The sequence below is a fragment of the Streptomyces sp. CC208A genome, assembly GCF_030010625.1.
Classification (GTDB): Bacteria; Actinomycetota; Actinomycetes; order Streptomycetales; family Streptomycetaceae; genus Streptomyces.
Genome location: NZ_JASCXN010000005.1, coordinates 115,343 through 171,691, shown reverse-complemented (window position 1 = coordinate 171,691; position 56,349 = coordinate 115,343). Strand labels below are relative to the sequence as shown.

Below are 56,349 nucleotides of genomic sequence, written 5' to 3'. Positions count from 1 at the left end.
CGGCCTCGAAGGCGCAGCTGGAGCGCGGTCAGCGGATGGTCGAGCTGCTCAAGCAGCCGCAGTACCAGCCGATGCCCACGGAGAACCAGGTCGTCTCGATCTGGGCCGGCACCACCGGCAAGATGGACGACGTCCCGGTCGCCGACATCCGTCGCTTCGAGGCCGAGCTCCTGGCGTACCTCCGCCAGAACCACTCCGGTCTCATGACCTCCATCCGTGAGGGCAAGAAGATGTCGGACGACACCCTGACGGCCGTCGCCGACGCCATCGCGGAGTTCAAGAAGCAGTTCGAGACCTCTGACGGCAAGCTGCTCGGCGAGGACGCCTCCGCCGTCAACGTCTCGAAGTGACGACGGAAGGGACCTGACTCATGGGAGCGCAGCTCCGGGTCTACAAGCGTCGCATCAAATCCGTCACCGCGACGAAGAAGATCACCAAGGCGATGGAGATGATCGCCGCCTCGCGCGTGGTCAAGGCTCAGCGCAAGGTGCAGTCGTCGACCCCGTACGCCACCGAGCTCACCCGCGCGGTGACCGCGGTGGCCACGGGTGCCAGCGACAAGCACCCGCTGACCACCGAGGCCGAGAACCCGACCCGTGCCGCGGTTCTGCTCCTGTCGAGCGACCGCGGTCTGGCCGGCGCCTTCAACTCCAACGTCATCAAGGCGGCGGAGCAGCTCATCGCGAAGCTGGAGGGCGAGGGCAAGACGGTCGACATCTACGTCGTCGGCCGCCGCGGCATCGCGCACTTCAACTTCCGTGAGCGCAAGCTGGCCGACACGTGGGCCGGTTTCACGGACGAGCCGACGTACGCGGACGCCAAGAAGATCGGCGAGCCGCTGATCGAGGCGATCGAGAAGGACACGGCCGAGGGTGGTGTGGACGAGCTCCACATCGTCTACACCGAGTTCGTCTCGATGATGACGCAGACGGCGGTCGAGGCCCGGCTGCTGCCCCTCAGCCTCGACGAGGTGGCGAAGGAGGCGGGCGAGCAGGACACGCTCCGTCCGCTGTACGACTTCGAGCCGTCGGCGGAGGACGTCCTGGACGCCCTTCTGCCGCGCTACGTCGAGAGCCGCATCTACAACGCGCTGCTCCAGTCGTCGGCGTCGAAGCACGCCGCGACGCGGCGCGCGATGAAGTCGGCGACCGACAACGCGGGCGAGCTGATCACCAGCCTCACCCGACTTGCCAACGCGGCCCGCCAGGCCGAAATCACCCAGGAAATCAGCGAGATCGTCGGTGGCTCCGCAGCCCTGGCCGACGCGACCGCGGGGAGTGACAAGTAATGACGACCTCTGTTGAGACCGCCGCTGCCACGGGCCGCGTCGCCCGGGTCATCGGCCCGGTCGTCGACGTGGAGTTCCCCGTCGACGCGATGCCGGAGATCTACAACGCGCTGAACGTCGAGGTTCCGGACTCGACCGGCGAGGGCACCAAGACGCTGACCCTCGAGGTCGCGCAGCACCTCGGTGACGGCATGGTCCGCACCATCTCGATGCAGCCCACCGACGGTCTGGTCCGCCAGGCCCCCGTGGTCGACACCGGCGACGGCATCACGGTGCCCGTCGGCGACGTCACCAAGGGCCGCGTGTTCAACACGCTGGGTCAGATCCTGAACGAGCCCGAGGCGGAGTCGGAGGTCAGCGAGCGCTGGTCCATCCACCGCAAGGCCCCGGCGTTCGACCAGCTCGAGTCGAAGACCGAGATGTTCGAGACCGGCCTCAAGGTCGTCGACCTTCTCACCCCGTACGTCAAGGGTGGAAAGATCGGTCTGTTCGGTGGAGCCGGTGTCGGCAAGACCGTTCTGATCCAGGAAATGATCATGCGTGTGGCCAAGCTGCACGAGGGTGTTTCCGTGTTCGCCGGTGTCGGTGAGCGTACGCGTGAGGGCAACGACCTCATCGCGGAGATGGAGGACTCGGGCGTTCTCGACAAGACCGCCCTCGTCTTCGGCCAGATGGACGAGCCCCCGGGCACCCGTCTCCGTGTGGCCCTCGCCGGTCTGACCATGGCGGAGTACTTCCGCGATGTGCAGAAGCAGGACGTGCTGTTCTTCATCGACAACATCTTCCGCTTCACCCAGGCCGGTTCCGAGGTGTCGACCCTGCTCGGCCGTATGCCCTCCGCGGTGGGTTACCAGCCGAACCTGGCCGACGAGATGGGTCTCCTCCAGGAGCGCATCACCTCGACCCGTGGTCACTCGATCACCTCGATGCAGGCGATCTACGTCCCCGCCGACGACCTCACCGACCCGGCGCCGGCGACCACCTTCGCCCACCTCGACGCGACGACGGTTCTCTCCCGTCCGATCTCCGAGAAGGGCATCTACCCGGCCGTGGACCCGCTGGACTCCACGTCCCGGATCCTGGACCCGCGCTACATCGCGCAGGACCACTACGACGCCGCCATGCGCGTCAAGGGCATCCTGCAGAAGTACAAGGACCTCCAGGACATCATCGCGATCCTCGGTATCGACGAGCTCAGCGAGGAGGACAAGCTCGTCGTGCACCGTGCGCGTCGTGTCGAGCGCTTCCTGTCGCAGAACACCCACGCCGCCAAGCAGTTCACCGGTGTGGACGGTTCGGACGTCCCGCTCGACGAGTCGATCGCCGCGTTCAACGCGATCTGCGACGGTGAGTTCGACCACTTCCCGGAGCAGGCCTTCTTCATGTGTGGTGGTCTCGAGGACCTCAAGAAGAACGCCAAGGAGCTCGGCGTCTCCTGAGCCCCGTGCTCGCCCGAGGGGGCGGGAACCCTTCCCGCCCCCTCTCCACGCCCCCGGCCGCATCCCCCGGGGGCGCGGGCTCCGGCACTCCGGTGCCGGACGCCCGACTAGACTTTGACCCAACACCCGGCAGCACCGCCGGGTGGTGACCCGAGGAGCCCACTCTTGGCTGCTGAGCTGCACGTCGAGCTGGTCGCCGCGGACCGGAGTGTCTGGTCCGGCGAGGCCACCCTGGTCATCGCGCGTACCACCTCCGGCGACATCGGCGTCATGCCCGGTCACCAGCCGCTGCTCGGTGTGCTGGAGTCGGGCCCGGTGACCATCCGTACGAGCGAGGGCGCCACCGTCGTGGCCGCCGTGCACGGCGGTTTCATCTCCTTCGCGGACGACAAGCTGTCGCTCCTCGCGGAGATCGCCGAGCTGTCGGACGAGATCGACACCCAGCGCGCCGAGCGCGCCCTTGAGCGTGCGAAGGCCGACGAGGACGCCGCCGCCGAGCGGCGCGCCGAGGTCCGGCTGCGCGCGGTAGCGGTCCGCTAGCGGACCCGCACCGGAGAAGTAGTGCCCTCAGCCGCGGCACGGCTGGAATGTTCCAGACCGTGCCGCGGCTGAGGCGATGCAGATGCAGGTGGTATTCGGTTCGGCCGGCGGCGCCGGTCACGGGAAGCGGCGAGGAGGTCGGTGAAGATGTTCCTCGCGCTGCTCGTGTGCGGCCTGGTCGTCGCACTGGTGGTGATCGGGCTCTTCGTCTTCGGCTTGCGCCGCAGGCTGATCCAGCGGGCCGGCGGCACCTTCGACTGCTCCCTGCGCTGGGACGTCCCGGAGGAGCCGGACCTGTCCGGCAAGGGCTGGGTGTACGGCGTGGCCCGGTACAGCGGCGACGAGATCGCCTGGTTCCGGGTCTTCTCGTACGCGCCCCGGCCGCGCCGCTTCCTGGAGCGCTCGGCGATCGTGGCCCTTGAGCGCCGGATGCCGGAAGGCGAGGAGGAGCTGGCGCTGCTCTCCGACTCGGTGATCCAGCCCTGCATGTACAACGGCGTCCGCCTTGAGCTCGCGATGAGCGAGGACGCCAGGACCGGCTTCATGGCCTGGCTGGAGGCGGCGCCGCCCGGCCAGAGGGTGAATGTGGCCTAGTACGTACGGAAGCGGGGGACGGTGTGCTGCACCGTCCCCCGCTTCGTCGTACCGCTGTGGCTTCTAGCTCAGGCCGCCGTTGATCGCGGAGACCAGCTCGCCGTTGGCGGTGTCACCGCTGAACTCCCAGAAGAAGGCTCCGCCGAGGCCCTGGTTCTTGGCCCAGCCCATCTTGGAGGTGACGGTGGCGGGGGTGTCGTAGCTCCACCAGTTGGTGCCGCAGTGGGCGTAGGCGGTGCCGGCGACGGTGCCGTTGGCCGGGCAGGAGTTCTTGAGGACCTTGTAGTCCTCGATGCCCTGCTCGTACGTGCCGGCGGCCGGGCCGGTGGCGGTGCCGCCGGGGGCGGACTGGGTGACGCCGGTCCAGCCGCGGCCGTAGAAGCCGATGCCGAGCAGCAGCTTCTTGGCCGGGACGCCCTTGGCCTTGAACTTGGCGATCGCCTCGGCGGAGTTGAAGCCCGCCTGCGGGATGCCGGCGTACGAGGTCAGCGGGGAGTGCGGGGCGGTCGGGCCCTTGGCCTCCCAGGCGCCGAAGAAGTCGTACGTCATCACGTTGAACCAGTCCATGTACTGCGCGGCGCCCGCGTAGTCCGCGGCGTCGATCTTGCCGCCGGAGGAGGCGTCCGCCGTGACGGCCGCGGTGACGAGGTTGTTCGGGCCGAACTTGGCGCGCATGGCCTGCATCATGTTCTTGAAGGACGCGGCGCCGCTGGTGTCACAGGTGAGACCGCAGGCGTTCGGGTACTCCCAGTCCAGGTCGATGCCGTCGAAGACGTCGGCCCAGCGCGGGTCCTCGACCAGGTCGTAGCAGGACTGCGCGAACGCGGTCGGGTTCTGGACGGCCTGGCCGAAGCCGCCGGACCAGGTCCAGCCGCCGAAGGACCACAGGACCTTGATGTGCGGGTACGCCTTCTTCAGCTTGCGCAGCTGGTTGAAGTTGCCGCGCAGCGGCTGGTCCCAGGTGTCGGCGACGCCGTCGACGGACTGGGCGGCGGTGTAGGCCTTGTCGTAGTCGGCGTAGGCGTCACCGATGGTGCACTTGCCGCCCTGGACGTTGCCGAAGGCGTAGTTGATGTGGGTGATCTTGGACGCGGAGCCCGAGGTCACCAGGTTCTTCACGTGGTAGTTGCGCCCGTAGACGCCCCAGTTGGTGAAGTAGCCCAGCTTGACGGCGTTCGGCGGCGGCGGGGGGTTGTCGCCGCCGGTGGTGCGCACCGGGGTCGGGCCCGCGGCGGGGCCGGTCTGGTCGGCGGTGTCGCGGGCCACGACGGTGTAGCTGTAGTCGGTGCCGGCGGTGAGGCCGGTGTCCGTGTAGGTCAGTCCGGTGGTGGTGGTGACCTTGGTGCCGCCGCGCAGGACGTCGTAGTTCTTGACGCCCTTGTCGTCGGTGGCGGCGCCCCAGGTGAGCTTCACCGAGGTGTTGGTGATGTCCGAGGCGACCGGGGTGCCGGGGGCCGAGGGCGGGTTGTCGCCGGGCTGCTGGGTGCCGTCGCAGGAGGCGCCGTTGATCTTGCAGCCGCTGGGGGCGCCGGGGCCGGTGCCGTTGTAGCCGAAGGAGACGGAGGCACCGGGGGCGAGGGTGCCGTTCCAGCCGACGTTCTTGGCGGTCCAGTGGTCGCCGCTGTTGGTGACGGTGGCGTCCCACGCGGAGGTGACCCGGGTGCCGGAGGGGTAGTCCCACTCCAGGGTCCAGGAGGTGAGGGTGGTGGTGCCGGTGTTCTTCACCGTCCACTTGCCCTCGAAGCCGGTGCCCCAGTCCTGGGTCTTGGTGTAGGTGGCGGTCGCCGAGGTGGCGGCTTCGGCGGGGGAGGCGAGACCGACCATGGCGGCGAGCGGGAGGGCCAGGGCGGTGAGGGCGGCGGCGGCCCGTGCTCTGAGGCCTCTTCGGCGCGTCGGTGCTTGAGTGCTCAACGGTGCTCCTCAAGTTGCGGACGTTCGGGGTGGGGGTGGTCCGGAAGAGTTGCGCGCGCCCCGCGAGCGTAGGAAGGTCTGGACCAATCGTCAAGAGGTCCAGACCAACGTAGGTTCCGTTTTATCGGACCCCCAACTCCCGTGCCAGGACCGCCGCTTGGGCCCGACTGCGGAGTCCGAGCTTGCCCAGCACCTTGCTGACGTGGGTCTTCACCGTCGCCTCCGCCATGTCGAGCCGTACCGCGGTCTCCGCGTTCGACAGGCCCGCCGCAAGGGCCGCGAGCACCTCCCGCTCCCGGGGCGTCAGCGCGTCGAGCACCGCGGGGTCCCCGCGTACCTCCGAAGGCGTAGGGGAGGCCGGGGCGGACGGGGCGGCGAACTCGGCGATCAGCCGCCGGGTCACCGCCGGCGCGATCAGCCCCTCGCCCCGCGCCACCGTCCGCACCGCCTCGATCAGCTCCCGCGCCTCCGCGTTCTTCAGCAGGAACCCCGCCGCCCCCGCACGCAGCGCCCCGAAGACGTACTCGTCCAGATCGAAGGTGGTCAGGACGAGGACGTCCGCCAGGCCCTCCGCCACCACCCGCCGGGTCGCCGACACCCCGTCGAGCCGGGGCATCTGCACGTCCATGAGCACCAGGTCCGGCCGCAGCTCCCGGGCCAGTTCCACCGCCCGCTCCCCGTCCCCGGCCTCCCCGACCACCTCGATGTCCGGCGCGCTGCCCAGGATCAGCACGAGCCCGGCCCGTACCGCGGCCTGGTCCTCGGCCACCACCACCCGCACCGTCATACCCGCTCCTCCTCGCTCGCTCCCACGGGCAGCACCGCGCGCACCCGCCACACCTTCCCGCCCCCGTCCGCCGCCACCGGACCGGCCTCCAGCTCCCCGCCCAGCAGCGCCACCCGCTCCCGCATGCCCACGAGGCCCGCCCCCGAACCCGGCGCGCGCGGCCCCGGCCGCTCCCCGTACGGGCTCGTCACCGTCACCGTCAGCGCCCCGTCGCCGCGCGCAAGCGCCACCCGCACCTCACCGGGCGCCGCGTGCTTCAGCGCGTTCGTCAGCGACTCCTGCGCGATCCTGTACGCGGCCAGCTCCACCGGCGCCGGAAGCCCCGGCCCGTCCCGGCGGGCGTCGTCCAGGGCGAAGCGGAGCCCGCTCGCCGCGCCGTTCGCCTCCGCCTGCGCCACCAGCGCGTCGAGCCCCGCCAGGGTCGCCGTCGCGGCCGGCTCGCCCGCCGCCCCGCTGTCCCGGAGCAGCCCGATCAGCCGTCGCATCTCCGCGAGCCCGGCCACGCTGTTCTCCCGGATCACGGTGAGCGCCTGCCGGGTGGTGGCGGGCTCGTCGAGGGAGAGCGCGGCCGTCGAGTGGATCGCGATCGCGGAGAGGTGGTTGGCCACCATGTCGTGCAGCTCCCGCGCCATCCGCGCCCGCTCCGCCGTCACCGCCTGCACCCGGTCCATCTCCGCGAGCAGCGCGGTCTGCTCGGCGCGCAGCCGGGCGGACTCCGCCGCGTCCCGGTGGTTGCGCACGATCGAGCCGGTGACGGCCGGCAGGAAGGAGACGATGCCGGTGAGCGCGCCGACGAGCAGCGCGATCGCGTTCTGCCACCAGACCAGGAAGCCCACCGTGACGCCGACCGTGACCAGGGCGGTGGTGTACGGGACGCGGCGCGCCTGGGCCGGGGTGCCGTAGACCACGGAGGCGTAGACGACGTCGGTGAACATCAGCACGGTGGCCAGGTTCCCGTGGGTGAACTGGTCGCCGACGATCGTCACGGTGCCCACCACGAGCGCGGTGTGCGGCGCCACCCGGCGGAGCGTCTCCGCCGCCGCCATCACCGCCAGCGGGATCAGCGGGGCCCACTTCTGCCCGAGGAGCGCGCTGTTCGACGTGTAAAGCCCGTACGACCACAGCAGCAGGCCGCCGGCGAGCCCGGCGAGGGCGATGAACAGATCGACGCGGTGCGGGCGGGGGAACGTCGGGCGGGGGAGTGTCACGTGCTCATCCAACACGCCCGCCGGGGCACGGACCTCGGCGTCCGGGCCGATCCGCGCCCGCCGGCGCCTCCGTCGAAGGATGTAGGCGCGTTTCCTCACCGGCGACGACGAACCGGCGCCGCCCGTACGGGACGCTGAGAGGACAGCGAAAGGGGAAACGCCGTGATCGTCACGCTGATCGTCGTCTGCGAGGTGGGCTTCTGGGTCCTGCTGGCCGCCGGCCTCACCGCCCGCTACCTGCTGCGGATGCCCCGGCTCGGCGCCGCGCTGCTGCTGTGCGAGCCGCTCCTGGAGGTGCTGCTCCTCGTCGTCGCCGCGATCGACCTCAAGAACGGCGCCGAGCCCAGCTGGCGGCACGGCCTCGCCGCCGTCTACATCGGCTACACCGTCGGCCACGGTCACCGCACCGTGAAGTGGCTCGACGGCCACGCCGCCCACCGCCTCGGCGACGCCCCGCCGCCCCCGAAGCCGCCCCGCTACGGCATGGCCCGCGCCCGCCACGAGGGCGCGATCTGGCTCGGCTCGGTGGTCGCCGGTGCCGTCGCCTCCGCCCTCCTCCTCGCCGCCTCCTGGTACGTCGGCGACTCCGGGGACACCGAAGGGCTCCGCGCCACGATCGGCGCCGTCTGGCGGGCGGTCGGCATCCACGGCCTGATCGCGCTCAGCTACGCGATCTGGCCGAAGAAGGAGTCGGAGGACAAGGCGGGGAAGGCGCCGGAAGGCACGTCCGCCGGGACCTCAGCGGTCGCCGCCCGGCGCCCAGAGCACGTCCCCGACCTCGCGGTTGGCCACCCGCGCAAGGATGCCGCATCTCCCGGGGGACCACCCCCGGACCCCCGGCAAGGGCCTGCTCGGGGCCAGACCTCAGCGGTCGCCGCCCGGCACCCAGAGCACGTCCCCGACCTCGCGGTTGGCCACCCGCGCAAGGATGAAGAGCAGGTCTGACAGCCGGTTGAGGTACGTGGCGGTGAGCGGGTTCATGGTCTCGCCGTGCACCTCCATGGCCGCCCACGTCGAGCGCTCGGCCCGCCGGACCACCGTGCACGCCTGGTGCAGCAGCGCCGCGCCGGGCGTGCCGCCGGGCAGGATGAAGGAGCGCAGCTTCTCCAGCTGCTCCAGGAAGCGGTCGCAGTCCGCCTCCAGCTTGTCCACGTACGTCTGTTCCACCCGCAGCGGCGGGTACTCCGGGTTCTCCACGACCGGGGTGGCGAGGTCGGCGCCCACGTCGAAGAGGTCGTTCTGCACGCGGACGAGGACCTTCACGACCTCCTCGTCCAGCTGCCCGAGCGCGATGGCCGTGCCGATGACGGCGTTGGCCTCGTTGGCGTCCGCGTAGGCCGCGATCCGGAGGTCGGTCTTGGCGGTGCGGCTCATGTCGCCGAGGGCGGTGGTGCCCTTGTCGCCGGTGCGGGTGTAGATGCGCGTCAGATTGACCATGACCCCAGACTAGTGACGCCCCCGCCCGTCGCGCCTGTCGCGCGTGTGACGTCCGTCAAAGAGAGCGTGACGCGCATTACTTCGCGGTCACATGACGGCCCGCGACCGCTAATCTCCGCCGGAGAGCCAGAAGTGAACAGGTGTTGAGGGGTGGAATTCGTGGCTGGGAAGCTCGCCGTCATCGGGGCCGGACTCATGGGATCCGGCATCGCGCAGGTCTCCGCGCAGGCCGGCTGGGACGTCGTCCTCCGGGACGTCACCGACGCCGCCCTGACCCGGGGGACCGACGGCATCCGGTCCTCGTACGAGAAGTTCGTCGCGAAGGGCAGGCTGGACGCCGCCGAGGCGGAGGCCGCCCTCGGCCGCATCACCGCCACCACCGACCTCGACGCGGTCGCCGACGCCGACATCGTCGTCGAGGCCGTCTTCGAGAAGATCGAGGTCAAGCACGAGATCTTCCGCTCCCTCGACAAGATCGCCAAGGACGGCGCGGTCCTCGCCTCCAACACCTCCGCCCTCCCGATCACCAAGATCGCCGCGGTGACGGAGCGCCCCGAGGCCGTCGTCGGCGTCCACTTCTTCTCGCCGGTCCCGATGATGCAGCTCGTCGAGCTCGTCCGCGGCCACAAGACCAGCGACGAGACCCTCGCCGCCGCACGCTCCTTCGCCGAGTCCGTCGGCAAGACCTGCATCGTCGTCAACCGCGACGTCGCCGGCTTCGTCACCACCCGCCTGATCTCCGCCCTCGTCGTCGAGGCCGCCAAGCTGTACGAGTCGGGCGTCGCCACCGCCGAGGACATCGACCTCGCCTGCAAGCTGGGCTTCGGCCACGCCATGGGCCCGCTGGCCACCGCCGACCTCACCGGCGTCGACATCCTCGTCAACGCCACCGGCAACATCTACACCGAGACCCAGGACGAGAAGTTCGCGCCGCCGGAGCTGATGCGCCGGATGGTGGACGCGGGTGACATCGGCCGCAAGAGCGGGCAGGGCTTCTACACGTACTGAGCTCGGGCCGCCAGATCACCTCACTCCATGGAGTGAATTCAGGTATCGGTTCGACGACAAGGCGCAACGTATCTGCCGAGGCAGCAGTCAGTTGTTCAGTCAGCTGTTGCGAAGACGGAGCATTTCCCGGGGAGCGACTATGCACATCAGGGGCGACCATGCCGAGCTGGTCGTCGGGGGCCGCCTCGACGTCCGGAGCGCGGCGGACGCCCGTACGGTCCTGCACTCGGCCGTCGACGACGGAGTCGGCGACCTGGTGCTCGACCTGACCGGACTCGACTCCTGGGACGCGACCGGCCTCGGCGTCATCATGGGCGCCCACCGACGGGCCGGCCGCTGCGGCCGCCGGCTCGTCCTGCGCGGGGTGCCGCCGCAGATGCAGCGGCTCCTCGTCGCCACCCGTCTCCACCGGATCCTCGCCATCGAGGGCGGGCTCGCGCTGGAGTCCCTGCCCCGCGTCTGAACGGCCGGTCGCGGTACGGGTCCCGGGCCCCGCGGTCTGTGAAGCCCCTGTGCGAACCAGGCGTCACGCTCAATCCTCACAAGACCGTGACGTCTTGGTCTCCACGGCACCCCGACTGTTCCCGGGCGCCCCGCCACCGTCTAGGGTTCGGTCGGCCCGCACCCCACGACACCTCTCCGCCCGGCGGGCTCCGCACCACCGCTCTTGGGGGCTTTGACCATGGACCCGATACACCGGGGGCCGGACGAGTCCGGTCACGAGACCGCGGCCGAGGACGCCCGCCCCGCACAGCCCGCCGCCCTGCCCGACCGCGCCGCCCCGGCACCCGCCCGCGCCCGCGTCACCCGGATCGTCTCCGGCGAGCTGCTGCTCACCGTCAACCCCGTCGACGGCAGCGAGATCGAGGCCTGCCCGCCCGGCGAGGAGCCCCCCGCCGCCCGCCGCCGCACCCCCGAGGAGCGCGCCGAGGCCGCCCGCGCCGCCACGCCCCCGCCGCCCGGCCCCGCCGCCCCCGAGCTGCCCCTCCTGGAGCGCGACGCACAGCGCGCCCGGCTCACCGAGACCCTCACCCGCGGCCGCTCCGCCCGCCTCACGGGCCCCGACGGCTCCGGCCGCACCGCCCTCCTCGACGCCGTCGCCGCCGACTGCGCCTCCCTCGCCCCCGACGGCGTCGTCCGCCTCTCCGGCCACCACCGCACCACCGGCGAACTCCTCCACGAGCTCCGCGCCGCCGTCCTGCACGCCCCCCGCCACCGGCCCGGCCCCGACGGCCTGCGCGCCGACCTCGCCTCCATCGGGGCCGTCGTCGTCATCGACGACCTGGAGTTCGGCGGCGCCGCCCTCGACGAACTCCTCGCCGCCGCCCCCGAGTGCGCCTTCCTGCTCGCCGCCGCCCCCGGCGTCCCCGCCCCCTCCGCCGAGGCCCGGATCGAGGAGGTCGAACTCCCCGGCCTCGGCCGCGCCACCTCCCTCGCCCTCCTGGAGGCCGCCGTCGGCCGCCCCCTCACCGAGGAGGAGGCCAACTGGGCCGGCGACCTCTGGTTCGAGTCCGAGGGCCTGCCGCTCCGCTTCGTCCAGGCCGGCGCCCTGCTCCGGCAGCGCGACCGGCTGCGCGTCACCCCCGCCGAGTTCGACGCCTTCGGCGCCCTGGAGGAGGCGTTCGGCCCGTCCGGTACGGGACCGGAGAAGGCCCCCGCCGACGCCGCACCCGCCCTCGACCCGCACGAGGACCCCGACGTCGAGCTCCGCGACGTGCCGCTGCCCAGCCTCGGCGAGGGCGCCGCACCCGCCGCGCTGCTCGCCTCCCGGCTCAGCCGCGCCGCCCAGACCACCCTCCGCTTCGCCGTCGCCCTCGGCGGCGAGGTCCCGCACCACGCCCACCTCCCGGCGCTCGTCGGCGACACCCACGCCGACGCCGCCCTCGGCGAACTCCGCGCCTGCGGCCTCCTCAGCCCCGTCGGCCCCCGGTACCGGCTCGCGAGCGGCGTCCTCACCCAGCTCCTCGCCCGCGGCTACGGCCTCGACGCCGCCGAGCGCCTCCACACCGCCGCCCGGCACTACGCCTGGTGGGCCGGCCACCCCTCGGTCGGCCCCGAGCGGGCCGCCGCCGAGTCCGACGCCCTCCTCGCCGCCCTCGGCGCCCTCGTCAGCGGCGAGACCGGTACGCAGGCCGATGAGAGTGCCGAGACCGGGGCCGAGCACCGGGCCGCCGCCGCCCTCGCCAGGGCCGCCGCCCCCGCCTTCGCCGCCGGCCTCCACTGGGGCGCCTGGGAGCGCGCCCTGCGCGCCGGCCAGGAGGCCGCCCGGCTCGCCGGGGACGTCGCCGAGGAGGCGTACTTCCACCACGAGCTCGGCGTCCTCGCCATCTGCGGCGGCAACCTCGCCCGCGCCCGCGCCGAACTGGAGGCCTCCATCGGCCTGCGCGGCGTCCTCGCCGACAAGCGGGGCACCGTCGCCGGGCGCCGGGCCCTCGCCCTCGTCGCCGACCTCACCCGCGCGCAGGAGCCCGCCCCGGCACCGGCGCCGGTCCGCGCCGACTCCCCGCCCCGCGGCGTGCCCGCCGTCCGCGCCGCCGCCCCCGCGCCGCGGACCCCCGCCGAGCCGCCGACCGAGCCGCTGCCGCCGACCCCCGCCGCACCGCGCGCCTTCCCGCCCTTCCAGGACCTCGCCGACGAGGGCCCCACGCTCGTCGCCGCCCCGGCGGACCCCTCGCGCAAGAGCCTCGCGGCGGGCATCCTCACCGGCGCCCGGCGCAACCTCGCGGCCGTCGGCGCCGGCGTGCTCCTCGTCGCCGTCCTCGGCACCGTCGTCACCCTCGGCGCCACATCCGGCACCGACGACACGCCCACCTCCGGCACCGTCTCCACCGACAGCACCACCGACCAGGGCGGCGACGACGTCCCCGGCACCGACGACGACTCCCCGGACGAGGGCGGGGACGACGCCGGCGACCCGACCGCGACCGGTACGCCCACCACCTCCGGCTCGCCCACCCCCACCCCCTCCGGCGCGACCCCGACGGAGACCTCCGCGGACCCCACGGCGACCGGCACGCCCAGCAGCGAGACCCCCGGCGAGCCGGACCCGTCCACGACGAGCGCGCCGGGACCGACGGGCGCGCCGACGACGACGCAGGGGAGCCCGACGCCGACCCGGTCGTCGACGAGGACGACGTCACCGGCCCCGACGACGACCTCACCGACCCCGACGGAATCGCCCACGACCCCGTCGACCTCACCCACGACGGAACCGACGACCACCCCGTCCACGACTCCGCCGACCAGCGACCCGGCCGACCCGCCCACCGAGGACACCCCCGGCACCAGCGCCTCTTCCACCCTCGACGGCGCCCCCACCGACTCCGACACCCCCGTGGTGACCTGAGACCGGCCGGGAGACCGGAAAGGGGGCGGCCCCGGACGCTCAGCGCGTCCGGGGCCGTCCCCTTCGTCGTACCGCCCGTCTCAGAAGAGCCGCAGCTTGTCGTCCTCGATGCCGCGCAGGGCGTCGTAGTCGAGCACCACGCAGTCGATCCCGCGGTCCGTCGCGAGGACCCGCGCCTGCGGCTTGATCTCCTGCGCCGCGAAGATGCCCTTCACCGGGGCGAGATGGGGATCGCGGTTGAGCAGCTCCAGGTAGCGGGTGAGCTGCTCGACGCCGTCGATCTCGCCGCGCCGCTTGATCTCGACCGCGACCGTGGCGCCGTCCGCGTCCCGGCAGAGGATGTCGACCGGGCCGATCGCCGTCGGGTACTCGCGGCGGACCAGCGTCCAGCCCTCGCCCAGCGTCTCGATCCGGTCGGCCAGCAGCTCCTGGAGGTGGGCCTCGACGCCGTCCTTGATGAGGCCCGGGTCCACGCCCAGTTCGTGGGACGAGTCGTGGAGGATCTCCTCCATCGTGATGATCAGTTTCTCGCCCGCTTTGTTGATCACGGTCCAGGTGCCGGTCTCCCCGTTGACGCCCTCCTTCAGGGTGCACGGCGGCGACATCCAGTTGAGCGGTTTGTACGCCCGGTCGTCCGCGTGGATGGAGACGCTGCCGTCTGCCTTGATCAGGATCAGACGGGGCGCGGAGGGCAGGTGGGCCGTGAGCCGGCCCGCGTAGTCCACGGAGCAACGGGCAATGACGAGACGCATGGTCGCCAACGCTACAAGAGGAGCGCCCTTCTACGCGATTCGGGCATGAGTGTGAGCCGAACACCCGTCGGTTATCGGCCTGTTGTGTGCCCAATCGCCTGGTGCGGGCAGGACCGCGCGCTTACCGTGGGAGCTGGAGGTCGTCGTCCGGGCACGCAGCGTGGCGTACGTCGGTCTTCGGCCCTGCCCGCACAGACCCCGTCCGCGGGGTCGCGAGAGGAGAACCCATGTCGCTCGACGTCTCACCGGCACTGTTGGAGCAGGCCGAGCGAGGCGAGGTCGACGAAGCCGCCTTCGTCGACTGCGTCCGGACTTCCCTGCCCTTCGCGTGGGAGATGATCAGTTCTCTGGTGGCCCAGCTGGAGGTCGAGGGCGGAGAGTTCGCCGACAACCAGACGCCGCCGCCGAACGAGCAGGCCCGTGGTCAGCTGCTGCGCGCGATGGCGAGCGACGCGATCCGCGGCGCGCTCCAGCGCCACTTCGGAGTGCGTCTGGCCTTCCAGAACTGCCACCGGGTGGCGGTCTTCCCGCTGGACCCGGCGGTGGACGAGCGCCTCGCCCGCTTCACCTCGATACGGGGACAGCTGCTCAACCAGTCGCCGGAACTCCGCGACTGCTGAGGGGCCCGACCGTCGCCACCGGGATCCGTCGCCTCCGCCCGCCTCGCGGGAGCCACGATCGGTGCGTGCCGACGCGCACCGATCGCGGGGACGCCGGAGCGGCGGCGTCCTCCGTCCCTCAGGCCAGCCGGGGGAGGACCTCGGCGCCCAGTCGCCGCAGGTTCTCCTCGGTGCCGGCCAGGTCGCCGGAGCCTTCGGCGAGGAGGGCGAAGCGGGTGATGCCGGTGCGCTCGGCGGTCGCCGCGAGCCGGTCCGCCGCGAGCGCGGGGGTGCCGACCGGGTGCAGCGAGCAGAGCAGTTCGGTGTACGCCACCGGGTCCCGCATGGCCCGGTGCCGGCCGTCCACCGTCACATGCGCGTCCAGGCCCTGCTTCAGCCAGCCCGGCATCGCCTTCACCAGGGTCTCCGCCGCCTCCTGGCTGCGGTCCGCGAGCTGCACCACGCCCGCGGAGACGTGCCCGGCGCCGATCCGCGCGACCTCGTCCGGATCCCGCCCGGCCTCCCGCGCCCAGCGGGCCCAGGCCGCGACCATCTCGGCCTTGTCCTCGTCGCCGCAGTGCATGCCGAGCAGCATCGGGAGCCCGCGCTCGGCCGCGAGCCGCACGCTCCGCTGCGAGGTGCAGGCCACCACCACCTCAGGCGACGCCTCGCCGCCGATCAGCTCGCCGGCCCGGGGCACCACCGGCACCTCACGGAAGGAGAACCGTTCTCCCTCGGCACCCACGCGGGGCTCGGTGAGCCAGCGCAGCAACAGGTCGAGGGCCTCCGGGAAGCCGCGCTCGTACGCGTCGAGACCCGCGCCGAACACCTCCAGGTCCACCCAGGGCCCGCCACGGCCCACCCCGAGGGTGAACCTGCCGCCCGAGACGATGTGCAGCAGCGCCGCCTGCTCGCCGAGGGCGACCGGGTGGACGGCGGGCAGCACGCTCACCGCCGTCCCCACCCGCAGCCGCCGGGTGCGGCCGAGCAGCACGGCCGCCAGGGTCACGGCCGACGGGCAGACGCCGTACGGCACGAAATGGTGCTCGGCCAGCCAGACCGAGTCCAGGCCCGCCTCCTCGGCCACCTCGGCGGTCCGCACCGCCCGGTGCAGCGCCTCTCCCTGCCCCTGCCCCGGAAACTGTGCCGCCAGAACGAACGTTCCTACGCGCATCGCCTTCTGCCTCCTTGCGGCCGACGCGTTCTCTCCCCCCGGTACTGGCAACAACGTCTGACACGTGCCAAAGGCAACGGCCCCGGCTGAAGTTCTTGCGATTTTCGGCCCGGGACCTCGGACCGGCGCCCCGGGCACCATGTCGCGGCCCGTACGCTGGAGGGAACGGTCCGTGTTCCCCGACCCCGTGAGGTGTGCCGTGTCGCCCCGTCACAACCGCTCCCGCCGAGCCGTCAGGCCCGAGGCGCAGGACGACCGCGGCGACCGGTACGGCGGCTCGCAGCGCACCGAGACCTGGCAGGGCGAGGAGTGGTACGTCCGCCTGGTCGCCGGCGCCAGCTCCCCGGGCAAGCGCTACCGCTGCCCCGGCTGCGACCAGGAGATCCCGCCCGGCGCCCCGCACGTCGTCGCCTGGCCCGAGTACGGCGGCGTCGACGACCGCCGCCACTGGCACAAGGCCTGCTGGAACGCGAAGGACCGCCGCACCACCCGGGTGCAGCGGTCCCGCAACGCGCCGAAGTACTAGGCCGGAGGAGCCGGGCGCTCAGACGTCCCGGCTGTTGAGCAGCGCGTACGCGCCACCCAGCACCGCCGCGGTGATTCCCGTCAGGACGAACAGGGTCTCCCAGCCCGCCGGACCGCTGTCCGTGAACAGCGGCTCCGACTGGTACAGCGCGATCAGCTGCGAAGGCACCGCGTAGGTGACCAGCACCTTCTGGAGGTCCTGGAGCGCCGGCGTGAGCATGAACATGCTCGCCACCAGGGGCAGCAGCAGCACCCCGATCATCGCCGTGATGGCGCCGGCCGAGTGCCGCACCAGCGCCCCGACCGCCATCGACAGCAGGCCGAGCACGGCCAGGAAGGCGGCCACGCCTACCGTGGCCCGCGCCCACTCCGCCCCCGTCGGCTGCGCCGCGTCCACCATCGCCACCTGCGCGGTCCCCACCGCGAACGTGACGACCAGCGTGATCGTGAAGACCAGCAGGAAGAAGACGATCGCCTTCGCCGTCAGCACCCGGGACCGGCTCGGGCACGCCGTCAGCGTGGTCCGGATCATCCCCGTGCCGTACTCGGACGAGATCGTGAGCACCCCCAGGGTGATCACGCAGATCGAGGCGGGCAGCGTCCCGAAGAAGCCCAGCGTCAGCGCCGACTCCGCGCCCACGCCCCCGCCCTCGGCGGCGGCGATCGCGGCCACGCCGAGACCGACCACCACCATCAGCAGGACCATCGTCCCCAGCGTCCACATCGTCGACCGCACCGAGCGGATCTTCGTCCACTCCGAGGCGAGCGCGTCCCCGAGGTGCGCCCGGCGGACCGGGATGGGGGAGACGTAGCCGTACGGCGGGGGAGGCGTGGGGGTCGGGGCGGTCATCGGTCGTCCTCGGTGGTGTCGCGCGGCTGCGGGGCGGTGGGGGCGGCCGGGGCCGCGGGCGCCGCCGGAGGCTGCTCGGCGGCGTACGGGTTCTGTCCGGGCGGCGGCGGGGCGTACCAGCCCTGCTGCGGCGCGGCCGGGACGGCGGGCGGCTGCGGCGGCAGCCCGTACCCCGGCTGCCCGGGCTGCGGCGGGGCCTGGAGGTGGGCCAGCTTGTCGTCGCTGGAGCGGTAGTCCACCGCGCCCTGCGTCAGCCGCATGTACGCCTCCTCCAGGGAGGCCTGGTGCGGGGAGAGCTCCCAGAGCCGTACGTCCGCCCCGTGCGCCAGGTCGCTGATCCTCGGCAGCGGCAGGCCGGTGACGCGCAGCGCCCCGTCCGGCTCGGAGAGGACCTGGCCGCCGGCCTCGGCGAGCACGGCCGAGAGCTTCTCCCGCTGGCCGGCCTCGGCGTCCGGGACGCGGACCCGGGCGAAGTCCGCCGAGTTCGCCGAGATGAACTGCTTCACCGGCATGTCGGAGAGCAGCTGCCCCCGGCCGATCACGATCAGGTGGTCGGCCGTCAGCGCCATCTCGCTCATGAGGTGGCTGGAGACGAAGACCGTACGGCCCTCGGCGGCGAGCTTCTTCATCAGGTTCCGCACCCAGAGGATGCCCTCCGGGTCCAGGCCGTTGACCGGCTCGTCGAAGAGCAGCACCTGCGGGTCGCCGAGCAGGGCCGCCGCGATGCCGAGCCGCTGGCCCATGCCGAGGGAGAAGCCCTTGGAGCGGCGCTTCGCCACGTCCTGGAGGCCCACCACGCCCAGCACCTCGTCGACCCGGCGGGCCGGGATGCCGGCCAGCTGGGCCAGCGAGAGGAGGTGGTTGCGGGCGCTGCGGCCGCCGTGCACGGCCTTGGCGTCGAGGAGGGCGCCGACCTGCCGGGGCGCGTTCGGCAGCTGCCGGAAGGGGTGGCCGCCGATCGTCACATGGCCGGACGTCGGCTGGTCCAGGCCGAGGATCATGCGCATGGTGGTCGACTTGCCGGAGCCGTTCGGTCCCAGGAAGCCGGTGACGACACCGGGCCTCACCTGGAAGGAAAGGTCGTACACGGCCGTCTTGGCGCCGTAGCGCTTCGTCAGGCCGACTGCCTCGATCATTCTCCAGCCCCATCGACAGGTCCGTGGTGTGCGATCGGGGGCAGGGCGGCGCGCGGCCGTGAGGCCCCCGTACGAGTCAGGAGCTTATCCAGCCGTTGACGGTTCCCGCGCCGGAGAAGAGAGACCGAAGCGAGACCTCAGGGAGAAATCAGGGACTCCCCGGGCGGGGGCCGGGCGTCAGGCGTCCCGCCGCTTCAGCACCAGGTAGCCGCCGAGCAGCGAGGCCGCCACCCAGGCCAGCATGATCCCGAGGCCGCCCCACGGCCCGTACGGCGCCTTCTCCGAGCCCAGCGCGTCCGGCACCACCTGCATGATCTTGGAGCCGGCCTGGTCGGGGAAGTACCGGGCGACCTCCTTCGCCTTCGGCACCGCCGACAGGATCTGCGAGATCAGGAAGAAGAACGGCACCAGGATGCCGAGCGACAGCATCGAGGAGCGCAGCATCGTCGCCACGCCCATCGAGAAGACCGCGATCAGCCCCATGTAGAGCCCGCCGCCGACCACCGCCCGCAGCACGTTGTCCGCGCCGATCGTGGTCCGGTGCTCGCCGAGCAGCGCCTGTCCGAGGAAGAAGGCCAGGAAGCTCGTCGCCAGACCGACGAGGAGGGCCAGCACCCCGGCCACCGCGATCTTGGAGAAGAGGAAGGTGGCCCGCTGGGGGACGGCGGCGAGCGAGGTGCGGATCATGCCCGAGGAGTACTCGGTCCCCACCACGAGCACGCCGAAGACCACCATCGCCAGCTGGCCCAGGATCATCCCGGAGAAGCTGACGAAGGTCGGGTCGAAGGTCGCCCGCTCCAGCGGGGAGAGGTCGTCGAAGGTCGACCTCAGGAGCGCCGAGATCGCCGCGCCCATCGCCACCGTGACGATCAGGGCGCTCGCCAGCGTCCAGACCGTCGACGAGACCGTCCGGATCTTGGTCCACTCGGACTGGAGGACCGCCGTCGCCGCTGCCATGGATCAGGCCCCCTCGGAGGTCGAGCCGTCGGCCGGGCCGCTCACCGGGCCCCAGCCGGAGTCCGCACCCCACACGGGGCCGGGTGCGGCCGGTGCGCCGCCGTGCACGTCGGTGCCGTGCGCGTGGTACTCCACCGCGCCCGCCGTCATCTGCATGAACGCCTCCTCCAGCGAGGCGCGCTGGGAGCTCAGCTCGTGCAGCGTCAGCCCGTGCGCCGCCGCGAGCTCGCCCAGTTTCTCGGTCGTGGCCCCGTCGACCTCCAGGGTCCCGTTTCCCGCCTCGACCACCACGAATCCGGCGCCGTGCAGCATGTCCCGCAACTGTTCCTGCTGCGGGGAGCGGAGCCGGACGAAACTCCGTGAATTCCGCTGGATGAAATCGGCCATCGACGTGTCGGCCAGCAGCTTTCCCTGCCCGATGACGATCAGATGATCGGCCGTCAGTGCCATTTCACTCATCAGATGGCTGGAGACGAAGATCGTTCTTCCTTCCGCCGCCAGCGCCTTCATCAGATTGCGGATCCAGTGAATTCCCTCGGGGTCCAGACCATTGACGGGTTCGTCGAACATGAGGATCTCGGGATCGCCGAGCAGCGCCGACGCGATCCCGAGCCGCTGGCCCATGCCGAGCGAGAACCCCTTCGACTTCTTCCGCGCCACCGCCGTCAGACCCACCAGGTCGAGCACCTCGCCGACCCGGCGCTCCGGGATCCGGTTCGACTGCGCCAGACACAGCAGGTTGTTGTACGCCGAGCGGCCCCCGTGCATCGCCTTGGCGTCGAGCAGCGCCCCGATGTACTTCAGCGGCTCGTCGAGGTCGCGGTAGTGCCGGCCGTCGATCCGCACCGTCCCGCTCGTCGGGTTGTCCAGATCGAGCATCATCCGCATCGTGGTCGACTTCCCCGCCCCGTTGGGCCCCAGGAAGCCGGTGATCATGCCCGGCCGGACCCGGAAGGAGAGATGATCGACCGCCGTCTTCGTCCCGTACCGCTTCGTCAGTCCGTCGAGCTCGATCATGCGTACAACCTACGGGCGCGCGAAACCCCCCGCCACCGGAATGACGGGGGGAGTCGCAGGACCTACGAGGCTTACCGGGTCTGCTGCGCGGGGACGCCCGCGGAGCGCTCCTCGTCCAGCGGGGAGCCGGCCGCCGCCACCGCGGCACCGGTCAGCGTGGCCAGCATCTCGCGGACGTTGGTCAGCTGCGCGTTGATGGAGTCGCGGCGGTTGGTCAGGGCCGCCAGCTCGCGCTCCGATTCCGAGCGGATCCGGTCCGCCTTGGCGTTCGCGTCGGCCACGATGTCCTCGGCCTGGCGCTGCGCGGTCTCCACCGTCTGGCGGGCCCGGCGCTCGGCGTCCGTGCGGAGCTTCTCGGCCTCCAGGCGGAGCTGCTCGGCGCGGTGCTCGATCTCGGCGAGGCGCTTCTCGGCCTTGGCCTGACGGGAGGCCAGGTCGCGCTCGGACTGCTCGCGGCGCTTGGCCAGGTTGGTCTCGAAGTCCGCGGCGGCCTGGGCGGCCTTGGCGCGGGTCTCCTCGAAGAGGGCGTCCGCCTCCTCGCGCTTCGACTGCGCGTCCTTCTGCGCCTCGGCGCGCAGCGAGTTGGCCTCGCCCTGGGCCTTCTCGACGATCCGGACGCCCTCGTCCTCGGCCTTCGCCTTCCGCTCCGCCGCGAAGGACTCCGCGTCGTTGCGCACCTGCTGGGCGGCCGACTCGGCCAGCTCGCGGTGCTGCTCGGCGGCGCGACGGGCCTCCTCGCGCAGGTCCTTCGCCTCCTCCTCGGCGAGACGGAGGATCTTCTCGACGCGCGCGCCGAGACCGGCGTACGAGGGCTCGGCGTCGCTCACCTGCGCCTGGGCGTTCTGCGTCTCGAGGTGGAGTTCCTCGATGCGCTTCTCCAGGGAGGTGATCCGGGCCAGAGCACTGTCACGGTCGGCGACGAGCTTGGTAATGCGGTCGTCCACCTGACCGCGGTCGTAACCACGCCGCACGAGCTCGAAGCCGAAGGGGGAGGAAGTGTCGCTCATGGGGTTCCTGTCGAATGAGACCGGTGAGGTGTTAGGGGGAATCCTAGGGGCCGAAGCGGCGTGTCATCGAGCGTATGCCCGTTTGATCTGGAGAATGTCCAGCCTTTTGAGTGGCTAGCCGTCCTGGGACTTGCCACTCGAACGAGTGGAACCCGAGGAAGCGCCCGCCTTGAGTCCGTCCTTCGCCCCCGCCGACGGGGTCTCGAAAGACTCCAACGCCTCCAGCACGTCCTGGACACGGGAGATCTCGGCATTGATGTCCGTACGACGCCGGGTCAGGACCTCCAGCTCGCGCCGGCCCTCCTCGACCAGCCGCTCCGCCTCGGCCTCCGCCTCCGCCTTGATCCGCTCGGCCTCCGCGATCAGCGAACTCTTCTTCTGCGCCGCCTCCTTGAGGAGGGCGTCCGCCTTCCGCACGGCCGCGATCCGGACCTTGCTCGCCTCCGAACTCGCCTCCGAGACCATCTCCTTGGCCTTCGCCTCGGCCTCGGCGCGCTGCTCCTCCGCGGCCTTCACCAGCTTGTCCACGCGCTCGCCGGCCGTCTTCATCTGCTCGGCCGACTCGCGCCGCGCCCGCTCGTGCAGCTCCTCGATCTCGCCCTCGATCCGGCCCCGCAGCTCCTCGGCGCGCTCCCTTATGGCGGTGGCGTCCTTGCGGGCGCCGACCAGGAGCTCGTCCGCGTCCGTACGGGCCTTCTCCACCAGGGCGTTGCCCTCCACGGTCGCCTCGGCGACGATGCGGTCGGCCTCCTTGCGGGCCGCGCCGACCATCGTGTCCGCCTGCGACTCGGCCTCCGCGGTGGCGCGCAGCGCCTCCTCCTGGGCCTTGGCGATCAGCTGGTCGGCCTGCTCGGCCGCGTCCGCGCGCTTCCTCGCGCCGGCCTCGCGGGCCTCGTCGAGGGTCCGGTCGGCCTCCGCGCGGGCCTCCGAGCGCATCTGCTCGGCCGCCGCCTCGGCGTCCTCCCGGACCTTCGCCGACTCCGTACGGATCCGCTCGGCGTCCTGACGGGCCGACTCCAGCGCCTCGGCGCCCTCGGTCCGCAGCCGCTCGGCCTCCCCGGCCGCGTCCGCGATCGTCCGCTCGGCCTCGGCGCGGGCGTCGGCGGTCACCGACTCGGCCAGCTCGGCCGCCTCGTCGGTGATCCGGCCGGCCTCCGTCGTCGCCTCGCCGATCAGGGTGTCGGCCTGTTCGGCGGCGTCCTGGCGGCGCTTGTCCGCGGCCTGCCGGGCCTCGTCCAGGACCTGCTCGGCGTCGGCCAGGGCGGCCGTGCGCAGCGCCTGCGCGTGCGCCTCGCCGTCGGTCTTGACCTGCTCGGCCTCGGCCCGCAGCCGGGTCGCGTCCCGCTCGGTGGTCTCCCACAGCTCGGCGGCCTCGGCCGTGATCCGCTCCGCCTCCGCCGTCGCTTCCCCGATGAGGGTGTCGGCCTGTTCGGCGGCGTCCTGGCGGCGCTTGTCCGCGGCCTGCCGGGCCTCGTCCAGGACCTGCGTGGCCTCGGCCGTGATCCGCTCGGCCTCCGTCGTCGCCTCGCCGATGAGGGCGTCCGCTTGCTCGGCGGCGTCCTGGCGGCGCTTGTCCGCGGCCTGCCGGGCCTCGTCCAGGACCCGTTCGGCCTCCGCGCCGATCCGCTCCGCCTCGGCCGTCGCCTCGCCGACCACGCCCTCGGCCTTCTCGGCCGCCTCCGAACGGATCCGGTTGGCGTCCTCGCGGGCGTCCGCCCGGGTGCGGGCCGCGTCCTGCTCGGCCGCCGCCAGCGCGTCCGTCGCCTCGGTCCGTACCCGCTGCGCGTACTCGGCGGTGTCCGTACGGAGCTTCTCCGCCTCCGCGATCGCGTCCCCGACCGTCCGCTCGGCCAGCGCCTTCGCCGCCTCGGACTCCTCCTGGGCACGCGCGCGCGTGCGGGCCGCGTCCTCCGAGGCCCGCTCCCGCTCCTCGTACGCGTCGGCGCGGACCCGGTCCGCCTCCTCCTGCGCCTCGGTCCTGGTCCGCTCCGCCGCGTGCTCGGCGGCCGAACGCAGCCCGGCGATCTCCTCCTCGGCCTGCTCGCGCAGCCCGGCGACCGAGTCGCGGACCTCCTGCGCGGCTCGCGAGGCGGCACCGACCAGCTCGGCCGCCCGCGCCTCGGCCTCCTCGACCAGGCGCTGCGCCTCGGCCTGCGCCTCCTCCACCCGCTTGCGAGCGGCGGCGAGCAGCTCCTCCGACTGCTCGCGGGCCAGCTCGCGCTCCCGGCCCGCCTCGGAACGGGCCGACTCCAGCGTCTCCTCGGCCTCCCGGCGGCGCCGGTTGGCCTCCTCACGGGCGGCGGACAGCGCCTCCGCGGCCTCCGCGGCGACCCGCTCGGCCGCGGCCGCGGCCTCGGCCCGCACCCGGTCGGCGGTCTCCTGCGCCTCCGACCGCAGCCGTTCGGCCTCGGTCTCGGCCTCGGAGGTGAGCCGCTGCGCGGTGGACTCGGCCTCCGTACGGGCCGCGGCGGCGTCCGTCGCGGCCTCCGACCGCAGCCGCTCGGCCTCCTGCTCGGCCTGCTCCTGGAGCGTACGGATCCGCTCGGCGGCCTCCGACCGCAGCCGCTCGGTCTCCTCCGCGGCCTCGCGGCGGATCCGCTCGCCCTCGGCCCGCGCGTCGGTCAGCTCCCGGCCGGCCGCCGCCACCTTCGCCTCGGCGTCGGCGTGCAGCCGGGCCAGCTCCTCTGCGGCCTCCGCCCGGCGGGCCTCGGCGGCCCGCTCGGCGTCGGCGCGCAGGGTCTCGGCGGCCTTCTCGGCGGCCTCCCGCACCGCCTCGGCCTGCTCCTCGGCCTCGGTCCGCAGCCGCTCGGCCTCCGCGCGGGTCCGCTCCAGGGTCTCCTCGGCCTGGGCGCGGAGCGTCTGGGCCCGCTCCATCGCCTCGGAGCGGACCTTCTCGCTCTCCGCGCCGGCGTTGGTCCGCAGCTCCTCGGCGTCGGCCTTCGCCTTGGCGAGCAGCTCCTCGGCGGTCTTCGCCGCCTCCTCGATCTGCTGCACCGCCTCGCGGCGGGCCTCGCCGCGGATCCGCTCGCCCTCGGCGACGGCCTCGGCGCGCAGCTGCTCGGCCTCGCCGCGCAGCCGCCGGGCCTCCTCCTGGAGCTCGACGGTCTTGGCCCGGTACTCCTTGGTGTCGTCCTTGGCCGAGCCGAGCAGCTCGTCGGCCTGCTCCTCGGCGCGGGAACGCAGCCGGTCGGCCTCGGTCTCGGCCTCGCGGCGGATCCGCTCGGCCTCCTCCGCGGCCTTCCGGGTGGTCTCGGAGGCCTCCTCGGACGCCTTGCTGAGGATCTCCTCGGCGCTGCGGGCCGCCTTGGCGAGCGCCGCCGCCGAGTCCTCGGCCGCGGCGGTGCGGGCCTTCTCGGTGGCCTCGGCGACCAGCTTCTCGGAGCGCGCGGTCGCCTCGCGCAGCTTCTCCTCGGCCTCCGCCTTGAGGGCCTCGGCCTCCTTGGTGGCCTCGCCGACGAGCCGGGCGATCTCCGCCTTGGCGGTACGGGTGCGCTGCTCGTTGACGGAGTCGGCGGAGGACAGCGTCCTCGCCGCGGCCTCCTTCGCCTCCGCGAGCGCCTTGTCGGCCTCGGCACGGGCCTGCCGCAGCCGCTCCTCGGCCTCCTGCATCCGCTGCTCGGCGGCGCGGGACAGCTCGCTCGCCTGGCGGCGGGCCTGGTCGGTCTCGGCGACGGCGGCGGTACGCAGCTGCTCGGCGTGGCCGGTGGCCTCCTGGGCCTGAGTGGAGGCGGCCGTCATCAGCCGCTCGGCGTCCTTGCGGGCGCGCAGCAGAATCGCTTCGGCCTCGGCGCGGGCGGCCTCCGCCTCGGCGCCGACCCGGCGGCCGGTCTCCTCGGTCAGCCGGGCGGCCTCGGCGCGGGCGGCCGCGAGCGACTGCTCGGCCTCCGCGCGGGCCTCGTCCATCAGCCGGCGGGCCTGCGCCTCGGTGCGGGCCCGCAGCTGCTCGGCCCAGGCCACGTTCTCGTTGACGTGGGCCTCGACGGTCTGGCGGCGCTCGTTCAGCTCCTGGTCGAGCTGCTGGCGGCGCTGGACGGCCTCGTTGTGCAGCTCGGCCTGGAGCCGGGCCTGGTGCTCGGCGTGCTCCTGGAGGATCCGCTGGGTCTGCGCCCGCGCCTCGCGCAGCTCCCGCTCGGCGTCCTGGCGGAGCTGCTCGGCCTGCGCCTGCGCGTTCCGCAGCAACTGCTCGGCCTGGTAGCCGATGTCCGCGCTGTCGTGGGCGGGCCGGGACGCGAGGGTGCGGCGCGCCTCGTGGAGCTTGGCGCGCAGGACCTCGACCTGGTAACCGAGGTCCTCGGCGTGCTGGACGGCCTTTTCTCGCTCCTTCTTCAGCCGGTCCATCTCGGCTTCGAACCGCGAGAGATGGTCGTCTTCAGCTCGGTGGCTCTCCTGGCGTTCGTAGCCCCGCACTGCGCGGTCCATCCCTTCCCCGAGCTCTGCGAGCAGGGGAGACCCCAACCCTGGTCGCGACGTTCCGACGAGCACCGTTCACCGGACAGAACGGTCCCCCCGGGGAATCGTGTCAGATCGGACGACCCCGACATCCCGACTTCGGCGCCGCACGAAGCGGCCCCGACCGGCCCCGGCCCGGAGTCGCCCACTCTACCGGGCCGGGAATACGGAGGTCAGTGCTCCGCTGAGGAGTGGTCGGCGGAAGGCGGTGCCGAGGTGACGAGTTCGGTGAGGACGCCGTGGCAGTCCTTGGGGTGCAGGAAGGTGATCCGGGAGCCCATGGAGCCGATCCGGGGCTCGTCGTACAGGACCCGGACGCCCTTGGAGCGGATGGCCTCGGCGTCCCCGTCGACGTCCGCGGTGCCGAAGGCGATGTGGTGGACGCCCTCGCCGTTCTTGGCCAGCCACTTGCCGACCGCGGAGTCCTCGCGGGTGGGCTCCAGGAGCTGGAGGTAGGAGGCCCCGCCGTCGTCGGTGGCGTTGATCCTCAGCATGGCCTCGCGGACGCCCTGCTCCTCGTTGACCTCGGAGTGGTAGACCTCGAAGCCGTACGTGGCACGGTAGAACTCGACGGTCCTGTCCAGGTCGAAGCAGGCGATCCCGATGTGGTCGATACGCGTCAGCATGGCTCCAGTGCACCCCCGCCGCGATGGTTACGCAACGTGCGCGCCGTCACACCGGCAGGCCGGTGACCTCATGCCGCGCCGCTCAGTACATTGGCGGTGAACCCTCGTTCACTTCTCACCCCAAGGGGCCGTGCCTCATGTCTGGAACGACCGGTACCACCTCAGTGATCGTCGCGGGCGCCCGCACGCCCATGGGTCGCCTCCTCGGCTCGCTCAAGTCCTTCTCCGGCGCCGACCTCGGCGGCTTCGCCATCAAGGCCGCCCTGGACCGGGCCGGCATCGGCGGCGACCAGGTGCAGTACGTGATCATGGGCCAGGTGCTCCAGGCGGGCGCCGGGCAGATCCCCGCCCGCCAGGCCGCCGTCAAGGGCGGCATCCCGATGAGCGTCCCCGCCCTCACCATCAACAAGGTGTGCCTCTCCGGCCTGGACGCCATCGCCCTGGCCGACCAGCTGATCCGCGCCGGCGAGTTCGACGTGATCGTCGCCGGCGGCCAGGAGTCCATGACCAACGCCCCGCACGTGCTGCCGAAGTCCCGCGAGGGCTTCAAGTACGGCGCGATCGAGATGCTCGACGCGATGGCGCACGACGGCCTCACCGACGCCTTCGAGAACATCGCGATGGGCGAGTCCACCGAGAAGCACAACACCCGCCTGGGCATCGACCGCGCCTCGCAGGACGAGATCGCGGCCCTCTCGCACCAGCGCGCCGCCGCCGCCCAGAAGAACGGCGTCTTCGAGGCCGAGATCACCCCGGTCGAGATCCCGCAGCGCAAGGGCGACCCGGTCGTCTTCGCCAAGGACGAGGGCGTCCGCGCCGAGACCACCGTCGAGTCCCTCGGCAAGCTGCGCCCCGCTTTCGCCAAGGACGGCACCATCACCGCCGGCACCTCCTCGCAGATCTCCGACGGCGCCGCCGCCGTGGTCGTGATGAGCAAGGCCAAGGCGGAGGAGCTGGGCCTGGAGTGGATCGCCGAGATCGGCGCCCACGGCAACGTGGCGGGCCCGGACAACTCGCTCCAGTCGCAGCCGTCCAACGCCATCCGGCACGCCCTCAAGAAGGAGGGCCTGACCGTCGACGACCTCGACCTGATCGAGATCAACGAGGCCTTCGCCGCGGTCGCCGTCCAGTCCATGAAGGACCTCGGCGTGTCCCCGGAAAAGGTGAACGTCAACGGCGGCGCCATCGCGCTCGGCCACCCGATCGGCATGTCCGGCGCCCGCGTGGTGCTCCACCTCGCGCTGGAGCTGAAGCGCCGCGGCGGCGGTGTCGGCGCGGCCGCGCTGTGCGGCGGCGGCGGCCAGGGCGACGCCCTGATCGTCCGCGTCCCCGGCGCCGGCAAGTAAGCACCTTCCCGAAGGAGAACGCAGCATGGTGGACGTCCCCGCTCTCGTCGCCCAGGCACGGGAGGGCCGGCCGCGGGCCGTGGCCCGGCTGATCTCGCTGGTGGAGGGGGCGTCCCCACAGCTGCGCGAGGTGATGGCGGCGCTGGCACCGCTGACCGGCAACGCCTACGTGGTGGGCCTGACCGGCTCGCCCGGGGTCGGCAAGTCCACGTCGACCTCGGCGCTCGTGGCCGCGTACCGCCGGGCGGGCAAGCGGGTCGGCGTGCTCGCCGTCGACCCGTCCTCGCCGTTCAGCGGCGGCGCGCTCCTCGGCGACCGGGTGCGGATGTCGGACCACGCCTCCGACCCGGGCGTCTACATCCGCTCGATGGCCACCCGCGGCCACCTGGGCGGCCTTGCCTGGGCCGCCCCGCAGGCCATCCGGGTCCTCGACGCGGCCGGCTGCGACGTGATCCTGGTCGAGACGGTCGGCGTCGGCCAGTCGGAGGTCGAGATCGCGAGCCAGGCCGACACCTCCGTCGTCCTGCTCGCCCCGGGCATGGGCGACGGGATCCAGGCCGCGAAGGCGGGCATCCTGGAGATCGGCGACGTGTACGTGGTCAACAAGGCGGACCGGGACGGCGCCGACGCCACCGCCCGCGAGCTCAACCACATGCTGGGCCTCGGCGAGGCCCGCGGCCCCGGCGACTGGCGGCCGCCGATCGTGAAGACGGTCGCGGCCCGCGGCGAGGGCGTCGACGAGGTCGTGGAGGCCCTGGAGAAGCACCGGGCCTGGATGGAGGAGCACGGGGTCCTGGCGGAGCGCCGGAAGGCCCGTGCGGCCCGCGAGGTGGAGACCATCGCCATCACGGCGCTGCGCGAGCGGATCGGCGACCTGCACGGCGACCGGCACCTCGACGCGCTCGCCGAGCGGGTCGCGGCCGGCGCGCTCGACCCGTACGCGGCCTCCGACGAGCTCCTGGCGAGCCTGACCGGCAGCTGACCGCCGGGCCCGGACGGAACGAACGGAAAGGGCCTCCCCGCGCCGGGGAGGCCCTTTCCGCGCACATCTGTCAGGTCACGGCTTGCCGCGCTTGCCGCGCAGCCGCTCGGCGACCGGCTTCAGGGACGCGTGGAGGGCGTCGAGCGCCTCCGGGGTGAGCCGGTCGATGAAGTGGTCGCGGACCGACTCCACGTGGTGCGGGGCGACCTTGCGCATGGTCTCCATGCCGTGGTCGGTGAGGACCGCGTAGAGGCCGCGCCGGTCGGACTCGCAGTTCACCCGCTCCACCAGGCCCGCGTTCTCCATCCGGGTGATCTGGTGGGACAGGCGGCTCTTGGACTGGAGGGTGGCGGCCGCCAGATCGCTCATGCGCAGTCTGCGCTCGGCGGACTCCGAGAGGTTGACGAGGATCTCGTAGTCGTTCATCGTCAGCCCGAAGGGCTGGAGGTCGCGCTCCAGCTGGTGCGTCAGCATTCTCTGGACGTCGAGGAAGGTGCGCCACGCGCACTGCTCGGCGTCGGTGAGCCAGGGAGTGGCCGTCTCGGTGTCCATGAGTGGATTCTACCTAAGAAGTTGAATACTTGACGAAATCTGCGGGGTGACGCCCGGCACCCGCCGTGCCGGCCGCACGCCCCCGCGCGGCCGTTCGACGCGTCACGCTCCGCAGACTACCGCTCACAGACCGAAGCGCCGCTGCAGGTCACCGAGCTGGCCGGGAAGGCGCGGTACCGCACCCTGCGCCCCCTGGCCGGAACCGTGCGCCCCGTGCCCGCCCGGCACCCCGGCCTGGGCCGGCGGTGCCCCGATGTTCCGCTCCGCCATCAGCAGCTCCGTCGACTGGAGCAGCACCGTGCCCGCCCCGACGAACTCGAACTGGTGCTCCTCGCCGGAGGAGCCGCCGATGCCCGTCAGGGCCCGTACGCCGCCCATCACGCCCGTCAGATAGGCGTGATCGTAGTGGTGGCAGGGGGAGGGGCAGTCCGCCCACCCCACCAGCGCCTGCGGATCCACCCGCAGCGGCGGCTCCATGAAGACCACCGGGCCGTTCGACGCCGCCACGAACTTCCCCGTGCCGATCAGCGTCACGAACCCCGGCACGATCGACTGCTTCAGCGCCAGCGTCGGCTGGTAGGCCAGCAGGTTCCCCGACCGGATCGTCAGATTGCCCTCGTCCAGGTCGTACGAGTTCACGTCGAAGGCCCGGTCCGCGAGCAGCATCTTGCCGCTGCCCTCGGCCACCACCCAGTCGCTCGCGTGCAGCGGCGAGTGGAACGCGGTCCGCACCAGCCGGTCCAGCCGGCCGTGCCCGATCCCGTTGAACTCGATCCGCCCGTAATAGGCGATCATCTTCCCCTTCTGGAGGAACCAGGGGGAACCCTTCAACTCGACGCAGAAGGTGTAGTCGTTGACGTTGTCGTCCGACGGCAGGGTGTGCGGATCGTGGATGACGGGGCTGCTCACAGCTTCTCCTCCGAGGCCTGGACGTACACCGTGCCGCTGCCGCTCAGCTCCAGCTGGAACGCCTCGCCCGAGCCGCGGCCCACCATGTCCCGCCAGCCCAGCGCCGTCGAGAGCTTGTTGCGCACCTGGCCGTAGTGGGCGACGTACGCCTGCGGGTCGACGTGGACCGGGCGGCCCGGCACGATCGGCAGCTCGATCACCCCGCCGTGCGCCATGACCGCCACCGAGCCGTGCCCCTTCAGGGTGGTGGTGAACAGGCCCTGGCCGGTCACCTGGCCGCGCACCATGCCCATGACCCCGCCCTGCGAGCCCATGAACATGGTGCCCTGCTCCAGGGTCCCGTCGAAGGCGAGCAGCCGGTCCGCCTCCACGTAGAGGGTGTCGCCGGACAGCGCGATCACCTGGATGTGGTGGCCGCCGTGCCCGAACACCACCGTGCCGCTGCCCTCCACGGTCATCAGCGGCGTCGCCTCGCCGGCCACCCGGCGGCCGATCATCGACATCAGACCGCCCTGCCCGCCGGTGAGGTTCGGCGTGAACGTGACGTCCCCCCGGTAGGCGAGCATCGCACCACGCTGGCTGAAAAGCCGCTGCCCCGGGACGACGGTCGCCTCGACCATCTTCGAGTTGATCTCGCGGAACGGCATCAGACGTCACCCCCGATGGTGTTCCGCTCGCTCGGCTGGACGTACACGAGCCCGTCCCCCTCGAAGCGGATCTGGAAGGCCTCGCCGCCGCCCTCGCCGATCAGGGTGCGGAAGGTCACACCCGACTGGAAGTGCTGCTGGAGGTTGCCCTGGTGGGCGACGTACGCGCCCGGGTCGACCGACAGCGGGTACTGCGGGGTCACCCGGAGCACCGTCGCCGGGCCGTCGGACATGATGGCCGCCTGTCCGGTGCCCTCCACCGTGGTGGTGAACAGGCCGTTGCCGGTCGCGCCGCCGCGCAGGCCCGTGAAGGTCGTGCCGGTACGCAGCCCCGCGTCGGTGCAGAGCAGGTTGCTCGCCTCCACCCACAGCCTGTCGCCGTGCAGGTGGACGAGGTTGATCTCGGAGGCCCGGTCGGCGAACCAGCAGGTCCCCTGGCCCTTGACCTCCATCATCTCCATCTGTTCACCCGTCAGCCGCCGGGTGACCATGCCGCGCAGACCCTCCCCGCCGCCGGTCATCTTCTTGAACGCCATCTGCCCGTCATAGGCGACCATCGAGCCGTTCTTCGCCTTGACGGCGTCGCCGGTCATCGTCACGGCGAGCACCTTGCTGCCTTGGAGTCGGAACGTAGCCACGGCCCGAAGGTAGCGGGGACCCGGATAAAGAGACAGCAAAGTCACCGTGCACAATGGATCCGCCCACCCCTTGTGCATCCGTTCACAAGATCCCTCAACGGCTCACTCAACGGCTCGAACGAAGGTGACCCCTCCGTGGACCTCAAGACCGCTTCCTCGCTCCACCGCCTCCGGCTCGTCTCCACGCCCGAGGCCGTCTCGTTCCTGCTCCTGCTGGTCTGCTCGGTGCTCAAGCGGACCACGGACTTCAACGCGGTGCCGGTCATGGGCGCGGTCCACGGCGTGCTCTTCGTCCTCTACGTGCTCTTCTGGCTGGACGCCTGGAACCGCACCAAGTGGAGCTTCGGCACCGCCGCCGTCTACTTCGCCCTCTCCGTGCTGCCCTTCGGCGGCTTCTTCGCCGACCGCAGGCTGAAGCGCGAGGCCGAGGCGGCCGTCATCGCCTCCCGCGCCCGCGCCGAGGCCGCCGAGAGCGCGGTCAAGGCATGATCGTCGCCTTCTCCGTCACCCCGCTCGGTGTCGGCGAGGACGTCGGCGAGTACGTCGCCGACGCCGTCCGCGTCGTCCGGGAGTCCGGTCTGCCGAACCGCACCGACGCCATGTTCACCTCCGTCGAGGGAGAGTGGGATGAAGTGATGGACGTGGTGAAGCGGGCCGTCGCCGCCGTCGAGGCGCGCGCCCCGCGCGTCTCCGTCGTCCTCAAGGCCGACATCCGGCCCGGCGTCACCAACGGCCTCACCTCCAAGGTCGAGACGGTGGAGCGCCACCTCGGCGCCTGAGCCCGCCGCACCCGAAGCCCCCGGTCCCCGGGGGCTTTCCGCTGCTCAGCGGGGTTTTGGGCGAGTGCTCGACATCGGTTAACGTCCTCCATGAACGGCTGCCGACGGCGCCGGTGTCTCCGCGGGGGAGTGCCACCGGGCCGTCGGCCGCGCCGCCGTGGAGGGGCCGAATCCGGCCACGCAAGGCCGCCGCGTACCCGCCCGCGTACCCGCTGCATCGATCGGGTGGACGCACGGGCCGGGAAACCCTCACTCGGAGTACTCCAGTCGACACACCGAGCGGTACCCCCTTTTGTGGGGATATCGACTCGTTCGACGACAGCTGGAGGCACCGTGCGGCCGGGAGGCTACGACTACGACACCTACAGCCGACTCGCCGGTCCCCTGACGGAACCGGGCACGGCGGACCACCGGGTGCAGTACACGAGCCTGCTCTCGAAGGAGCCGCACCGAATACGCGCCGTCCTCCTCATGGCCCTCGCCCCGCTGCTCTCCGCGGTCCTCCTCGCCTACCTGGTCTGGCCCACGCACTGGACCGTCCGCGAGGGCGACGACACCTGGCGGGTGCCGTACGACACCGTGATGCTCGTGGCCATCGGCCTCATCTGCTTCTTCATGCTGGTGAACGTCGCCTCGATCGCCCACGCCACCATGGTCGCCCGCGACCCCGTGCCGGTGTACCCCGAGAAGGGCACCCGGGTCGCCTTCCTCACCACGTACGTGCCCGGCAAGGAACCCCTCTCCATGGTCCGCGCCACCCTGGAGGCCGCCGTCCGCGTCCGGCACGCCGGCACCCTGCACGTCTGGCTCCTCGACGAGGGCGACTCCGACGAGGCGAAGGCGCTCTGCGCCGAACTCGGCGTCCGCCACTTCACCCGCGCCGGCATACCCGAGTGGAACCGGAAGAAGGGCCCGCACAAGGCGAAGACCAAGCACGGCAACTACAACGCCTGGCTCGCCATGCACGGCGACGCCTACGACTACTTCGCCTCGGTCGACACCGACCACGTCCCGCTCCCCGCCTTCCTGGAGCGGATGCTCGGCTACTTCCGCGACCCCGACGTCGCCTTCGTCGTCGGCCCGCAGGTCTACGGCAACTACACCGGCGCCGTCACCAAGGCCGCCGAGTCCCAGCAGTTCCTCTTCCACGCCCTCATCCAGCGCGCCGGCAACCGCTACCGCGCCCCCATGTTCGTCGGCACCAACAACGTCGTCAGGATCGCCGCCCTGAAGCAGATCGGCGGCCTGTACGACTCCATCACCGAGGACATGGCCACCGGCTTCGAACTGCACCGCCGCAAGAACCCGGTCACCGGCCGGCGCTGGCGCTCCGTCTACACCCCCGACGTCCTCGCCGTCGGCGAGGGCCCCGTCTCCTGGACGGACTTCTTCACCCAGCAGCTCCGCTGGTCCCGGGGCACCTACGAGACGATCCTCAAGCAGTACTGGAAGGCGCCGTTCAGCATGCCGCCCGGCCGCCTCCTCAACTACACGCTGATGCTCGTCTACTACCCCATGACGGCCGTCAACTGGCTGCTCGGCATCCTCAGTTGCGTCCTCTACCTGTGGCTCGGCGCCTCCGGCACCCAGGTCTCCTCCCAGGTCTGGCTGATGATCTACAGCGACGCCGTCGCCCTCCAGATCGGCCTCTACCTCTGGAACCGCCGCCACAACGTCTCCCCGCACGAGCCCGAGGGCTCCGGCGGCCTCGCCGGCATGATGATGTCCGCGCTCTCCGCCCCCCTCTACCTCAGGTCCCTCGGCTCCGCGCTGCTGCGCACCCGGGGCCGTTTCGTCGTCACCCCCAAGGGCGGCGCCGCCAGCCCCGACCGCGTCCTCACCTTCCGCATCCACCTCTTCTGGGCGGCCGTCCTCATCGCCTCCCTGGTGGCCTCGGTCCGCTACGGGCACACCCACGCGGCCATGCGCACCTGGGCGGTCCTCGCCCTCGGCATCGCGCTCGCCCCGCTCACCGTGTGGGCCCTCACCTGCCTGCGGGACCGGCGTGCCCGCGCGGTCCGCGCCCGGCACCGCGCCCGGGTCCGCGCCCGCGTCAGGGAGCGCCGCCTCACCGTCGCCCCCGCTGGAATGGAGCTGCGCGCCGTACCGCCGCTGCCGCAGTTCCCGCCCCTGCCCCCGCACCCGCCCGCGACCACCGCGCCCACGAAGACCGGAGGGAACTGAGCCATGGCCTACCGGCCGTCCAAGAAGTTCAAGAAGACCCTGCTCGGCAGCGGCGCCGTCCTCGTCCTCGCCGCGCTCAACGCGCCCGCCGCCGTCTCCTTCGCCTCGGAGAAGTACCACGCCTACAAGATCGCCCAGCCCGAGTACAAGAAGAGGTACGGCTCCTGGCTCGGCGTCTCCGTCCCCGACGGGGCCCGCATCAACGCCATCCACGCGGCCCTCCTGCACACCGGCAAGGTGCTGCTGATCGCCGGCTCGGGCAACAACCAGAAGAACTTCGACGCCGGGACCTTCGACACCGTCCTGTGGGACCCGGTGAAGAACACCTTCAAGAAGATCCCCACCCCCGAGGACTTCTTCTGCGCCGGACACAGCCAACTCCCCGACGGACGGCTCCTGGTGGCCGGCGGCACCGCCCGCTACGAGGTCCTCGACGGCAGCGTGAGGAAGGCCGGCGGCGGGATGCGGGTGAAGAACGAGAGCCCCGACAAGGCCGTCACCCTGAAGAAGGGCACCCGCTTCCGCTCCCCGTCCGGTGTCGAGTACGTCTCCACCACCGACGTCACCGTCCCCAGGGCGAAGCGCGAGTTCGAGATCTCGTACTTCAAGAGCGGCCAGATGAAGCCGTGGAAGACCAAGGTGACCGCCTCCGAGGCCCGCGTCTTCGTCGAGGCCGTCGAGGAGGGCCCGCAGGGCCTCACCACCCAGGCCGCCCAGTACGAGGTCGTCGGCCTCAAGGGCAAGGACGCCGACAACGTCTACGGCCTCGCCCAGAAGCTCACCACCGAGAAGCAGGACTTCCAGGGCATCAAGGCCGCCTACGAGTTCGACCCCAAGGCGGAGAAGTACATCCCGGTCGCCCCCATGAAGGACGCCCGCTGGTACCCCACCCTCGTCGGACTCCAGGACGGCAGGGTCCTCGCCGTCTCCGGCCTCAACGACGTCGGCGACGTCGTCCCCGGCGACAACGAGATCTACGACCCCGAGACCAAGAAGTGGACCAAGGGCCCCTTCCGCTACTTCCCCACCTACCCGGCGCTCTTCCTCACCAAGGGCGGCAAGCTCCTCTACACCGGCTCCAACGCCGGCTACGGGCCCGCCGACAAGGGCCGCGCCCCGGGCCTGTGGGACCTGGAGACCAACACCTTCACCAGGCTCCCCGGCCTCACCGACACCGACCAGCTGGAGACCTCCGCCTCCCTGATCCTGCCGCCCGCACAGGCCCAGAAGATCATGGTCCTCGGCGGCGGCGGGGTCGGCGAGTCCGCCAAGTCCACCGCCCGCACCGCCGTCGTCGACCTCGGCAGCGACAACCCGGTCTTCAAGGACGGCCCGCCGCTCCCGCAGGGCACCCGCTACCTCAGCAGCGTCCTCCTCCCCGACGACACCGTCTTCACCACCGGCGGCTCCCGCGACTACCGCGGCCGCGGCGCCAGCGACATCCTCAAGGCCCAGTTCTACGACCCCGCCACCAACGCCTTCGCGGCGGCGGCCGACCCCACCGTCGGCCGCAACTACCACTCGGAGGCACTGCTGCTGCCCGACGGACGGGTCGCCACCTTCGGCTCCGACCCGCTCTACGCCGACAAGGACAACACCAAGCTCGGCACCTTCGAGCAGCGTATCGAGGTCTTCACCCCGCCCTACCTCCACAAGGCGGGCGCCGGCCGGCCGGTCCTGGGCGAGGGACCGCAGGAGCTCGACCGGAACGGCCGCGCCACCTTCAAGACCAAGGACGCCGGCCGGATCGCCACGGCCCGGCTCATGCGGCCCAGCGCCGTCACCCACACCACCGACGTCGAACAGCGCTCGGTGGCCCTGGACCTGACGCGGGGCAAGGACGGCCTCACCGTCACCGTGGACGTGCCCGACGACCGCACCCTCGTCCCGCCCGGCTGGTACATGCTCTTCGTCACCGACCAGGACGGCATCCCGTCCGAGGCCAAGTGGCTCCGGGTCGGGACGGAACGCGAGGAGTGAGCGGCCCCGTCAGGACCCGGCCCGGCGGGCGAGCCCCAGCGCGTACTCAGGCCACCAGGTGCCCGCCGCCGGGCCGCCCCGGCACTGCCCGTCCGACTCCCCCGGACGCTTGATCCACAGGTACGCGTCCACCAGCGCGTCCCCGGTCCGGTCCGTCGGCGGCACCCCGAGCGACCGGCCCGGGGGATTGCACCAGGCCTCCGCCCGGTCCCCCGGGAGGGGTCCTGCGCCGTTCCGGCTCGTGTCGATCGTGAAGTGCATCCCGCCGAGCAGCCCCGACAGGGTCGCCCCGAACTCCCGCACCGCCGCGGTGGTCTGGAAGTTCGACACGTTCAGCGCGAAGCCGTCCGCCCGGGAGACCCCCGCCCGCCGCAACGGCTCCACCAGCTTGCCCGGATCGTCGATCCACGCCGGATTGCCCGCGTCCAGGTAGACCCGGGTCCGCGGTTGCCGCTTCAGCCGCTCGACCGCCTCCGCGAGCAGCGCGGACCGCTCCTCGTGGTACTCCGGAGGCGTACAGCCGTCCACCATGTGCGGCACCGCGTCCGGTTCGAGCACCACCACGGCCGAGGCGTCCCCGATCGCCGAGGCGAAGGCGTCGATCCACGCCCGGTACGCCGTCCCGTCGTGCGCCCCGCCCGCCGAGTACATGCCGCAGTCCCGGTGCGGGATGTTGTACGCCACGAAGACCGCCGTCCGGTCCTCGGCCGTCGCCCCGCGCACCGCCCGCAGGATCTCCGGCACCGGGTCGTCGCCGGCCGGCCAGTCCGCGACCGGCTGCTCCGCGATCCGCTTCAGCGCCCGCGCGTCGTCGGTGCGGCCCTGCGCCTCGTACTCCCGCACCTGCTTCGCCGCGTCGCTCTCCGGGTCCACCCAGAACGGCGACCCGCCGGTCGGCGCGGGGGCCTCGCCCCCCGTCGCGGAGGGCGGGCCGACGGGGGAGGGGGCGGGCCCGCCGGAGGAACAGCCGCTCACGGCCAGCAGCAGCGCGCTGACGAGGGCGAGCGTGGCGGTGACGGTCGTGCGGCGGGACATCCGGGCCCCCAGGGTCGGCAACGCGGGGAGTACGGGCGTGAGGTCCACCCCCAGCAGGCGGATGAACGGGGCTTATCGTGACATGGCGGTCAGCCGGCGTCCGGCTGCGACACCGCGATCCCCAGCGGCGTCCGCTCGTACAGCACCTGGTGGCCGTAACGCCGGGAGGTCAGCAGCCCCGCGTCCCGCAGCACCGCCGGATGCGCCGAGACCGAGGACGGCGCCCGCCCCAGCCGGTGCGCGAGCGCCGTCGTCCCCCTCGGCCCGTCCAGGGCGCACAGCACGTCCCCCGCGCGGCGCCCTCGCCGTCACCGCCGCCACCTTCCTCGCCTCGGCACTGCTCCCGCGCCTCGGCACCGCCCGCCGACCCGCCCGCACCGCCGGACGGGCGGGCGGCGGGATCTCCGGCACCTGGGCGGTGCTGCGGAACCGGCGCGTGCGCGCCCTGATGCTGATGTTCTGGGTGCCGCCGTTCTTCGCCGTCGTCCCCGAGGCCCTCGCCGCCCCCTACGCCGCCGGGATCGGCGCCTCCAGCGCCGCCCTCGGCCTCCTCATGTGCGCCCTGCCCGTCGGCACCATCGCGGGCGAGCTCTTCGCCGGATCGTTCCTCTCCGCCGCGACCCGCTCCCGGATCATGCTGCCGCTCGCCGTCGCCGGCGTCCTGCCGTACCTCCTGTACGCCTCCGAGCCCGGCGTCGCCCTCGCGGTCGGCGTCCTCCTCCTGGCCGGCACCACCGGCGCGTACACCCTCGGCCTCGACGCCCGGTTCGTCGCCGCCGTCCCCGAGGAGCAGCGGGGAAGGACCATGACCCTGATGACCGCGGGCATGATGACCGTCCAGGGCATCGGCATGGCCGGGGCCGGCGCCGCCGCCGAGTTCGCCCCCGTGCACACGGTCGTCGCGGGCGCGGGCGTCCTCGGCACGCTCTGCCTCCTCGCCGCCGCCGCCGAGCCGCGGGCGACCGAAAAGCGAGACGGGGCTGACCGGCATGTGACCAGTCGGTAAGGTCGACGCGTGCCGAAGCCGCTCAGTCTCCCCTTCGACCCCATCGCCCGAGCCGACGAACTCTGGCAGAAGCGCTGGGGCCCGGTCCCCGCGATGGCCGCGATCACCTCGATCATGCGCGCCCACCAGATCCTCCTGGCCGAGGTCGACGCCGTGGTCAAGCCGTACGGGCTGACCTTCGCCCGCTACGAGGCCCTGGTGCTGCTCACCTTCTCCAAGGCGGGCGAGCTGCCGATGTCGAAGATCGGCGAGCGGCTGATGGTCCACCCCACGTCGGTGACGAACACGGTGGACCGCCTGGTGAGGTCCGGTCTCGTCGCCAAGCGCCCCAACCCCAACGACGGGCGCGGCACCCTCGCCTCCATCACCGAGAAGGGCCGCGAGGTGGTCGAGGCGGCCACCCGCGACCTGATGGAGATGGACTTCGGCCTGGGCGCGTACGACGCGGAGGAATGCGCCGAGATCTTCGCCCTCCTGCGCCCCCTGCGGGTCGCGGCACACGACTTCGAGGAGGGCTGACCTCGCTCCGGCGGGGGCCGACCCCCGCGAAGATCGCCCGGAACGGGCGGTTACGCTCGACGGCATGAAATCCAGCGTGCTGACCCGCTACCGCGTCATGGCGTACGTGACCGCCGTCATGCTGCTCGTGCTCTGCGGCTGCATGGTCGCCAAGTACGGCTTCGACACCGGCGAGGACGTGACCTTCGCGGTCTCCCAGACCCACGGCGTCCTGTACATCATCTATCTGATCTTCGCCTTCGACCTGGGTTCCAAGGCGAAGTGGTCGTTCGGCAAGCTGCTGTGGGTGCTGCTCTCGGGCACGATTCCCTTCGCCGCCTTCTTCGTCGAGCGGAAGGTCGTCGCCGAGGTCAAGCCGCTGGTCAGCGGCGTGCAGCCGGTTCCCGCCAAGGCCTGACACCCACCCCCGCACAACTGTGCGGGGGTTTGCCGTCGACATTTACTAGGACGTCCTAGTAAATTCGAAGGCATGGACGCTGACGCCATCGAGGAAGGCCGCCGTCGCTGGCAGGCCCGTTACGACAAGGCCCGCAAGCGCGACGCGGACTTCACCACGCTCTCCGGGGACCCGGTCGAGCCGGTCTACGGGCCCCGGCCCGGGGACACCTACGAGGGGTTCGAGCGCATCGGCTGGCCCGGCGAGTACCCCTTCACCCGGGGACTCCACCCCACCGGCTACCGGGGCCGCACCTGGACCATCCGCCAGTTCGCCGGCTTCGGCAACGCCGAGCAGACCAACGAGCGGTACAAGATGATCCTGGCCGCCGGTGGCGGCGGGCTCTCGGTCGCCTTCGACATGCCCACCCTCATGGGCCGCGACTCCGACGACCCCCGCTCCCTCGGCGAGGTCGGCCACTGCGGCGTCGCCATCGACTCCGCCGCCGACATGGAGGTCCTCTTCAAGGGCATCCCGCTCGGCGACGTCACCACGTCGATGACGATCTCCGGGCCCGCCGTGCCCGTCTTCTGCATGTACCTCGTCGCCGCCGAGCGCCAGGGCGTCGACCCCGCCGTCCTCAACGGCACGCTCCAGACCGACATCTTCAAGGAGTACATCGCGCAGAAGGAGTGGCTCTTCCCGCCCGAGCCGCACCTGCGCCTCATCGGCGACCTGATGGAGCACTGCGCGGCCGGCATCCCCGCGTACAAGCCGCTCTCCGTCTCCGGCTACCACATCCGCGAGGCCGGGGCGACGGCCGCGCAGGAGCTGGCGTACACCCTCGCCGACGGCTTCGGCTACGTCGAGCTCGGCCTCTCCCGCGGCCTCGACGTGGACGTCTTCGCCCCCGGCCTCTCCTTCTTCTTCGACGCGCACCTCGACTTCTTCGAGGAGATCGCCAAGTTCCGCGCCGCCCGCCGGATCTGGGCCCGCTGGATGAAGGAGGTGTACGGCGCCAAGACCGACAAGGCGCAGTGGCTCCGCTTCCACACCCAGACCGCGGGCGTCTCGCTCACCGCCCAGCAGCCGTACAACAACGTGGTGCGGACCGCGGTCGAGGCCCTGTCCGCCGTCCTCGGCGGCACCAACTCCCTCCACACCAACGCCCTCGACGAGACCCTCGCCCTCCCCAGCGAGCAGGCCGCCGAGATCGCCCTGCGCACCCAGCAGGTGCTGATGGAGGAGACCGGCGTCGCCAACGTCGCCGACCCGCTGGGCGGTTCCTGGTACGTCGAGCAGCTCACCGACCGGATCGAGGCCGACGCCGAGAAGATCTTCGAGCAGATCAAGGAGCGCGGCCTGCGCGCCCACCCGGACGGCAAGCACCCGATCGGCCCGATCACCTCCGGCATCCTGCGCGGCATCGAGGACGGCTGGTTCACCGGCGAGATCGCCGAGTCCGCCTTCCGCTACCAGCAGGCCCTGGAGAAGGGCGAGAAGCGGGTCGTCGGCGTCAACGTGCACCACGGCTCGGTCACCGGCGACCTGGAGATCCTGCGGGTCAGCCACGAGGTCGAGTGGGAGCAGGTCCGCGTCCTCGGCGAGCGCAAGGGCAAGCGCGACGAGGCGAAGGTCCGCGCCTCCCTCGACGCCATGCTGGCCGCCGCCCGCGACGGCTCCAACATGATCCCGCCGATGCTCGACGCCGTACGGGCCGAGGCCACCCTCGGCGAGATCTGCGGCGTCCTGCGCGAGGAGTGGGGCGTGTACGTGGAGTCGGCCGGTTTCTGACGCCCGGTCGCGATACGCACGCGCGGTACGACAGGAGGGGCGGTACGGGATTCCCGTACCGCCCCTCCTGTCGTACCCCGGAGGCTCAGCCGACGGTCGCCGCCGCGCCCAGGCCGCCGACGAGGAGGGCCGAGAGGCGCGCCACCCAGGCCGCGTCCACCGGTTCGGCGCTCACCAGGGCGCGGTGCACGACCGCGCCCGCGACCACGTCGAAGATCAGGTCGTCGACGGCGTCCACGGTCACCGGGTCGTGCTCCGCCGGGAGTTCACCACGCTCCTGCGCCCGCCGCCGGCCGTCGAGGACGAGCCGCTTCTGGCGGTCCACGATGGAGCCGCGGATCCGCTCCCGCAGCGGCTCGTCGCGGGTCGACTCGGCGACCACCGCCATCAGGGCCGTCTTCGTCTCGGGACGCTGGAGCAGGGAGGCGAACTGGAGGACCACGTGCTCGATGTCGGCGCGGAGGGAACCCAGGTCGGGCAGTTCGAGTTCGTCGAAGAGGACGGCGACGGCGTCGACGACCAGTTCGTTCTTGTTGGCCCAGCGGCGGTACAGGGTGGTCTTGGCGACGCCGGCCCGGCCGGCGACGTCGCCCATGGTGAGCTTGGACCAGCCCAGCTCCACCAGGGCCGCACGGGTCGCCTCCAGGATGGCCTCGTCGGCCTCGGCGGAGCGGGGGCGCCCGGTGCGGGGGCCGCGGGGGGTGGCGCTGCTGCACATGGACGACGACCATACCCGCCGGTAAGTACGGCGCCAGAGGCGCGCGATGTGAGGCAGTTCACGGCCGGGGGCTCCCTCCGGCCGGGCCGGGACCATTACGCTACGACCCGTAGCGAAAGGCGTGTCGAGCCGCCGCCGAGCGGTGGCCGGGCGGCCTGAGCGACAACCATGCAGGACCGCCGGGTGGGGACCCGGCGGGCAGGGGGCGCCCTCGGTGGAGGGCGCTGTTCGGCCATGGCTTAACGGATCCGCGCGCGGAAGGGGGAGGATGTACTCATGCAGCCCCGAAACATGTCCATGAGCGGCGTCGTCGACCTCGCCGCGGTGAAGGCGGCCGGAGAGGCCAAGGCGAAGGCGGAGCAGGCGCGCGCCGAGGCCGCCCGCCACGGCGGGACCGCGGCGGTGCCGCCCTCCGCCCTCGTGATCGACGTCGACGAGGCGGGCTTCGAGCGCGATGTGCTCCAGCGCTCCGCCGAGGTCCCGGTCGTCCTCGACTTCTGGGCCGAGTGGTGCGAGCCCTGCAAGCAGCTGGGCCCGCTCCTGGAGCGGCTGGCCGTGGAGTACAACGGCCGCTTCCTGCTCGCGAAGATCGACGTCGACGCCAACCAGATGCTGATGCAGCAGTTCGGCATCCAGGGAATTCCGGCCGTTTTCGCGGTCGTCGCCGGTCAGGCGCTGCCCCTCTTCCAGGGCGCGGTGCCGGAGGCGCAGATCCGGCAGACCCTCGACCAGCTGATCCAGATCGGCGAGGAGCGCTTCGGCCTGACCGGCCTCGCCGTGGACGCCGGCGCGGAGGCCGGTGCGGAGGGCGCCGCGCCCGCCGCGCGCCCGGCCGGCCCGTACGACGCCCTCCTGGAGGCGGCCATGTCCGCGCTGGACGCGGGCGACCTGGCCGGCGCGGTGCAGGCGTACAAGAACGTCCTCGCGGACGACCCCGAGCACCCCGAGGCCAAGCTGGGCCTCGCCCAGGCCGAGCTCCTGAGCCGGGTGCAGGGCATGGACCCGCAGGCGGTGCGGAAGCGCGCGGCGGACGACCCGGCGGACGTCGACGCCCAGATCGCCGCCGCCGACCTGGACCTGGTGGGCGGTCACGTGCAGGACGCCTTCGGACGCCTCGTGGAGACCGTGCGCCGGGCCGTCGGCGAGGACCGGGACAAGGCGCGGCTCCGGCTCCTGGAGCTGTTCGAGGTGATCGGCCCCGAGGACCCGCGGGTGACGGCGGGCCGGCAGGCGCTGGCACGCGTGCTGTTCTGAGCGTTTGCTCACCTTTCGGCAAGGTGCCGGATCGCTCGACGATTTGGCGACACAGTGACAACCGGCGGCCGCGCTTTACCAAATCTTGGTAATCGCGGCCGCTGTTACTTGCAGTAAATCGAACCCGTGGTTCTGTCCGGGTTCACCTTCCTATAAGCGGATTTTCCGCACCGCGCCCCTCCACCCTGCGTGCCCGGTCGGCGGCATCGCGCCATGGCGCGGTCACGCACCCGTTACTAGTGAGTAATGAACCCCTTGTGCGGGCGCCGGGAATGGACCACGATCGGCCACGCTCGGTCCGCACCGCACGCCCCGGCCAACCGCCAGGGCTGCGCGGCGCGGGTCCCCACCGGGCGGACCGGCGCCACAGGCGGCCGGTCGATCGGACAGGGGGGTTCCCGCTCCCACCGGGCGGGACCTGTCCACCGGGCCGTGCGCACGCGCGGCACATGGTTGTCGCTCGGGGGTGATCGCCGGTGATTCGGACGCGCGTCGCGCCACCCGATGCCTCGGCGCTCTCCTTCCCGAGGACGTAGCTCTTCTCCCATCCCAGGACGGGCCCCGGGCCCTTCTTGGAGATGTACGTCCGAGAAGGAGGATTCTCATGAAGTCCCAGGTTCGTGGCGGGACCAGGTGGAAGCGGTTCGCCGTCGTCATGGTTCCGAGCGTGGCCGCCACGGCCGCGATCGGTGTCGGCCTGGCCCAGGGCGCGCTCGCCGCGTCCTTCAGCATCTCCGGCCAGGAGTTCAAGGTTAAGGCCGAAAGCCTCGTCGGTGAGGGCTTCGTCCAGTACGGCAGCGTCGCCTCCGGCAAGACCCTGGAGGGCGAGGCGTTCGCCACCCCGGTCGCCGTCTCGGGCTTCGACAAGGCCTGGATCACCAAGATGTGCCAGTCGGTGGTCACGCCCAAGGTCCCGTTCATCGGTGACGTGACGCTCCAGCTGAACGCGGGCACCGAGAGCGGCAAGCCGGTGTACGCCGAGGACATCTACCTCGACGTCTCCGCGCTGAAGGCCGACGCCGAGTTCGGCAACATCGACATCGGCGTCGCGGCGGGCTCCGCCGACAAGGACGCCGCGGGCAACCCCATGCCGGGCCGTCCGGGCATCCAGCCCAACACCAAGGCCAACCCGCACGGCTTCGCGCAGCGTGCCGAGAAGGCCAAGCTCACCGGCGTCCAGCAGAAGGCGTGGGCCACCACCGCCGCGACCTTCAAGCTCCCCAACCTGAGCCTGTCCCTGCACCGGGGCACCTCGGCGGAGTGCTTCAAGGACTGACCAGTCCTTCAGGGTGCGGGCCGTTCCGACGGCCCGCACCCGCACCGGGGGCCGTCCCCGGCCTCTCTCCACCTTTCTCAGCAAGACCGCTTCCAGGGAGCTGTTTCCATGAGCGCCGAGACCCTCGCCTCCCGCGAAGTCCCCAAGAAGGAGAACCGGTTCAAGGTCTGGCGGCAGACCCGGCCCTTCTGGGCGGGACTGTTCACCATGATCGGCGGTGTACCGATCGCCTATCTCCCGTACGGGGACATGCGGCTCGGCAACATCACCCTCGCCATGAAGACGACCGCCGGGATGAGCGCGCTGGTCATCGGCGTCCTGCTCATCACCCTCGGCCTGACGATGTGGTTCCAGCCCATCGTCCGGGTCTTCGCGGGCGTCGCGGCGATCGTCCTGGCCCTCGTGTCCATCCCCGTGTCGAACTTCGGCGGACTGGTCGTCGGCTTCCTCTTCGCCCTCATCGGCGGTGCCATGTCGGCCTCCTGGGCGCCCGCGCCCGAAGCGGAGGAGACCGGGGAGGCCGAGAGGACCGAGGCGATGCCCGCGGAGGCGGAGTACGACGGCGAGCCGGAGGGCTTCGAGGAGGCCGTGTACGCCTCCGAGGCCGAGACCCGGGCCGTACCGGCGACCGAAACGACGAGCGACGCCAACGGCGGGAGGAACAGTGCGGGGTGACGAGACCCAGCAGGGCCTCGGGAGGAGCGGGCCGCGCCACGCGGCCCCTCGCAAGACGCTGCTGAACAGGATTCAGGGCCCCGCGGGCAAGGCGATGGCGCTCGCCGCCATGCCGACCGCGGTGTTCGTGGGCATGGGCCTCGCGCCCAACCCCGCGCTGGCCGACGAGAAGGACATCCCCTTCGCCCCCGGCCCCTGTGTGACCCGCTCCGACGAGCCGGTGGCGGAGGAGACGACGGCCACGCCCCCGGCGAAGGCCACCGAGACCGCGAAGCCGGAGCCGACGGCGACGGCCACCGGCTCGGCCGGACCGTCCGAGCCGACGGAGTCGTCCAAGCCGACCGAGCCGGCCGAGCCGACCGGGGAGCCGACGGCCACCCCGTCCGGAACCGCCGCGCCCACGGCCACGGCGACGCCGGACCCGGAGCCGACGGCCACCGCGTCCGCCCAGGGCGGGGCGCAGGAGGTGGCGGCCGAGGAAGAGGCCGCGCCGACGGCCACGCCCACGCCCACGAAGTCGGTCAACCCGCTCGATCCGCTGGGTGTCGGCGACGCCCTCACGGACTTCTTCAACGGGCTTGCCCCGCAGCAGGAGCCCACGGCCGCCCCCACGACGGAGTCCGCGACCCCGACCCCGTCGGCGACGACGGCCGCCCCGCAGCAGAAGGCGGCCACGACGGACGACGCCCCGGCCACGGAGGAGACGTCCGCCGAGAAGCCCTCCGAACCGACGCAGGACACGGCGAAGGACACGGCGGAGACCGCGACGGAGAAGCTGTCGCCCGCCGCCGCCAAGACCAAGGCCGCCATCGAGAAGGCCGCGGAGCAGGCCGGCGCCGAGGTCGAGGAACTGCCCGAGAGTGCCCAGGGCCTGGAGGCCAAGCAGGACACCGACATACCCGACGGCGCCAAGCCCCGCTTCCCCTGCCCCGAGCCGGACCCGGCCGCCCTCGCCGCCGCAGAGCTGGAGCCGGGTATCCCGCTGCTTCCGGACGAGCCGTGGCGCCTGGACACCACGCTGCTCACCCTCAAGGGCCTGAAGTACCACGGCATCGTGGAGGTGAAGACCTCCAGCGGCCAGATCAAGAAGGTCCTGAAGTTCACGGCCGACAACGGCGTCGACATCAAGGACCTGCACCAGACGACCGTTCACTCGGACGGCTTCAAGGGGCACGTCCGGTCGAACAGGGGCTCCACCTCGACGATCACCGGCGGCCGGGTGACCATGTACACCGAGTCGATCAAGGGCAACCTCTTCGGCATCATCCCCGTGGAGTTCACCCCGCAGACCCCGCCCCCGCTGGACGTCCCGCTCGCCATCTTCTCGAACGCCACGGTCATCCAGGCCGGCCAGTTCGGCGGCACCCTCAGGGTCCCGGGCCTCCGCAACACCATCGAGCCCGGCTGATCCCCCCGTACCACCCCGGGAGCCGCACAGGGCGAAGCCCCCGTCCGACGGATCGGACGGGGGCTTCGTCATGGCCTTCTGGCCGGATGGCCGTGCGGCGCGTCAGTCGCGCTCGCCGCCGCCCAGGTGGTGGACGCGGACCATGTTGGTGGTGCCGGGGACGCCGGGGGGCGAGCCGGCGGTGATGATCATGGTGTCGCCGGCGTTGTAGCGCTGGAGCTTCAGGAGCTCGGCGTCGACGAGGTCGACCATGGCGTCGGTGTTGTCGACGAAGGGGACGAGGAAGGACTCGACGCCCCAGCTCAGGGTGAGCTGGTTGCGGGTGTTCTCGTCCGTCGTGAAGGCCAGGATCGGCTGCTGCGCCCGGTAGCGGGAGAGGCGGCGGGCCGTGTCGCCGGACTGGGTGAAGGCGATCAGCGTCTTGCCGCCGAGGAAGTCGGCGATCTCGCAGGCCGCGCGGGCGACGGAGCCGCCCTGGGTGCGCGGCTTCTTGCCGGGGACCAGGGGCTGGAGGCCCTTGGAGAGCAGCTCCTCCTCGGCCGCGGCGACGATCTTCGACATCGTCTTGACGGTCTCGATCGGGTAGGCGCCCACGCTCGACTCGGCGGAGAGCATGACCGCGTCCGCGCCGTCCAGGATCGCGTTGGCGACGTCGCTCGCCTCGGCGCGGGTCGGACGGGAGTTGGTGATCATCGACTCCATCATCTGGGTGGCGACGATGACCGGCTTGGCGTTGCGGCGGCACATCTCGACGAGGCGCTTCTGCACCATCGGGACCCGCTCAAGGGGGTACTCGACGGCGAGGTCGCCGCGGGCGACCATGACGGCGTCGAAGGCGGCGACGACCTCGGCCATGTTCTCGACGGCCTGCGGCTTCTCGACCTTGGCGATGACCGGGACCCGGCGGCCCTCCTCGTCCATCACCTTGTGGACGTCCTTGACGTCGGCGGCGTCGCGGACGAAGGAGAGGGCGACCATGTCGCAGCCCATGCGGAGGGCGAAGCGGAGGTCCTCGACGTCCTTCTCGGACAGGGCCGGGACGTTGACCGCCGCGCCGGGCAGGTTGATGCCCTTGTGGTCGGAGATCACACCGCCCTCGATGACGACGGTCTTGACCCGGGGGCCCTCGACCTCGACGACCCGCAGCTCGACGTTGCCGTCGTTGATGAGGACCTGGTCGCCCTTGGAAACGTCGCCGGGGAGGCCCTTGTAGGTGGTGCCGCAGATGGACTTGTCACCGGGGACGTCCTCGGTGGTGATGGTGAACTCGTCCCCGCGGACCAGCTCGACCGGACCCTCCGCGAAGGTCTCCAGACGGATCTTGGGGCCCTGGAGGTCGGCCAGCACACCGATGGCGCGGCCGGTGTCGGCGGCGGCCCTGCGGAGACGGTCGTACCGCTCCTGGTGCTCTGCCTGGGTCCCGTGGCTCATGTTGAAACGGGCCACGTTCATGCCGGCCTCGATGAGAGCCTTCAGCTGCTCGTACGAGTCGACGGCGGGGCCCAGCGTGCAGACGATTTTGGAACGGCGCATGAGGCGGATCCTATCGGTTTGTTTCACTGCGGAATATTCCGGCTGGTGGAAAGTACAAATGGGCGGGGGCCCGCTCAGGCGTTCACTCCTTCGAGGGGCTACCCGCTCACGAGTGCGTAGCTCTGACGGGCGATCTCCAGCTCCTCGTCGGTGGGCACCACGGCCACCGCGACCCGCGCGTACTCGGGCGAGACGATCCGGGGCTCGTCGGACCGTACGGCGTTGAGTCCGGCGTCCACGGCGAGCCCCAGCTCCTCCAGGCCGGTGATCGCCGCCTCCCGTACCGGCGCCGCGTTCTCGCCGACGCCGGCGGTGAACGCGACCGCGTCCACCCGGCCGAGCACCGCGTAGTACGCGCCGATGTACTTCTTCAGCCGGTGGACGTAGACGTCGAAGGCGAGCGCGGCCCGCTCGTCGCCCGCGTCGATCCGGCGCCGGATCTCGCGCATGTCGTTGTCGCCGCAGAGCCCGACCAGGCCCGACTTCTTGTTGAGCAGCGTGTCGATCTCGTCGGCGGACATGTCCGCCACCCGCATGAGGTGGAAGGTGACCGCCGGGTCGACGTCGCCCGAGCGGGTGCCCATGACCAGGCCCTCCAGCGGGGTCAGGCCCATGGAGGTGTCGACGCAGCGGCCGCCGCGGACCGCCGAGGCGGAGGCGCCGTTGCCGAGGTGGAGGACGATCACGTTCACCTCCTCGGGCTCCTTGCCGAGCAGCTTCGCCGTCTCGCGGGAGACGTACGCGTGCGAGGTGCCGTGGAAGCCGTAGCGGCGGATCCGGTGCGCGTCGGCGGTCTCCACGTCGATCGCGTACCGGGCGGCCGCCTCCGGCATCGTGGTGTGGAAGGCGGTGTCGAAGACGGCGACCTGCGGCAGGTCGGGGCGCAGCGCCATGGCCGTGCGGATGCCGAGCAGGTTGGCCGGGTTGTGCAGCGGCGCCACCGGCACCAGGCGCTCGATCTCGGCGAGCACCTCGTCGTCGATGACGGTCGGCTCGGTGAAGCGGAGCCCGCCGTGCACCACCCGGTGCCCGATCGCCGCGAGCTCCGGCGAGTCCAGGCCGAGCCCGTCGGCCGCCAGCTCCTCGGCGACCGCCTTCAGGGCCGCCGCGTGGTCGGGGACGGGCCCGAAGCGCTCGCGGGTCGCCCGCCCGCCGTCCAGGAGCGGGGTGTGGGCGAGCCGGGAGGTCTCCTCGCCGATCCGCTCGACCAGGCCGAGCGCGAGCCGGCTGCCGTCGCTCATGTCGAGGAGCTGGTACTTCACCGACGAGGAGCCGGAGTTGAGGACGAGGACGCGGCTGGGCGCCTCGGCGGCGGCGCGGTCGGGCGCCTCGGCGGCGGCCCTGTCGGGGGAGGGACCGGTGGTGGTGCTCATGCGGTGGGCTCCTGGGCGTCGGCGGCCCCGGCGGGGGCCTGGGACTGGATCGCCGTGATGGCGACCGTGTTGACGATGTCGCTGACGAGGGCGCCGCGCGAGAGGTCGTTGACCGGCTTGCGCAGGCCCTGGAGGACCGGGCCGACGGCGACGGCGCCGGCCGAACGCTGCACCGCCTTGTAGGTGTTGTTGCCGGTGTTGAGATCGGGGAAGACCAGGACGGTCGCCTGTCCCGCCACCTCCGAGCCCGGCAGCTTGGTCGCCGCCACGGAGGGCTCCACGGCCGCGTCGTACTGGATCGGCCCCTCGATCCGCAGCTCCGGATGGGCCTCGCGGACCAGCTTGGTCGCCTCGCGCACCTTGTCGACGTCGGCGCCCGAGCCGGAGGTGCCGGTCGAGTACGAGAGCATCGCGATCCGCGGCTCGACGCCGAAGCGGGCCGCGGTGGCCGCCGACTGCACGGCGATGTCCGCGAGCTGCTCGGCGTCCGGGTCCGGGTTGACCGCGCAGTCGCCGTACACGAGCACCTTGTCGGCCAGGCACATGAAGAAGACGGACGAGACGATCGAGGCGTCCGGCTTGGCCCTCCCGTCTCCCACCACCGCCCTATCCGACGGGCTGCGCCCGGCCCCCTTTGTTCTTATGATCTCGAAGGCCGGCCGGATGGTCGCGGCGGTGGAGTGGACCGCGCCGGAGACCATGCCGTCGGCCAGGCCCTCCTCGACCATCAGGGTGCCGAAGTAGTTCACGTCCGAGACGACGTCGTACGCGAGCTCCACGGTGACGCCCTTGTGGGCGCGCAGCCGCGCGTACCGCTCGGCGAAGGCGTCCCGCAGCTCCGAGGTCTGCGGGTCGATCAGCTGACTGCCCCGCAGGTCCACGCCGAGGTCGGCGGCCTTCTTGCGGATGGCCTCGACGTCGCCGAGCAGGGTGAGGTCGCAGACGTCCCGGCGCAGCAGCACGTCGGCGGCGCGCAGCACCCGCTCCTCGACGCCCTCGGGCAGCACCACCCGGCGCCGGTCGGCCCGGGCCTGCTCCAGGAGCTCGTGCTCGAACATCATCGGGGTGACCCGGCCGCTGGGCGCCACCGATATCCGCTTGACCAGGTCGGCGGTGTCCACGTGCCGCTCGAAGAGGCCGAGCGCGGTCTCCGCCTTGCGCGGGGTGGCCGCGTTCAGCTTGCCCTCCAGGGCGAAGAGTTCCGCGGCGGTCGGGAAGCTGTTGCCGGGGACGGAGATCACCGGGGTGCCGGGCGCGAGCCGGGCCGCCAGGGTGAGGACCGCGTCGGTGGGCCGCTCGTCCAGGGTGAGCAGGACGCCCGCGATCGGGGGCGTACCGGCCGAGTGGGCGGCGAGCGCCCCGACGACCAGGTCGGCCCGGTCGCCGGGGGTGACGACCAGACAGCCCGGGGTCAGTGCGCCCAGGAAGTTCGGCAGCATCGCGCCGCCGAAGACGAAGTCCAGGGCGTCGCGGGCGAGCCCGGCGTCGTCGCCGAGGACGACGGTCGCGCCGAGCGCGTGGGTGATCTGGGCGACCGTCGGCGCGGCGAGCGCCGGCTCGTCCGGCAGGACGTAGCAGGGCACGGGCAGCCGGACGGTCAGCCGCTCGGCGATGGCCTCGCGGTCCTCGGCCGCCACCCGGTTGACGACCATCGCGAGGACGTCGCAGCCGAGGCCGTCGTACGCCCGGAAGGCGTTGCGCGCCTCGGCCCGTACGGACTCCTCCGGCTGGCCCTTGCCGCCGACGACCGGGATGACGGAGGCGCCGAACTCGTTGGCGAGGCGGGCGTTGAGCGCCAGCTCGTCGGGGAGCTGGGTGGCGGCGAAGTCGGTGCCGAGGACGAGGACGACCTCGTAGTCGCGGGCGACCGCGTGGAAGCGGTCGACCAGCCGGGAGACCAGCTCGTCGGTGCCCTGCTCGGCCTGGAGGTCGGACGCCTCGTGGTAGTCCATGCCGTAGACCGTGGCGGGGTCCTGCGTGAGCCGGTAGCGGGCGCGCAGCAGCTCGAAGAGGCGGTCGGGACCGTCGTGCACCAGCGGCCGGAACACCCCCACCCGGTCCACCTGTCGGGTGAGGAGCTCCATGACTCCCAGCTCGACGACCTGGCGGCCGTCCCCGCGGTCGATCCCGGTCACGTACACGCTGCGCGTCACGCCGTGCTCTCCTGTCCAGTCCTGCGGAAGGGGCCCGTCCCGTGGGAAGGCCGTCCTGTCGCGAGGGCCCGGCCCGTCCTCGGGGCCCGGCCCTCGCCCTGCGTCAACCCCCGGCGCCGAAAAGACACCGATAGGGCGGCAATACCCCCTTGACAATACCCCTGCACCTGGGTAGGCCGCCCGCCATACGCCTGCCGCGCGAAGAGCCTCCGACGAGGGACGGAAGGCCCCCGGACGGCCCCCCGGAAGGCCCCCGGACGGCTTCCCGGACGGCCCCCGGACGGCCCTGTGCCCGGCACGCGCGGAGCAGCGGCGAACGCGGCGGGCACCCCCCTCGTGTGAGAATCGAAACGGCTCAGAAGAACCGCGACGAGCAGGAGACACAGCACGATGCGCATCGGAGTTCTCACCGCAGGCGGCGACTGCCCCGGCCTGAACGCAGTGATCCGGTCGGTCGTGCACCGGGCCGTGACCAACTACGGCGACGAGGTCATCGGCTTCGAGGACGGCTACGCCGGACTCCTCGACGGCCGCTACCGCCCCCTCGACCTCAACGCCGTCAGCGGCATCCTCGCCCGCGGCGGCACCATCCTCGGCTCCTCCCGCCTGGAGCGCGCCCGCTTCGCCGCGGCCTGCGCCAACGCCAAGGAACTCATCGAGAAGAGCGGCTTCGACGCCCTCATCCCGATCGGCGGCGAGGGCACCCTGACCGCCGCCCGGATGCTCTCCGAGGCCGGGGTGCCCGTCGTCGGCGTCCCCAAGACCATCGACAACGACATCTCCTCCACCGACCGCACCTTCGGCTTCGACACCGCCGTCGGCGTCGCCACCGAGGCGATGGACCGGCTGAAGACCACCGCCGAGTCCCATCAGCGGGTCATGGTCGTCGAGGTGATGGGCCGCCACGCCGGCTGGATCGCGCTGGAGTCCGGCATGGCCGGCGGCGCCCACGGCATCTGCCTGCCCGAGCGCCCCTTCGACCCGGCCGACCTGGCCAAGATGGTCGAGGAGCGGTTCGCCCGGGGCAAGAAGTTCGCCGTCATCTGCGTCGCCGAGGGCGCCCACCCCGCCGACGGGACCATGGACTACGGCAAGGGCGAGATCGACCAGTTCGGCCACGAGCGCTTCCAGGGCATCGGCACCGCCCTCGCCTACGAGCTGGAGCGCCGGCTCGGCAAGGAGGCCCGCCCGGTCATCCTCGGCCACGTCCAGCGCGGCGGCACCCCGACGGCGTACGACCGCGTCCTCGCCACCCGCTTCGGCTGGCACGCGGTGGAGGCCGTGCACCGCGGCGAGTTCGGCAACATGACGGCGCTGCGCGGCACCGACGTGAAGATGGTGCCGCTGGCCGAGGCCGTGACCCGGTTGAAGACGGTCCCGGAGGACCGGATGCGGGAGGCCGAGTCGGTCTTCTGACCTCCGTCGGTCTTCTGACCTCTTGGGGGCTACGGCTCGACCGCCGCCCAGAAGTGGTCGTTGACCGAGTCCAGGTACGCCCGGCCCTCGTCGCCCGTCGATCCCGACGCGCCCCAGCTGCTCGTCGCCGCCATTCGGGCGTGGTACTCGGCGTGCATCCGGGCCAGGACGGGTTCCACCACCCGCCGGGACACCGGCAGCATCCGCGCCACCGGCTTCACGTACGCCTGCCAGCGGGTCGTCACCGCGTCCCGCAGCAGCTCCGCGAGGCGTTCGTCCCCGCCCGTCGCGGTGATCAGCGCCCGCGGGCCGAGGCCCAGGACCTCGGCGAGCGCGGCCGTCTGCCGCTCGGTGCCGCGCCAGCGGCCCTCGTCCTCCATCCGGCGGTACGCGTGCGCCGCGACGCCCACGAGCCGGGCCAGCTCCTCCACGGAAAGGCCGTGGGCCATCCGGTGCTCGCGCAGGGTGGAGGCGACGGCGATCAGATCGGCGGGCGAGCACCACAGGACACCCGCGAGCGCGGTCAGCTCGCGCTCGCTGGGGGCCAGGGTGCCGCGCTCCCAGGCGGCGACGGTCTCGGGGCCGACGAGCAGGCCGTACTGGGCCCGCAGGCCGTACGCGACGTGGTCGGGTGCCATGCCGAGCCCCAGACGCAGGCGGCGCGCGGCCGGGGCGTCGAAGGGAGGAGAAGGATGGTGCATTCGACCACGGTAGGTGCGCAGGGTGACGAAAAACTACGGTGCGTTCATCCGAAGGCCAAAGCCTGGAGGAACGTGGGAACCGGCCGGTAATCGGTACGTGACGTCCGGTGAGCGGTGAAGAAGGGGTACGAGCTCCGCCACGACGGGCGCGGGGTGGGGGCTCCGGCCCGGCGGGGGCAGGGGTACGGGCTCTGCTCCGGTGGTGGCGGGGTACGGTTTCCGCCCCCCCGACGGCAGGGGCACGAGCTTCGCCACGACGGGCGCAGGGGCAAGGGCCTCGGCCCGGCGGCGGCAGGGTTACGGGCTCCGGCCCGGCGGTGGCGAGGGTACGGGCTTTGCCACGCCAGAGGCAGGTACGGTCTCCGCTACGGCGACGAGGGTGCGGTTTCCGCCACGCCGGCGGCAGAGGCACGGGCCCGCCACGGCACCCCGCGCACGCCCCCTGGTGTTCAGCGGTTGCCGCGCCAGCGGTACTGGAGCTCCGGGCGGCCGATCTGGCCGTACTGGGGCGCACGGTCCGCGCGGCCCTCGGTGACCAGGTGCTCCAGGTAGCGGCGGGCGGTGATCCGCGAGATGCCGACCTCCGCGCCCGCCTCCGCGGCGGTCAGTCCGGCGGGCGCCTCGCGCAGGGTGCGGGTGACGGCCTCCAGGGTCGGGCCGCTCAGGCCCTTCGGCAGGGTGGCCGGGTGCGGGGCGCGCAGCGCGGCGAGCGCCCGGTCGACCTCGTCCTGGCCGGCCGCCTCCCCGGCCGCGCCGCGGAACTCGGCGTACCGTGTCAGCCGGTCCCGGAGCGTGGCGAAGGCGAAGGGTTTCAGGACGTACTGGACGACCCCGAGCGAGACCCCCTCGCGGACCACCGCCAGGTCGCGCGCCGAGGTCACGGCTATGACGTCCGCCCCGTGCCCGGCGGCCCGCAGCGCCCGCAGCAGGGCGAGCCCGTGCCCGTCGGGCAGGTAGAGGTCGAGCAGGATCAGGTCGACGGGCGTCCGGTCGAGCAGCCGTACCGCCGCGGCCCGCGAGTGCGCGACCCCGACCACCCGGAAGCCCTCCACCCGGCCCGCGTACAGCGCGTGCGCGTCGGCGGCCACCGGATCGTCCTCGACGACCAGGACCCGGATCTCCCGCGCCCCGCTCATGCGTCGCCTCCGGTACGGGGGAGCGGCACCCGGACCGTGAAGCGGGCGCCGCCGCCGGGCGCCTCGTCCAGGGCGAGGGTGCCGGAGGCGCGGACGACGGCCTGGCGGACCAGCGCCAGGCCCAGGCCGCGGCCGGGGCCCCGCGTGGACCAGCCCCGGCCGAGCACCGCGTCCCGGTCGGCGGGCCGCACCCCCGGGCCCGTGTCGTCGACCCGCAGCAGCAGCTCCCCGTCCCCGGCGCGGGCGGCGACGGTGACCGTCACGCGCGCGTGCGAGGTGCCGCCCGCCGCCTCCACCGCGTTGTCCAGCAGATTGCCGAGCACCGTCACCAGGTCCCTCGGCTCCAGGGCCGGCGGCAGCAGCCCGTCGTCGATCCGGCTGTCCTCGGTGAGGACCAGCTCCACGCCCCGCTCGTTCGCCTGCGCCGCCTTGCCGAGCAGCAGCGCCGCGAGGACCGGTTCGCCGACCGCGTCCACCACCCGGTCGGTGAGCGCCTGCGCCAGCTCCAGCTCGGCCGTCGCGAACTCCACCGCCTCGGCCACCCGCCCGAGTTCGATGAGCGACACCACCGTGTGGAGCCGGTTGGCCGCCTCGTGGGCCTGGGAGCGCAGCGCCTCGGTGAACCCGCGCTGCGAGTCCAGCTCGCCGGAGAGCGCCTGGAGTTCGGTGCGGTCCCGGAGGGTGACGACGGTGCCGCGCCGCTCCCCGCCCACCACCGGGCGGGTGCTGACGACGAGGACCCGGTCGTCGGTCAGGTGCGTCTCGTCCACCCGGGGCTCCGAGGAGAGCAGCGCCCCGGTCAGCGGCGCCGGAAGCCCGAGCTCGGCCGCCGACCGCCCGACCACCCCCTCGTCCAGGCCGAGGAGTTCGCGCGCCCCGTCGTTGATGAGCGCGATCCTGCGCTGCCCGTCGAGCATCACCAGGCCCTCCCGCACCGCGTGCAGCGCCGCCTCGTGGTAGTCGTGCACGCGGCTCAGCTCGGTGGCGTTCATCCCGTGGGTGTGCCGCCGCAGCCGCGCGTTGATCACGTACGTACCGGCGCCGCCGAGCGCGAGGGCCGCGCCCGCCATGCCGAGCAGCGCGGTCACCTGCTCCCGTACCTGCGCGCTGATCCGCTCGATGGTGATGCCCGCGCTGACGAGTGCGATCACTCGCCCGCCGTCGACGACCGGCGTGATCGTCCGCACCGAGGGGCCGAGGGTCCCCAGGTGGGTCTCCGAGAGGGTCTCGCCGCGCAGCGCCGGCTCGATGTGGCCGAGGTAGTGGCGGCCGATCTCGCCGGGCTCGGGGTGCGTCCAGCGGGTGCCGT

49 protein-coding genes and 3 pseudogenes (2 of these 52 only partly in view) are annotated in these 56,349 nt (G+C 72.4%); 26 read left to right on the top strand and 26 right to left on the bottom strand.

From position 1 onward, the window contains the following. The 5 genes from atpA to QK442_RS08550 all read left to right on the top strand — a co-directional run. On the top strand, positions 1–350 hold the end of the coding sequence (atpA, locus tag QK442_RS08570; RefSeq protein ID WP_282693267.1) for a F0F1 ATP synthase subunit alpha. Its footprint begins 1,246 nt before the window's first position; 350 of the gene's 1,596 nt are visible here — the last part of the coding sequence; the start codon falls outside the window, past its left edge; the stop codon is at positions 348–350. A gap of 20 nt (positions 351–370) precedes the next feature. Then, on the top strand, positions 371–1,288 hold the full coding sequence (locus QK442_RS08565; RefSeq protein ID WP_282693266.1) for a F0F1 ATP synthase subunit gamma: 918 nt from the start codon (positions 371–373) through the stop codon (positions 1,286–1,288). Continuing rightward, the gene (gene atpD, locus QK442_RS08560) at positions 1,288–2,727 is read left to right on the top strand and encodes a F0F1 ATP synthase subunit beta (protein ID WP_282693265.1); all 1,440 of its coding nucleotides are present in this window, start codon (positions 1,288–1,290) and stop codon (positions 2,725–2,727) included. Before QK442_RS08565 ends, atpD begins: the two co-directional genes overlap by 1 nt. 165 nt (positions 2,728–2,892) lie before the next feature. Beyond that, positions 2,893–3,267 (top strand): F0F1 ATP synthase subunit epsilon, encoded by a 375-nt coding sequence (locus QK442_RS08555; RefSeq protein WP_282693264.1) that lies wholly within the window; start codon positions 2,893–2,895, stop codon positions 3,265–3,267. Positions 3,268–3,414: 147 nt separating this feature from the next. Next, on the top strand, positions 3,415–3,861 hold the full coding sequence (locus tag QK442_RS08550) for a DUF2550 domain-containing protein (RefSeq protein ID WP_150233122.1): 447 nt from the start codon (positions 3,415–3,417) through the stop codon (positions 3,859–3,861). Positions 3,862–3,924: 63 nt separating this feature from the next. Here QK442_RS08550 and QK442_RS08545 read toward each other — a convergent pair whose 3' ends face one another. From QK442_RS08545 to QK442_RS08535, 3 genes are all read right to left on the bottom strand, one after another. Continuing rightward, positions 3,925–5,685 (bottom strand): glycoside hydrolase family 18 chitinase, encoded by a 1,761-nt coding sequence (locus QK442_RS08545; protein WP_282693384.1) that lies wholly within the window; start codon positions 5,683–5,685, stop codon positions 3,925–3,927. A 208-nt stretch (positions 5,686–5,893) separates the two neighbouring features. Further along, the gene (locus QK442_RS08540) at positions 5,894–6,559 is read right to left on the bottom strand and encodes a response regulator transcription factor (RefSeq protein ID WP_282693263.1); all 666 of its coding nucleotides are present in this window, start codon (positions 6,557–6,559) and stop codon (positions 5,894–5,896) included. Continuing rightward, positions 6,556–7,767 (bottom strand): histidine kinase, encoded by a 1,212-nt coding sequence (locus tag QK442_RS08535; protein ID WP_282693262.1) that lies wholly within the window; start codon positions 7,765–7,767, stop codon positions 6,556–6,558. The genes QK442_RS08540 and QK442_RS08535 overlap by 4 nt, the downstream gene beginning before the upstream one ends. A 162-nt stretch (positions 7,768–7,929) precedes the next feature. Here QK442_RS08535 and QK442_RS08530 point away from each other — a divergent pair. Continuing rightward, a pseudogene (locus QK442_RS08530) lies at positions 7,930–8,454 on the top strand (hypothetical protein); the annotation flags it as partial. 177 nt (positions 8,455–8,631) lie between these two features. Here QK442_RS08530 and QK442_RS08525 read toward each other — a convergent pair. Beyond that, complete coding sequence (locus tag QK442_RS08525) at positions 8,632–9,204, bottom strand: cob(I)yrinic acid a,c-diamide adenosyltransferase (protein ID WP_282693261.1); 573 nt, start codon at positions 9,202–9,204, stop codon at positions 8,632–8,634. Positions 9,205–9,363: 159 nt separating this feature from the next. Between QK442_RS08525 and QK442_RS08520 the strand changes: the two genes are divergently transcribed. From QK442_RS08520 to QK442_RS08510, 3 genes are all read left to right on the top strand, one after another. After that, positions 9,364–10,212 carry a 3-hydroxyacyl-CoA dehydrogenase family protein gene (locus QK442_RS08520; protein ID WP_282693383.1) on the top strand — a complete coding sequence of 283 codons (849 nt, stop codon included), beginning with the start codon at positions 9,364–9,366 and terminating at the stop codon, positions 10,210–10,212. Between the two features lie 139 nt (positions 10,213–10,351). Further along, positions 10,352–10,675 carry an STAS domain-containing protein gene (locus QK442_RS08515; RefSeq protein ID WP_188269246.1) on the top strand — a complete coding sequence of 108 codons (324 nt, stop codon included), beginning with the start codon at positions 10,352–10,354 and terminating at the stop codon, positions 10,673–10,675. Between the two features lie 219 nt (positions 10,676–10,894). Further along, positions 10,895–13,558: an ATP-binding protein gene (locus QK442_RS08510; RefSeq protein WP_282693260.1), complete on the top strand. Its 2,664-nt coding sequence runs from the start codon at positions 10,895–10,897 to the stop codon at positions 13,556–13,558. A gap of 80 nt (positions 13,559–13,638) precedes the next feature. Here QK442_RS08510 and nucS read toward each other — a convergent pair whose 3' ends face one another. Beyond that, positions 13,639–14,310, bottom strand: a complete 672-nt coding sequence (gene nucS / locus QK442_RS08505) for an endonuclease NucS (protein ID WP_282693259.1) — start codon at positions 14,308–14,310, stop codon at positions 13,639–13,641. Between the two features lie 227 nt (positions 14,311–14,537). Between nucS and QK442_RS08500 the strand changes: the two genes are divergently transcribed. Continuing rightward, complete coding sequence (locus QK442_RS08500; RefSeq protein ID WP_282693258.1) at positions 14,538–14,930, top strand: SCO5389 family protein; 393 nt, start codon at positions 14,538–14,540, stop codon at positions 14,928–14,930. A 118-nt stretch (positions 14,931–15,048) separates the two neighbouring features. Here the strand turns inward: QK442_RS08500 and QK442_RS08495 are convergent, their stop codons facing one another. Then, positions 15,049–16,083, bottom strand: a complete 1,035-nt coding sequence (locus tag QK442_RS08495) for an LLM class flavin-dependent oxidoreductase (protein ID WP_282693257.1) — start codon at positions 16,081–16,083, stop codon at positions 15,049–15,051. Between the two features lie 199 nt (positions 16,084–16,282). On the opposite strand from QK442_RS08495, the gene QK442_RS08490 reads away from it, so the two are divergent. Then, complete coding sequence (locus QK442_RS08490; protein ID WP_282693256.1) at positions 16,283–16,609, top strand: ATP/GTP-binding protein; 327 nt, start codon at positions 16,283–16,285, stop codon at positions 16,607–16,609. Positions 16,610–16,627: 18 nt separating this feature from the next. Here the strand turns inward: QK442_RS08490 and QK442_RS08485 are convergent, their stop codons facing one another. From QK442_RS08485 to mce, 7 genes are all read right to left on the bottom strand, one after another. Further along, positions 16,628–17,458, bottom strand: coding sequence for an ABC transporter permease subunit (locus tag QK442_RS08485; RefSeq protein WP_282693255.1), 831 nt, complete (start codon positions 17,456–17,458; stop codon positions 16,628–16,630). Further along, positions 17,455–18,594, bottom strand: a complete 1,140-nt coding sequence (locus QK442_RS08480; RefSeq protein WP_282693254.1) for an ABC transporter ATP-binding protein — start codon at positions 18,592–18,594, stop codon at positions 17,455–17,457. Before QK442_RS08480 ends, QK442_RS08485 begins: the two co-directional genes overlap by 4 nt. A gap of 177 nt (positions 18,595–18,771) precedes the next feature. Continuing rightward, a complete protein-coding gene (locus QK442_RS08475; RefSeq protein ID WP_282693253.1) occupies positions 18,772–19,551 on the bottom strand; it encodes an ABC transporter permease in 780 nt (259 codons plus the stop codon). A gap of 3 nt (positions 19,552–19,554) precedes the next feature. Further along, complete coding sequence (locus QK442_RS08470) at positions 19,555–20,568, bottom strand: ABC transporter ATP-binding protein (protein ID WP_282693252.1); 1,014 nt, start codon at positions 20,566–20,568, stop codon at positions 19,555–19,557. Positions 20,569–20,639: 71 nt separating this feature from the next. Continuing rightward, positions 20,640–21,575, bottom strand: coding sequence for a cellulose-binding protein (locus tag QK442_RS08465; protein ID WP_030492585.1), 936 nt, complete (start codon positions 21,573–21,575; stop codon positions 20,640–20,642). 114 nt (positions 21,576–21,689) lie between these two features. Then, positions 21,690–25,994 (bottom strand): polarized growth protein Scy, encoded by a 4,305-nt coding sequence (scy, locus tag QK442_RS08460; RefSeq protein ID WP_282693251.1) that lies wholly within the window; start codon positions 25,992–25,994, stop codon positions 21,690–21,692. Positions 25,995–26,197: 203 nt separating this feature from the next. After that, on the bottom strand, positions 26,198–26,650 hold the full coding sequence (gene mce / locus QK442_RS08455) for a methylmalonyl-CoA epimerase (RefSeq protein ID WP_282693250.1): 453 nt from the start codon (positions 26,648–26,650) through the stop codon (positions 26,198–26,200). A gap of 137 nt (positions 26,651–26,787) precedes the next feature. Between mce and QK442_RS08450 the strand changes: the two genes are divergently transcribed. Both QK442_RS08450 and meaB read left to right on the top strand, forming a co-directional pair. After that, the gene (locus tag QK442_RS08450) at positions 26,788–27,996 is read left to right on the top strand and encodes an acetyl-CoA C-acetyltransferase (RefSeq protein WP_282693249.1); all 1,209 of its coding nucleotides are present in this window, start codon (positions 26,788–26,790) and stop codon (positions 27,994–27,996) included. Between the two features lie 25 nt (positions 27,997–28,021). Next, a complete protein-coding gene (gene meaB / locus QK442_RS08445) occupies positions 28,022–28,978 on the top strand; it encodes a methylmalonyl Co-A mutase-associated GTPase MeaB (protein WP_282693248.1) in 957 nt (318 codons plus the stop codon). Between the two features lie 75 nt (positions 28,979–29,053). Here meaB and QK442_RS08440 read toward each other — a convergent pair whose 3' ends face one another. The 4 genes from QK442_RS08440 to QK442_RS08425 form a co-directional block, all read right to left on the bottom strand. Further along, on the bottom strand, positions 29,054–29,530 hold the full coding sequence (locus tag QK442_RS08440; protein ID WP_282693247.1) for a MarR family transcriptional regulator: 477 nt from the start codon (positions 29,528–29,530) through the stop codon (positions 29,054–29,056). Between the two features lie 123 nt (positions 29,531–29,653). Continuing rightward, complete coding sequence (locus QK442_RS08435; RefSeq protein WP_282693246.1) at positions 29,654–30,439, bottom strand: AIM24 family protein; 786 nt, start codon at positions 30,437–30,439, stop codon at positions 29,654–29,656. After that, positions 30,436–31,086 carry an AIM24 family protein gene (locus QK442_RS08430; RefSeq protein WP_282693245.1) on the bottom strand — a complete coding sequence of 217 codons (651 nt, stop codon included), beginning with the start codon at positions 31,084–31,086 and terminating at the stop codon, positions 30,436–30,438. The genes QK442_RS08435 and QK442_RS08430 overlap by 4 nt, the downstream gene beginning before the upstream one ends. Continuing rightward, the gene (locus tag QK442_RS08425) at positions 31,086–31,724 is read right to left on the bottom strand and encodes an AIM24 family protein (protein WP_282693244.1); all 639 of its coding nucleotides are present in this window, start codon (positions 31,722–31,724) and stop codon (positions 31,086–31,088) included. The genes QK442_RS08430 and QK442_RS08425 overlap by 1 nt, the downstream gene beginning before the upstream one ends. A 135-nt stretch (positions 31,725–31,859) precedes the next feature. Here QK442_RS08425 and QK442_RS08420 point away from each other — a divergent pair, with 135 nt between their 5' ends. The 4 genes from QK442_RS08420 to QK442_RS08405 all read left to right on the top strand — a co-directional run bounded on the left by QK442_RS08420 (position 31,860) and on the right by QK442_RS08405 (position 36,667). Beyond that, positions 31,860–32,213: a DUF3817 domain-containing protein gene (locus QK442_RS08420; protein ID WP_282693243.1), complete on the top strand. Its 354-nt coding sequence runs from the start codon at positions 31,860–31,862 to the stop codon at positions 32,211–32,213. Further along, entirely contained in the window at positions 32,210–32,503 is a 294-nt protein-coding gene (locus tag QK442_RS08415) for an MTH1187 family thiamine-binding protein (protein WP_282693242.1), read from the top strand. The genes QK442_RS08420 and QK442_RS08415 overlap by 4 nt, the downstream gene beginning before the upstream one ends. Positions 32,504–32,836: 333 nt before the next feature. Beyond that, positions 32,837–34,687, top strand: coding sequence for a cellulose synthase catalytic subunit (locus tag QK442_RS08410; protein ID WP_282693241.1), 1,851 nt, complete (start codon positions 32,837–32,839; stop codon positions 34,685–34,687). Between the two features lie 3 nt (positions 34,688–34,690). Next, the gene (locus QK442_RS08405; protein WP_282693240.1) at positions 34,691–36,667 is read left to right on the top strand and encodes a kelch motif-containing protein; all 1,977 of its coding nucleotides are present in this window, start codon (positions 34,691–34,693) and stop codon (positions 36,665–36,667) included. A 9-nt stretch (positions 36,668–36,676) separates the two neighbouring features. Here QK442_RS08405 and QK442_RS08400 read toward each other — a convergent pair whose 3' ends face one another. After that, positions 36,677–37,702 carry a glycoside hydrolase family 6 protein gene (locus QK442_RS08400; protein WP_282693239.1) on the bottom strand — a complete coding sequence of 342 codons (1,026 nt, stop codon included), beginning with the start codon at positions 37,700–37,702 and terminating at the stop codon, positions 36,677–36,679. A gap of 89 nt (positions 37,703–37,791) precedes the next feature. Further along, positions 37,792–37,989 (bottom strand): annotated as a pseudogene (locus tag QK442_RS08395) (transcriptional regulator); the annotation flags it as partial. A 2-nt stretch (positions 37,990–37,991) separates the two neighbouring features. On the opposite strand from QK442_RS08395, the pseudogene QK442_RS08390 reads away from it, so the two are divergent. The 4 genes and pseudogenes from QK442_RS08390 to QK442_RS08375 all read left to right on the top strand — a co-directional run. Then, positions 37,992–38,708, top strand: a pseudogene (locus QK442_RS08390) (MFS transporter); the annotation flags it as partial. Positions 38,709–38,717: 9 nt separating this feature from the next. Continuing rightward, the gene (locus QK442_RS08385; RefSeq protein ID WP_282693238.1) at positions 38,718–39,227 is read left to right on the top strand and encodes a MarR family transcriptional regulator; all 510 of its coding nucleotides are present in this window, start codon (positions 38,718–38,720) and stop codon (positions 39,225–39,227) included. A gap of 64 nt (positions 39,228–39,291) precedes the next feature. Continuing rightward, positions 39,292–39,624: a DUF3817 domain-containing protein gene (locus tag QK442_RS08380; protein ID WP_282693237.1), complete on the top strand. Its 333-nt coding sequence runs from the start codon at positions 39,292–39,294 to the stop codon at positions 39,622–39,624. A gap of 72 nt (positions 39,625–39,696) precedes the next feature. After that, positions 39,697–41,397: a methylmalonyl-CoA mutase family protein gene (locus QK442_RS08375; RefSeq protein ID WP_282693236.1), complete on the top strand. Its 1,701-nt coding sequence runs from the start codon at positions 39,697–39,699 to the stop codon at positions 41,395–41,397. A gap of 85 nt (positions 41,398–41,482) precedes the next feature. Here the strand turns inward: QK442_RS08375 and QK442_RS08370 are convergent, their stop codons facing one another. Then, complete coding sequence (locus QK442_RS08370; RefSeq protein WP_282693235.1) at positions 41,483–42,115, bottom strand: TetR/AcrR family transcriptional regulator; 633 nt, start codon at positions 42,113–42,115, stop codon at positions 41,483–41,485. Between the two features lie 276 nt (positions 42,116–42,391). On the opposite strand from QK442_RS08370, the gene QK442_RS08365 reads away from it, so the two are divergent. From QK442_RS08365 to QK442_RS08350, 4 genes are all read left to right on the top strand, one after another. Further along, positions 42,392–43,369 carry a tetratricopeptide repeat protein gene (locus tag QK442_RS08365; RefSeq protein WP_282693234.1) on the top strand — a complete coding sequence of 326 codons (978 nt, stop codon included), beginning with the start codon at positions 42,392–42,394 and terminating at the stop codon, positions 43,367–43,369. A gap of 604 nt (positions 43,370–43,973) precedes the next feature. After that, the gene (locus tag QK442_RS08360) at positions 43,974–44,645 is read left to right on the top strand and encodes a DUF6230 family protein (RefSeq protein ID WP_282693233.1); all 672 of its coding nucleotides are present in this window, start codon (positions 43,974–43,976) and stop codon (positions 44,643–44,645) included. Between the two features lie 108 nt (positions 44,646–44,753). Continuing rightward, positions 44,754–45,320 (top strand): DUF6114 domain-containing protein, encoded by a 567-nt coding sequence (locus tag QK442_RS08355; protein WP_282693232.1) that lies wholly within the window; start codon positions 44,754–44,756, stop codon positions 45,318–45,320. Next, complete coding sequence (locus QK442_RS08350) at positions 45,310–46,728, top strand: hypothetical protein (protein ID WP_282693231.1); 1,419 nt, start codon at positions 45,310–45,312, stop codon at positions 46,726–46,728. The genes QK442_RS08355 and QK442_RS08350 overlap by 11 nt, the downstream gene beginning before the upstream one ends. Before the next feature lie 102 nt (positions 46,729–46,830). Here the strand turns inward: QK442_RS08350 and pyk are convergent, their stop codons facing one another. From pyk to pta, 3 genes are all read right to left on the bottom strand, one after another. Next, on the bottom strand, positions 46,831–48,261 hold the full coding sequence (pyk, locus tag QK442_RS08345; RefSeq protein ID WP_282693230.1) for a pyruvate kinase: 1,431 nt from the start codon (positions 48,259–48,261) through the stop codon (positions 46,831–46,833). A 98-nt stretch (positions 48,262–48,359) separates the two neighbouring features. Further along, positions 48,360–49,634 (bottom strand): acetate kinase, encoded by a 1,275-nt coding sequence (locus tag QK442_RS08340; protein ID WP_282693229.1) that lies wholly within the window; start codon positions 49,632–49,634, stop codon positions 48,360–48,362. Next, entirely contained in the window at positions 49,631–51,787 is a 2,157-nt protein-coding gene (pta, locus tag QK442_RS08335; RefSeq protein ID WP_282693228.1) for a phosphate acetyltransferase, read from the bottom strand. The genes QK442_RS08340 and pta overlap by 4 nt, the downstream gene beginning before the upstream one ends. Positions 51,788–52,177: 390 nt before the next feature. Between pta and QK442_RS08330 the strand changes: the two genes are divergently transcribed. Beyond that, entirely contained in the window at positions 52,178–53,203 is a 1,026-nt protein-coding gene (locus QK442_RS08330) for a 6-phosphofructokinase (RefSeq protein ID WP_282693227.1), read from the top strand. 29 nt (positions 53,204–53,232) lie between these two features. On the opposite strand, the gene QK442_RS08325 is transcribed toward QK442_RS08330, so the two are convergent. From QK442_RS08325 to QK442_RS08315, 3 genes are all read right to left on the bottom strand, one after another. After that, positions 53,233–53,904 carry a helix-turn-helix transcriptional regulator gene (locus QK442_RS08325; protein ID WP_282693226.1) on the bottom strand — a complete coding sequence of 224 codons (672 nt, stop codon included), beginning with the start codon at positions 53,902–53,904 and terminating at the stop codon, positions 53,233–53,235. 449 nt (positions 53,905–54,353) lie between these two features. Next, entirely contained in the window at positions 54,354–55,040 is a 687-nt protein-coding gene (locus QK442_RS08320; RefSeq protein WP_282693225.1) for a response regulator, read from the bottom strand. After that, positions 55,037–56,349: the 3' portion of a sensor histidine kinase gene (locus QK442_RS08315; RefSeq protein WP_282693224.1), read on the bottom strand. It continues 304 nt past the right edge of the window; only the last 1,313 of its 1,617 coding nucleotides appear in the window; its start codon lies beyond the right edge, outside the window; the stop codon is at positions 55,037–55,039. Before QK442_RS08315 ends, QK442_RS08320 begins: the two co-directional genes overlap by 4 nt.

Excerpts from the sequence above, each read along its gene's own strand:
- QK442_RS08565 (WP_282693266.1), top strand. The coding sequence starts at position 371 with ATGGGAGCGCAGCTCCGGGTCTACAAGCGTCGCATCAAATCCGTCACC.
- atpD (WP_282693265.1), top strand. The coding sequence starts at position 1,288 with ATGACGACCTCTGTTGAGACCGCCGCTGCCACGGGCCGCGTCGCCCGG.
- QK442_RS08550 (WP_150233122.1), top strand. The coding sequence starts at position 3,415 with ATGTTCCTCGCGCTGCTCGTGTGCGGCCTGGTCGTCGCACTGGTGGTG.
- QK442_RS08545 (WP_282693384.1), bottom strand. The coding sequence starts at position 5,685 with ATGGTCGGTCTCGCCTCCCCCGCCGAAGCCGCCACCTCGGCGACCGCC.
- QK442_RS08540 (WP_282693263.1), bottom strand. The coding sequence starts at position 6,559 with ATGACGGTGCGGGTGGTGGTGGCCGAGGACCAGGCCGCGGTACGGGCC.
- QK442_RS08525 (WP_282693261.1), bottom strand. The coding sequence starts at position 9,204 with ATGGTCAATCTGACGCGCATCTACACCCGCACCGGCGACAAGGGCACC.
- QK442_RS08515 (WP_188269246.1), top strand. The coding sequence starts at position 10,352 with ATGCACATCAGGGGCGACCATGCCGAGCTGGTCGTCGGGGGCCGCCTC.
- QK442_RS08510 (WP_282693260.1), top strand. The coding sequence starts at position 10,895 with ATGGACCCGATACACCGGGGGCCGGACGAGTCCGGTCACGAGACCGCG.
- nucS (WP_282693259.1), bottom strand. The coding sequence starts at position 14,310 with ATGCGTCTCGTCATTGCCCGTTGCTCCGTGGACTACGCGGGCCGGCTC.
- QK442_RS08500 (WP_282693258.1), top strand. The coding sequence starts at position 14,538 with ATGTCGCTCGACGTCTCACCGGCACTGTTGGAGCAGGCCGAGCGAGGC.
- QK442_RS08495 (WP_282693257.1), bottom strand. The coding sequence starts at position 16,083 with ATGCGCGTAGGAACGTTCGTTCTGGCGGCACAGTTTCCGGGGCAGGGG.
- QK442_RS08485 (WP_282693255.1), bottom strand. The coding sequence starts at position 17,458 with ATGACCGCCCCGACCCCCACGCCTCCCCCGCCGTACGGCTACGTCTCC.
- QK442_RS08480 (WP_282693254.1), bottom strand. The coding sequence starts at position 18,594 with ATGATCGAGGCAGTCGGCCTGACGAAGCGCTACGGCGCCAAGACGGCC.
- QK442_RS08475 (WP_282693253.1), bottom strand. The coding sequence starts at position 19,551 with ATGGCAGCGGCGACGGCGGTCCTCCAGTCCGAGTGGACCAAGATCCGG.
- QK442_RS08470 (WP_282693252.1), bottom strand. The coding sequence starts at position 20,568 with ATGATCGAGCTCGACGGACTGACGAAGCGGTACGGGACGAAGACGGCG.
- QK442_RS08465 (WP_030492585.1), bottom strand. The coding sequence starts at position 21,575 with ATGAGCGACACTTCCTCCCCCTTCGGCTTCGAGCTCGTGCGGCGTGGT.
- scy (WP_282693251.1), bottom strand. The coding sequence starts at position 25,994 with ATGGACCGCGCAGTGCGGGGCTACGAACGCCAGGAGAGCCACCGAGCT.
- mce (WP_282693250.1), bottom strand. The coding sequence starts at position 26,650 with ATGCTGACGCGTATCGACCACATCGGGATCGCCTGCTTCGACCTGGAC.
- QK442_RS08450 (WP_282693249.1), top strand. The coding sequence starts at position 26,788 with ATGTCTGGAACGACCGGTACCACCTCAGTGATCGTCGCGGGCGCCCGC.
- meaB (WP_282693248.1), top strand. The coding sequence starts at position 28,022 with ATGGTGGACGTCCCCGCTCTCGTCGCCCAGGCACGGGAGGGCCGGCCG.
- QK442_RS08440 (WP_282693247.1), bottom strand. The coding sequence starts at position 29,530 with ATGGACACCGAGACGGCCACTCCCTGGCTCACCGACGCCGAGCAGTGC.
- QK442_RS08430 (WP_282693245.1), bottom strand. The coding sequence starts at position 31,086 with ATGCCGTTCCGCGAGATCAACTCGAAGATGGTCGAGGCGACCGTCGTC.
- QK442_RS08415 (WP_282693242.1), top strand. The coding sequence starts at position 32,210 with ATGATCGTCGCCTTCTCCGTCACCCCGCTCGGTGTCGGCGAGGACGTC.
- QK442_RS08405 (WP_282693240.1), top strand. The coding sequence starts at position 34,691 with ATGGCCTACCGGCCGTCCAAGAAGTTCAAGAAGACCCTGCTCGGCAGC.
- QK442_RS08400 (WP_282693239.1), bottom strand. The coding sequence starts at position 37,702 with ATGTCCCGCCGCACGACCGTCACCGCCACGCTCGCCCTCGTCAGCGCG.
- QK442_RS08380 (WP_282693237.1), top strand. The coding sequence starts at position 39,292 with ATGAAATCCAGCGTGCTGACCCGCTACCGCGTCATGGCGTACGTGACC.
- QK442_RS08375 (WP_282693236.1), top strand. The coding sequence starts at position 39,697 with ATGGACGCTGACGCCATCGAGGAAGGCCGCCGTCGCTGGCAGGCCCGT.
- QK442_RS08370 (WP_282693235.1), bottom strand. The coding sequence starts at position 42,115 with ATGTGCAGCAGCGCCACCCCCCGCGGCCCCCGCACCGGGCGCCCCCGC.
- QK442_RS08365 (WP_282693234.1), top strand. The coding sequence starts at position 42,392 with ATGCAGCCCCGAAACATGTCCATGAGCGGCGTCGTCGACCTCGCCGCG.
- QK442_RS08360 (WP_282693233.1), top strand. The coding sequence starts at position 43,974 with ATGAAGTCCCAGGTTCGTGGCGGGACCAGGTGGAAGCGGTTCGCCGTC.
- QK442_RS08355 (WP_282693232.1), top strand. The coding sequence starts at position 44,754 with ATGAGCGCCGAGACCCTCGCCTCCCGCGAAGTCCCCAAGAAGGAGAAC.
- pyk (WP_282693230.1), bottom strand. The coding sequence starts at position 48,261 with ATGCGCCGTTCCAAAATCGTCTGCACGCTGGGCCCCGCCGTCGACTCG.
- QK442_RS08340 (WP_282693229.1), bottom strand. The coding sequence starts at position 49,634 with ATGAGCACCACCACCGGTCCCTCCCCCGACAGGGCCGCCGCCGAGGCG.
- QK442_RS08330 (WP_282693227.1), top strand. The coding sequence starts at position 52,178 with ATGCGCATCGGAGTTCTCACCGCAGGCGGCGACTGCCCCGGCCTGAAC.
- QK442_RS08325 (WP_282693226.1), bottom strand. The coding sequence starts at position 53,904 with ATGCACCATCCTTCTCCTCCCTTCGACGCCCCGGCCGCGCGCCGCCTG.
- QK442_RS08320 (WP_282693225.1), bottom strand. The coding sequence starts at position 55,040 with ATGAGCGGGGCGCGGGAGATCCGGGTCCTGGTCGTCGAGGACGATCCG.